The sequence below is a fragment of the Nodularia harveyana UHCC-0300 genome, assembly GCF_034931085.1.
Taxonomy (GTDB): domain Bacteria; phylum Cyanobacteriota; class Cyanobacteriia; order Cyanobacteriales; family Nostocaceae; genus Nodularia; species Nodularia harveyana.
Genome location: NZ_JAYGHG010000010.1, coordinates 57,672 through 115,342, shown reverse-complemented (window position 1 = coordinate 115,342; position 57,671 = coordinate 57,672). Strand labels below are relative to the sequence as shown.

The window sequence follows — 57,671 nt, the reverse complement described above, 5'->3', positions numbered from 1 at the left end:
ACCTGAAATTTTTTCCAATAAGCGTCTACTGTCCCGCGCAAAGTTAGCAAACCACCAATAATGCTGACATCAATTTTGTTAGCATCAATATCTGGGTCCCAAGTCAGAGAATTTGACACATTAGAGGCGATCTCTTCATCTATAGGGATAGAAATATGGGAAGGATACTCTACTTGTAGATGATTCATTACCTCTGTAATTCCTTCTATTTCTTTAGTATCTTTTTCGGCAATATTTTTAGCTCGATAACTAGGCACTGTTCCCCGCAAGGTGACTTGGAAATGATCAACAGTTACACCAACATCTGCCGCATTTATACGGTCATCCCAATGAAGTTTATCTAGAACTTTGGTTTGTAGTTCTTGGTCTGTCGTTACAGTCATAATTATACCTATTTACTGGTTATTTTTTAATCGGTGCAGGAACTACAATATCAAGCTAACAATAAGTTATGTTTACCACAATGATGGCATCGCAAAGGTTAGTTAAAATCGTTTTGGGCTGCTGAGGTGGAATAATTATATTGTGTCGTAATCATATAGCTGTTTCCTCTTTCCTCAGATATAATTTTTTGTTCCTGAAGCATATTAATCATCAAATAAAGGAGTATGGTTGCATACAAAAACTATGTAACCCTAAGCTCGACTTTAGCCATTTTTTTCACAATGCGATTGGTATCACTCAAACCTTTGTGTGGTAGGTGTTCTAATTTTTGGATTTCATCGAAAATCAGTGCTATGGAAAAAGTATTTACCAAATAGGTAAACCAAGTTCTTAATTCTGGATAAAGTCGAGCTAAGAGGATGTCTGAAAAGTAAGAAAGCTAGTGTTTTGGTTGCCGAAACAGTTAGACCTAGCGTCGGGTAATATTGGCTTGGATGTCGTCAAAAATTGCGCCATCGGCAAAGAATTTAGGACTAACTTGATTCCAGCCGCCAAAGTCTTCAATGGTGAACAGGTTAGAGATTTGGGGATAGTTGTCGGCAAATTCCGCAATTACTTCTGGTACTACTGGTCGGAAACCCACTTTGGCGAATTCGCGCTGGGCTGCGGGGGTAAAGAGAAATTGGACAAAGGCTTCTGCTACTTCGCGGTTTCCTCGCTGATCTACATATTTATCTACTACGGCTATGGGGTTATCAATGGAAATATTAATTTCGGGAACTATGTAAGGTAATTCCTGCCCCTGTTGTTTAGCTAAGATGACTTCGTTTTCATAATTTATCAGTGCATCTCCTTGTCCTTGGGTAAAGAATGCATCTGTGGCTTCACGGGCATCTCTGGGTAATACTGGCACATTGGAGTAGACTTTAGTCACAAAGTCTTTGGCTTGTTGTTCCGTGCCGCCTGTTTTGGTGACTTTCCCCCACAAGGCCATGTAGTTCCAACGCGCGCCGCCGGATGTTTTGGGGTTAGCGGTAATGACGCTGACATCATCACGGGCTAAATCGTCCCAGTCTTTAATGTTTTTGGGGTTGTCTTCGCGGGTAACAATTACGCCGACGGAACGGTGAACAATTCCATCGTTATTGGGTGTTTTTTTCTCCCATCCTGGTTGAATTAGTCCGGCATCCTGGAGTTGCAAGGTATCTGCGGATAGTGCTAGGGCGACGATATCGGCTTCTAAGCCATCGATCACCGCACGGGTTTGGGAGCCTGAACCACCATAGCTTTGGTCAAATCTGACTGTTTGTCCAGTTGTTTCTTGCCATTGTTTGGTGAATAGGGGAATGATGTTTTCATAAGCGGCGCGGGTAACGGCGTAGCTTACCAGGGTCAGTTCTTTGGTTTGTGCAGTACTGCCACTATCACCAGGAGAAGGAGAGCAGGCGGCGATCGCACTACTCAAGCCAATTCCTACCAAAAACAACGCCATAAAACTTTTCAAAGACCTGTGTTTCCATTGATGAAAAATATTTAACCACATACCGACCTTGGACTCCTGAGTTTAATCTACACTTACCCTATCAAGTTACAGTTGTTTTGGGTGTAGTCATAGATATTACAGGTGATGAGATGAAATTGCAATATAATCTCCATAATTCCCATCAGAAATATGGGGATTACTTTCTAGCTGATGATTTCAGCCAAGATTACCGCCAGAGAGAAGTTATGTCTGCGGGAAATTTTAGCTTGGGTAAATTAAGATATTTATTTGGCGAATACTTTTTCCATATCACTGGTTTTCGATGAAATCCAAAAATTAGAACACCTACCGCACAAAGGTTTCAGCAATACCAATCGCGTCAGTATAGGTTCTAATAGGCTGCGCCCCAAAACTCGACCCTAAAAACTGAGAAGGTTCCAGCATTTTTGCAAATACTTAAGGCTCGTAACAAACTTACTATTTGAGCAGTAGATGTAGCGAACTGCAAACATCAACCCTTGAAACCAAAAACAAGGGCATTTTGGTATGTTTGCAAATAATCTGGGGTCTGTCAGCTTTTGGGTGAGAGCAATGTTAATAACTCAAAGCAACAGAAAATTTAGCCAAAATATCTGAGTCAGATATTGAATCAATGAGAGGTATAATTGTTTAACTTACGCGATCGCCCCGACAAATAGTTTTCATTATCCGGGGTACAATACCATCATCATGAACAGTGATCAAATTGGCTTTTTTACCTATCTCCAGACTACCGCGATCGCTAAATAAATTAATAGCTTTGGCTGGATTACTGGTAAATAATTGCATGGCTTCATAAATAGGTTTACCAGTCTTATGGGCAATCATAAAAATAGATTGTAATAGGCTTTGGGGAACGTAATCAGAAGAAATCACATCCACTAAATTTTCTAATACCAGTTCCATTGCGGAAACATTACCTGAATGAGAACCACCCAGCACTAAATTAGGCGCACCCATTAAAACTTGTAATCCTAAACTGTGTGCAGCTTTAGCAGCTTCTAAAGTGGTGGGAAACTCCGCTAAGACGACTCCATTTTCCACCGCTTCCTGGACGTGTTCTACAGTAGCATCATCATGACTAGCTAAGGAAATACCGTTAGCATCAGCAAGTTCTACTAAAGCTAGACGATTTTTCTGTGCATATATTTGTTGTTTTTGCTGACGAGTGATAATGAAATCTTCCATTTGATCAGCAGTCACACCATGTTTACCCATGTAATATTCTTTAAATTTATCTAACCTGATAAACTGTCGTTGACCAGGAGTATGATCCATTAAAGAAATCATTGATAATAGAGGATGATTGGCATATTCTGCGGTAATTTCATAAACCTGTTCATAAGCTAATTCACAACGCAAATGTATGCGATGTTCTACACAAAAACTACCTTTGGCTTCTCTTTGGGAGATGACATCAATCATTTGAGAAAAGTTAGTTAAGCGCGGAGAACTAGTTGCGATATCACCAATGGCGATCGCATCACAAACTGTTGTCACACCTGCACTGGCTAGGTCTCGGTCATGATAAACTGCTGCTGCTTCTAAAGGCCAACGAATACCTGGACGGGGTGACATACAACGTTCAAGATTATCAGTATGTAATTCAATCAATCCTGGTAACAGATAATCTCCCTCACCATTTTCACCTGAATTCACAATCCCTGGTTGAATATCAGCAATCAATCCATCTCTGACTACTAATGTACCGAGTATTTCTTGATCTGGTAGTTGTAGGCGATAGTTGGTGTAAATTTGCTCATTCATATTTATAGCTCACACAAAGGCGCAAAGTCGCAAAGGAAGAAAGGAAGAGAAATACAAGAGTGTTGTACAAATACATGAAAGCTGCTGTCAAATGTTAAATGTTAATTGGCGGTTACAAAGTTGCGATCGCACTTCTTCGTCGTGGAAAATGCCAATTAAGGCGCAGCCTTGGGCTTTTTTTTGTTGCAGCAATTCGATGACTACTTGGCTATTGGTTGCATCTAGGGCTGAGGTTGGTTCATCTAATAGTAAAATTGGATAATCAACTGCTAAGGCACGAGTAATATTTACCCGTTGTTTTTCACCTCCAGAAAAGGTGGTGGGAGAAATATTCCACAGTCTTTCTGGGAGGTTGAGTCTGTGAAATAAGTCTTTAACTTTCTTGTATGCAATATCTATAGAAATCCCTAATTCCAAAAGTGGTTCTGCGGCGATTTCTAAGGCTGGTACTCTGGGAATGACTCTTAGAAACTGGCTGACATAACCAATTGTTTTTTGTCGAACGGCTATGATTTCATGGGGATCGAGTTGGCATAAATTGACCCAATTTTGTTCATGTTTTACCCATATAGAACCACTATTAACGCGATAGTTGGCATATAAACAGCGCATAAATGTAGATTTTCCACTTCCAGATTTTCCAGATAGGGCTACACATTCTCCAGCATTCACGCTCAAAGATACTCCTTGTAAAACTGATAAATTAGTACCTCCTTGCTGATGGAGAGTAAAACTTTTTTGCACATTTTCAACTTGCAAAAGTGCAAGATTTGGAAATTTTACTGAAGGATGGTTAAGGGTTGATGATTGCATAGTTAAGAAGTTAAGTAAAAAAACCAGGCGATTAGAAATCGCGCCTATACAAACCAAGTCCACCTGTGTGGACTAATGAAAATTTGAGCGTTTCAACCGTCCAAAAATCATGGTGTTAAAGCGGCGCTGACTAGTAGTTGAGTGTATGGATGTTGTGGATCATCAAGCACTTGGTCTGTTAAACCTGATTCCACTACCTGTCCTTGCTGCATAACTAATAATCTGTGTGCTAAAAGTCTGACTACGCCGATATCGTGGGTAACTAGAATCACGCTGAGATTAAAATTACGGACAAGCGATCGCAATAAATCCAATAATTTCGCCTGTACTGACACGTCTAAACCTCCTGTGGGTTCATCCATTAATATCAATCGAGGACGGGTGACTAATACACGGGCAAGTTGTAATCTTTGCTGCATTCCTCCAGAAAATTGGATTGGTAGATCATCTATCCGCGCCGGGTCAATTTCTACCTCCTCTAACCAATGGGTGGCCTCATCCCGAATTTTGCCATAGTGTCGTACTCCAATATCTAGTAAACGTTCGCCAATATTGGCTCCAGCCGTAACTTTCATTCGCAGACCATCACGGGGATTTTGCTGGACAAAGCCCCACTCTGTTCGCATCAATAACCGTCGTTTAGCTTCTGCTAGTTGCAAAATTTCTAAATCTTCATCGTGGGAATTGGTATAAGTAATATGACCTTGATTAATGGAAATGTTGTTAGCGATCGCACTTAGTAAAGTAGACTTTCCTGAACCTGATTCGCCGACAATACCGAGAACTTGACCAGGATAGAGATCAAAGGAAATGCGATCGCACGCTTTGATTGCGCCGTAAGATTTACTGAGTTGATGAATTTGTAGAATGGGTTTAGTCATGATTTTTTTCACGCAGAGACGCAGAGACGCAGAGAGTAAGTAATTCCTTTTTGGTTATTTTTTATCTCTATTGTTTGTACAAAAGTCTGTATCTGAACAAATCCACATTCTTCCACCTTGATCATCAATAATGACTTCATCTAGGTAGCTTTCTGTGGAACCACATAATTCACAGGCTTTGTCCCATTTTTCAACGGTGAAGGGATGATCTTCAAAGTCGAGGCTTTTGACATTTGTGTATGGTGGAATTGCATATATGCGCTTTTCCCTCCCAGCCCCAAATAGCTGTAATGCTGGATTCATCTGCATTTTAGGATTATCAAAGCGAGGAATAGGACTAGGACTCATCAGATAACGGTTATGCACCATCACCGGATAATCGTAGGATGTGGCAATGTGTCCATGTGTAGTAATGTCTTCGTATAGCTTGACGTACATACCTCCGTATTCTTCTAAGGCGTGCATTTTGCCAGTCTCTACAGATGAGGGTTCTAGCCAGCGCAAAGGTTCAGGAATGGGGACTTGGTAAACTAAAATCTGTCCTTCCTGTAGCGGTGTTTCGGGGATGCGGTGACGAGTCTGAATTAAAGTTGCTGCTTGTGTACTTTCTGTTGTTTTTACACCACAAACTTTTTTAAAAAAGCGACGAATATTTACGGCGTTAGTGGTGTCATCTGCGCCTTGGTCAATCACTTTCAATACATCAGTTTCACCAATTACAGCAGCCGTTACTTGAATACCTCCAGTACCCCAGCCATAAGACATGGGCATTTCTCTGGAAGAAAAGGGAATTTGATGTCCGGGAATGGCTACAGCTTTTAGCAAAGCACGACGAATAGAACGCTTTGTTTGTTCGTCTAAATAAGCAAAATTAAAGCCTGTTTCTGGAGATTGGGAAGAGGGAGAAATATTCATTTGATTCGGCATATCAAAGAGGCTGTTTTAATAATTGAACGCAGATGGACGCGGATGAACGCAGATGAAGACGGATGAATTTAGGACTTATGCCAAATATCTCTCAAACTCCTATTCCTCTGCGGTTCGATATTCATAAGTTCTGGAATTAATGGATTTCATGATTTTGTGCAGCCTTATATATAATTGGTATAAAGTAATTTAATTCAGGTGTTTGTAGATTGCTGATTTTGGCTTTGTCATCATAAATTCTTAACTGCACTGCATCTTGAGCATAGGGCTGAGAAATAAAGTTTTCTGCCTGTTGAGATGAAAATATGCCTCCTTGTAGTTCTAAGCTGCATTTGGATGCTTCTGAGAGGCTTTCCCAATATTCAGGATCAACTGCACAAAGATAGCGTTTGGCGGTGACATGAAGTCTAATTGGTTCTGTGACTGCTGGACTAAACATCTGATTTAGTAGGGGTATGGCTCGATATTCATGGCGATCATCTATACCTTGAACTGCTGGATTATCTCCCAAATTATGGATTAAATGCCCTAAATCATGGAGTAAACAAGCGGTAATCAATTCGTGGTTTTGATCTGATGTTTCAGCTAAGGTAGCGCATTGTAAGGCTTGTTCTAGTTGGGTGACGGCTTCTGCACCATACAGTTGAGAACCTTTGGTGGTGAATAGTTCAATAATGTTTTCTAGAGTAGGTTTCATAATTATTTGCATTATTTGATTTGATATCGAGCAACTTCTTGTCCTGCTACATAAACAGATGTAATGGAAGATATGGGATGATGTTCAGGAGATATTAATAGGAAATCAGCGTCTAAACCAGGGGCAATTTTGCCTTTTTGATCGCTTATTCCTACTGCTGCTGCTGGTTGACTGGAAACTAATGACCATGCTTTTTCAAAGGACATTAATCCTAGTTCTTGTAATTTAAAGGGTGCATAAAATAGGGAAGGGTAATGATAATCTGAGCAAAGACAATCTATGACGTTATTTTTAACTGCTTCAGCTACGCTCATTAAGCCTAAGTGAGAACCACCACGGACTAAATTAGGCGCACCCATGAGAACTGCTGCACCATATTCACGAGATTTAGCTGCTAAGTCTACAGTAGCGGGAAATTCTGCGATCGCAATTTGTCGTTTTTGACTCAGTAATACTTTTTCTAAACTGTCATCATCATGGGATGCTAGGGGGATTTTTTGGGTATGGGCTAAATCTACTAGTTGTTCTATTTGTGCTGCTCCTTGATGTCGCTTTTCTCTTACTTGGTTAATTAATATTTCAATTTCTTCTATGGACATGGATGATCTTTGTTTCACACTATTCAGATAGCGGTTCAATCTCTTTTCATTTCCTGGAGGTGGTAGGTGATCATTGATGGATAAAATATGCACACGGCCAGATTCCATCCAATCACATAATTCTTGATGTTCTGTTATATTTGCTTCTTCGTGTCTGATATGAATACGATGATTGCAATTTAAAACTTGTTGACCTGTTCCTAAGATAAAATCAATTAAAGTTCGAGCAGAATCTCGACTGCGTAAACCTGGTTCATAAGAATCGGTGATGGAACAGTAGAAAGTAGTGATTCCCGATGCTAAGAGGTTGCGATCATTATCTGCGATCGCTATTGATAAAGGAAAGTTAACTCCCGGACGAGGACAAATCATCCTTTCAAAAGCATCACCATGTAAGTCAATAATCCCTGGTAACATTTGCAATCCTTGACCATTTACCAAATCAAATCCATCGGGACTAATGGTTTGATCAATGCTGATAAATTTTCTATCTGCTATTAAAACTGTGGCATCTTTTAACCACCCATCAGGAGTTAAAACTGTTACTCCTTGAATAGCAACTTTTCTGTTATTTAGTTTTGATAGTATTTGCATATTTTCTGTTGTTATCACTGAGGTAAACTATCTAAATTTCTGGCTTTACTGAATTGAGGGATGAATATCTCACGCAAAGGCGCAAAGTTAGAGATGTTAAATTTTCCATTTTCATGGTCTAACTCAGCAACACCAAAACTTCTTAATTACGAATTACGAATTACGAATTACGAATTACGAATTACCGCCTCTAATTTTCCGCACTAAATTCAATTCGGATTGAAAGTCTATGTAGTGTGGAAGTTTAAGATGTTGAACAAAACCTTGTGCTTGTACGTTGTCGGAGTGGGAAAGTACAAATTCGATATCTTGGGCTGGGCCTTGAATTGTTTCCCCTAATTCTTCGGCTCGCATTGCTCTATCTATTAAGGCCATTGACATGGCTTTGCGTTCGTTGTAACCAAAGGTAAGACCATAACCACGGGTAAATTGTGCAGGTAATTCCTCGCTACCTTTAAACTGATTTACCATTTGCACTTCGGTAACTGTAATATCTGCGATCGCTATTTCAAATCCCAATTCTTCTGGACAAATCACCACTTCAACTTCCCCCATGCGAATTTCTCCCGCAAAAGGATGGTTTCTGCCATAACCCCGTTGGGTAGAATATGCTAAAGATAATAAAAACCCCTCATCTGCACGGGCTAAATTTTGCAGTCTTGCATCTCTTTGGGCTGGAAATGTCAATGGTTCACGAGTCAGATCAAATGGTTCATCAGATGGGGAATTTATAAATTCTTCTTCTGCTTGCATCAGTCCTTCTCTATCCAAGGTGTCAATTACACGGGGAACTGATTCTGTAATTGCTTCTGCTTCTGGTGCTGGAGGAATTTGTCCTTCTGCTATTAATTTGAAGTCTAGTAAACGATGAATATAATCAAAGGTTGTCCCTAATTTTTGTCCTCCTGGAACATCTTTAAAAATGGCAGAAATGCGGCGTTGAATCTGCATTTTGCTGGTGTCTAATGGCTGACTGTAGTAAAAGCGTGGTAGTGTTGTCCGATAGGCTCTTAATAAAAAAATTGCTTCGACTAAATCACCCCAAGATTGTTTAATTGCTAAGGCTGCTAATTCTCGATCATATAAGCTACCTTCACACATTACCCTTTCGACTGCTAGGGTCAGTTGTTGTTCAATTTGGTCCAGGCTCAATTCGGGAATAGCAGGATCACCTCTACGTCGGCTTTGCAGTAGTTTCTCTGCATTTTCAATTGCTTTTTCTCCACCTTTGACTGCAACATAAGGCATAATTTATAACTCGCAATTTGTAATTTTTGATTAAGAAGATGTCTGAAAAGTTTGTAAGGTATAAATTAACCTCTCTCCTGCAAGGGGAGAGGCTTCTCGAAGAGTACCTCTCCCTAACCCTCTCCTACAAGGAGAGGGGAAAGGAATTACTTTTATTGCTGGAGAGGCTTTGAAATCCCCATTCCCTTGTAGGGAAGGGGGGTAGGGGGGTTAGGTTTTCGAGATTTATTGGTTTCATACAATACTTTTCAAACAACCTCTAAGAATTTTTAGGTTTAATTTTGTTTTTATTTTGCCATGATTTATCTTTGTTATCACCCACATTTTTTAATTTACTTACCTGGCTGAATTAGACAATTAAAACTCCAACCATGTTGTGCAAATCCCAGTGATTGATAAAATTTATGGGCGCGATCGCGTTTTATATTGGAGGAGAGTGTAACTTTATAACAGCCAGCTTCTGCACTGAGTTGGAGGGCGGTTTTTACCATTTGGCTACCAATTCCTTTTCCTCGCATTTGAGAAATCACTGTGACCGCTTCTAAAACTGCAAATTTGTGATATACCCGGTGCATCATTGTCGGTACATAAAGAAGGCTAAAAGTACCCACAGCTTCCTGATTTAAACAAGCAAGATAGATGTTGTAGTTGGGAACTTGTGTTATTTCTGTGAGGATTTTTTCTGCTTCATTGTTTGGTAAGGGTAATTGATTATTCATGTCAGCATAAAGCTGGTTTAATAAATGCCAATCCTCATGGTTAGCAATGCGAATTTCAATGGTCATAAGTTACCTCTGCTTTGGCTGTCCTTGGTAGCCCCATAACTAGATTTTTTGTGAATAAAAATACATCTAATCCTTGTGGATAAGCTTGATAGTTCTGTTTCCACAAGTCCCAATATTTCTGAGGAAGTGTGGGAGTAATTAATTGTTTCTCTAAAATTCCTGCTCCTGTTAAAGTTACAGGTTTTCCAGTTGCAAAACTTTCTACTTGTATTAATAGCGTTGTTGAGGTTTCTGGTTTTTCTGCTGTCCCCCATTTAAAAATAGATAATTCTGGTAATTTTTCTAAATCTTGAATTAAAGCAAAGTCTGCTTTTTCTGGATGTTCTGTAAAACGACAGCCAGTATGAAACAATAACCAAGCTTTAACTTGATCTGAAAAATTCGGTTGTAACCATACGAAAACATCTAAATCTAACAATGTTAAAGCAGCCGCACCACAAGCGGGTATTAAATCCACAGGTACAGTCATTTCAGCATTAATTTGGTAAGGTTTTCCTGGTCGAGAATTAGCATTAAGTAAAGCCCGAAATGTCCTTTGGGAATCGTGAATTGAGTCTTGAAAGCCCGGTAATTGTGTAACTATATTTGACATTTATTTACCCTTCTCCTCTTACCATTGTGAAGAAGTTTACTTTGGTAGCTTCTGTTTGACGCTGTTTGAGTTGTTGCTGTTTTTGATGTTCTATTTGCAAGGGTTGAATTATTTCAGAATTGATCTGATCGTGCCAGTTTGGGGTTTGTAATAACCCATCGCAAACAGCAGCTAGTTCTGCATGACGTTGCGATCGCCCTGCTACATAACCAAATCCTGTAATGGTTTCATCTCCTTGACTCTCAAGTTGAACGACACAGCGAGTTATGGTGATTTCTCCCAGGTTAAATGGTTCTCCTGTACCTCCCGCACGTCCCCGCACCATTGTGAGTCCAATTTCTGGCGATCGCAAAAAGCTATAGCTGGGTACGTTACCTAATTTGTTTACCAGTGGTTCTAATAGCTCTAATTCGGTCTTTGCTAATATTGCCATCCATGCTTGTCGCTGTGTCACAGTAGACATAAGTTAGGTTGTGCTATTTTGTTTTAAACTATTCTTAACTTGTCTAGACATCTAGATGAGAATAGATTAACCCAATTCTGACAAATTGACAATCTAAATTATTGATAAATGAAAGAAATAATCCCAATTTATGCTCAAATTGCTGACCAACTGCGAGAAAACATACATCAGGGGGTTTATCAGATTGGGGAACAATTACCAACGGAAATGAAGTTAGCAGAACAGTTTGCAGTTAATCGTCATACTATTAGACAAGCGATCGCATTATTAAAAAACGAAGGATTTTTACGAGTTGACCGAGGAAAGGGAACATTTATAGCTGCTAAAACTATTCGCTATGCTATTGGTCAGCGTGTGCGTTACAATCAAACATTAAAAGCTCAAGGTTTACAGTCCAGATTTCAACTACTGCGAGTTTTAGAATTAGTGGCTGATCATGCCATTTCTAAAGGACTAGAAATAGATTATGGTCAACCAGTAGCGTTAATTGAGCGTTTAGGTTTTGCGGATGAAGAACCTATTAGTGTGGGTGCGGGATATTTTCCCCTGCAACGATTTCCTAATTTTTTAGAACCAAAAAACATCAAGATTTTAGAAGAAAAACAATCAATCTCTCAGTTTTTACAGCAGGTTTATGGATGTGATCATATCCGTCGGAGTACCTGTGTTTCTGCTCGTTTAGTTCAGCCTCAAGATGCAAAATGGCTACAATTACCACTCAATCAACCCATTTTGTTAGCAGAGTCAGTAAATATTGATCAAACAGGTAAAGTCATTGAATATGGTGTAACTAGACTGCGGGGTGATCGCATGGAATTATATTTTGAAAACTCCTAAATTAGCCACTTTCTCACCCTTGCAGAAAGTAAATCAATTATACCCGTAGCAACAACCAAAATAATCAGAATTACACAGACTTTTTGATATTCAAATGCACCAAAACTTTGATATAGTGAAACACCAATACCACCAGCACCAACAATTCCTAACACAGAAGCCGAACGCACATTAGACTCAAATCTGTAAAGAGTAAAAGAAGTCCATAAAGGCATGACTTGGGGAATTACTCCATAAATAACTTCTTGGATTTGATTTGCACCAGTGGCTCTAATTCCCTCCACTGGTCCTGGTTCAATTGATTCCACAGCCTCTGAAAACAGCTTACCTAAAGTACCCGTAGTATGCACAAATAAAGCCAAAACTCCGGCAAATGGTCCCAATCCTACCGCCACTACAAAGATAAGTGCAAAGACGATTTCATTAATAGCACGCATGGCATCTAAAAGCCGGCGTGTTGGTTGTACAACCCATATTGGAGACATATTATTAGATGCTAGAATAGATAAAGGAACAGCTGCGATCGCTGCCATTACAGTTCCCCAAATCCCCATTGAAATCGTAATTATTATTTCTGATAAATAGTATTTCCAATCACTAAAGTCTGGGGGAAAATATCCGCTAATATATTCCGCCATGTTGTCTCCTTGTTGCAGCAGCAAAAGAAAATTTAACTCGCTTTGATGATATGAAAAAATCAATGCGGCAACAGTTACTAAAAGCAAAATAACTCTTTTAATATTCAATAGTTTTGCTTCTTTCTCTAACATTTTTACTACAGAGGGAGAGGCGTTAGTAATTATCTGATTTTGTGACTGCATTTTTTTACGTGTATATAAACGTCAGTTTACTGAATTTCTTGAAGTTGCTGATTGAGTTCGGCTATTTTTTGTTGTTTTTCTTGCTCACTAAGATTTTCTTGATTTTTAGTCTCTTGGATTTTTCTGCCAATTTCTAGTTCTCGAATTGTATGCCAATTTTTATCTTCAGCTTGTACGAAACTAGATATTTTGAAAGGTGCTAAAACTTTTGCATCTTTGTAGTTATAGAAAAAGTTTTGAAACTTATTTTTGATATCTGTTGGTAAATCCCGACGATAAGCAATGGGATCACTAGGAATTAGTGGCGATGTCCAAATAATTTCAATTTTCTGTCTAGCTTGAGGATTGGTGCTTTCCAAACGACTTAATGCTTCACTACTAACAGTCGCTACATCTACCTGTTGATTCGCCACAGCTAAGGCGCAAGCTTCATGATTACCAGCGAAAATCAAACGTTTAAATGCTTTTTTAGGATCAATATTATTTTGAGCAAAAACATAATAACTGGGAACTAAAAACCCAGAGGTAGAGTTTGGATCATTAAAAGCAAAGGTAAGGTTGGCAGCATTTTTAATTAGATACTTATCACCGCCTGCTGCTATAGCTTCAGCAGTGATGGGATTTTCTTTATTAGCAATTAAATGAGAATAATAGCCTTTAGTTCCATCTTCACTGACAACTTGAGCAAATGCTTCTGCATCTGCAACTTTTGCGGCTTCAATATAAGATTTACCACCTAGCCAAGCTACCTGAACTTTACCAAAGCGCATGGCTTCTATAACTGCTGCATACTGGGTAACATAAAAGGGTTTAATAGGAATACCAATTTCTTCTGACATAGCAGCAGCAAAAGGTTCCCATAAAGGTCTTTGATTAGCTTGAGATTCTGTAGATAGAACACCAAAATTAATTTCTTTAATAGCTACGGCACTACTATTATTAGTCCCGCTATTATTACTAGTATTAGAATCAGAAGTACAAGCTGCAAATATATTTGCACTTGCTAAAGTCATGGTAAATAAAGAAGCTTGCTGGATAAATAATCTTCTGTTCATAAGTTTAGTTTTGTAATACCGGTAAAAATATTATAATTGATAGGAGATTACAGTTCAATGAAGTAGAGAGTCTAAGTTCAAAGCTAAGTAAGTCGGCGGTTATCAACCAAATTTACACACATAAAACCCACACTTTAGTAGGCTGAGTGACTACTTGTATGGGTTTTCAAGCCTTTTTTCCGTTAGTCTATTATTTTTTATTCGCCTGAGTTTAATTTAACTAACGCCCTCAAATTGCGCGTAGTTGATTATTGAGATCGTTCAGCTTTTGCCTATCTGTATTACTTAAATTTGGTTTGTTTTCTAATTCTAAAATCTTTTTAGCAATATCTAATTCGCGGATTGCATTCCATGTTTTATCTTGAGCAGGTACAAAACCAGCCCATTTAAAAGGTGCTAAAATCCGAGTATCTTTATAGCTGTGGAAAAAGTTGCGGAGTTTCTTTTTTACATCTTCTGGTAAATCTTTACGATAGGCAATGGGATCACTAGGAATTACGGGTGAAGTCCAAATAATTTCAATTTTTTGACGCGCTGTGGGGTTAGTTGCTTCTAGACGTTCTAAGGCTTCACTATTATTAGTGGCAATATCTACTTGCTGATTGGCGATCGCCAGGGCGGTTGCTTCATGGCTTCCTGCAAAAATTAACCGTTTAAATGCTTTTTTGGGGTCAATTTTATTTTTGGCAAATACATAGTAACTAGGTACAAGAAATCCAGAGGTTGAGTTAGGATCATTGAAGGCAAATGTAAGCTTAGAAGCATTTTTAATTACATATTTATCACCGCCTTGTTGCTTTGCTGCTGCGGTGATGGGGTTTTGTTTGTTAGCGATTAAGTAAGAATAATAGCCTTTTGTTCCATCTGAGTTGACAACTTGAGCAAATACTTCTGCATTGGCAATTCTGGCGGCTTCAATATAGGATTTACCACCATACCAAGCTACTTGTACTTTTCCGAAACGCATGGCTTCGATTACACCTGCATATTGAGTAGCATAGAAGGCTCTTACAGGAATGCCAATTGATTTTGATAAATCTGCAATAAAAGGTTCCCACAAAGGTCTTTGATTAGCTTGAGATTCTGTAGAGATGATACCAAAGTTTAGTTCTTTTATAGGTGCAGCTTGTGCTGGTGCAATCAAGTTAGAAATTAATTGGGTTCCTACTAAGGATGTTCCAAATAAAGTAGTTTGTTCAATGAATGTGCGTCTTTTCATGATTTATTTCTAGGTTAGTTATTTTGTGCCGTTGAATGTTTAGTCTTTTTTGTCTTGTATGAGGATTGTCGGTATCTATCTGTATTTTGGTTTTATACTAGTAGTTCTCCGTGTCCTTTCATGATCAGTTCTTCTACTGCTGTGCCGTAAATTTCATTGAGTTTGTTGTCATTTAGTTCTACGGTTGCACCATCAAACATGACTTTGCCATCTCTGAGTGCGATCGCTCGATTACAATAACTCCGCACCATTTGAACCTGATGTAAGGAAGTCACTACAGTAATTCCGCTTTGACGATTTAGCTGCACAAGTAATTCCATAACTTTCCGCGCTGACTCAGGATCTAGGGATGCAATGGGTTCATCAGCCAGGATGATTTTCGCTCCTTGGACTAAACAACGTGCGATCGCTACCCGTTGCTGTTGTCCTCCAGAAAGCATAGATGCTCGTTTGTAAGCGTGTTCCAGAATCCCCACTCGCTCTAATGCAGCTAAAGCTTGGAGTTTTTCTGCTTTGGTAAATAAATGTAATGTTGAACGAAAAATAGACAATCTTGCTAAATTGCCAACCAGAACATTTTCGATAACTGTTAGCCGATTGACTAAATTAAATTGTTGGAAAATACAGCCGATCTTGCTTCGTAAAGACCTAATTTTTGAGTGTAATTTTCCCTCGCTTTGTAGCGCCGTCCCAAAAATATGAATTGTACCTGCATCTCCAATCTGCAAGCCATTGATATGCCGCAAAAGGGTAGATTTCCCTGAGCCAGATGCACCTATCAAGGCTACCATTTCTCCCTCATGAATTGTACAGGATACATTTTTCAGGGCTATTTTACCTTTGAAACTCTTTGAGAAGTTACTAACTTCAATAGTCATTGCTTGGCATTTTAATATCTCTGATTAACACTAATACAGTTTGATTAAGAAAGGATTTAGTAAAAGTTAACTCGTGATTAAATTGCTAAACTGTCAATCTAGTGAATGAGGTAATGACAGATGCTATTAGAGAAAGTCGCAAAATTTATATAGATTTAATGATACCCCCTAGCCCACCTTAAAAAGGGGGGAATAGTGATCAAAGTCCCACTTATAAAGGGGGATTTAGGGGGATCTAGAATGTTTTGTTACCGACAATAAGACTTTTCAAATATCCTATGACAGCAATGATGATCGTGCTGCTGATTTTAGTTAATGATGGAGCAATTTTAGCGATCGCCTATGATAAAAATATTTCTGATCACAAATATCCTCGTTGTTTTGGAGTCAGAATTTTATCAAAGATGAAGTATCAGGCGATCGCACTGTCATCATACCTAAATTGCGATCGCCACCACAGAAATACAAACAAACCCCAGCAGCAAAGAATGTTCAGCCCGCATCGGCGAGCTGAATTTGCTTAACGAGATACAGCTAGTGTTTCATCATTTACTGGGGTATATTGCGCCACAATTTCGCGGAATTTTTCTCCCTCAATGGTTTCTTCGTCTATTAATAAATCCACCAAATATTCTAAAGCCGGACGATTGTTTTCTAACAGTTCCTTTGCTTGTAAGTAGCAATTAGTGATAATTTCCCGGACTTGGGAATCAACTTTCCCGGCTATTTTTTCAGAATATTCTGATTTATTCATCCAGTCGCGTCCTAAAAATACTTCGTTATTCTGACTATCTAAAGACAACAGTCCTAATTCCGACATCCCGAACCGTGTGACCATTTGGTTAGCCATATTGGTGACGTGTTGCAAATCATTACTAGCACCTGTGGTCACTTCCGGCTTACCAAAAACAATTTCTTCGGCGGCGCGACCACCCAAAGTAGAGGTAATTTTGGCTCGGATTTGAGAACGAGAAATTAAACCCTGTTCTTCGTTGGGAGTAAACCAAGTTAACCCTAGTGCTTGACCCCTGGGGATGAGTGTGACTTTCTGCACTGGGTCATGGTCTTTGAGTAATGTACCAATTAAAGCGTGTCCGACTTCATGGTAAGCAATTAAGCGCTTGTTTTTGCTATCCACGAGGGCAGTTCCTTCCATACCCGCCACGACTCGATCTATGGCATGATCGATTTCTAGGATGCTGATTGCTTCCTTGCGTCGTCTCGCAGTGAGAATTGCTGCTTCGTTGAGTAAGTTGGCTAAATCTGCACCAGTAAAACCAGGAGTCCGGCGAGCGATCGCATCTAAAGACACACTGGAGTCAAGTTTCTTATTCCGTGAGTGGACTGACAAAATTTCGGTTCGTCCTTTCAGGTCTGGTGCATCCACCATCACTTGTCGATCAAAGCGTCCTGGTCTGAGCAATGCGGAATCTAACACATCTGGACGGTTAGTCGCTGCAATAATAATAATCCCTGTATTACCTTCAAAACCATCCATTTCAGTGAGCAACTGGTTGAGAGTTTGTTCTCTCTCGTCATTACCGCCACCGATACCAGTTCCGCGTTGTCGTCCCACCGCATCAATTTCATCAATAAAGATTAAACATGGCGCACTGTCTTTGGCTTTTTTAAACAGGTCGCGCACACGGGATGCACCCACACCCACAAACATTTCCACAAATTCCGAGCCAGAAATGCTAAAGAAAGGTACACCGGCTTCCCCGGCGATCGCCTTAGCGAGTAAAGTTTTACCAGTTCCGGGAGGACCAATTAATAACACACCTTTGGGAATACGTGCGCCTACAGCCGTAAATCTTTCTGGCTGCTTCAAAAAGGTGACAACTTCCCCTAGTTCCTCCTTCGCCTCTTCCACCCCAGCGACATCATCAAACTTCACCCCCGTTTTGGCTTCCATTTGGAACCGAGCGCGGGATTTACCAAAATTCATCGCTTGGTTAGAAGCATTAGTGGAGCGTCTGAGAAACAACAACATTAAAGCTACCAGTGGTGCAATCCATAACAGATTAATTAACAGCCCCACAGCTACCCGGCTGTTAGCAGAGGAAACCTCACCAAAATCAACGTTTTCTTGCTTGAGAGTATTAATTAACTCAGTATTTTGTGCCAAAAGCCTGACTTCTATTGGTGGTGCATCCGGCTCTTCCCCCTTGAGATAGACCCTGGCTATCTGTAGAGTTTCATCAAGCTCTACTTTTTCTACTTTTCCTTCCCTAGATTTACTCAGTAACTCACCGTAAGTTAGAGTTGGGCGCTCTGCTTTCTGTGCTAAAGCGGGAGTACCCATTAAAATAGCCGGCAGCATTAGTACACTAGCGGCTAAAGCGGCTGTACGCTGTTTGATCAATGTCTTTTTCCCGAAATTTTGCATAATAATTACCTTTTCTTTAGTTGCATCCGCAGATAGGGGCTGCTTTTATGCCTATTCTTCTAGCAAAAATTGCTATAACTGGAAATCACTATTTTCTTATCTAGTCTAACTTCTAGACAAAGCTATTACCCATTTTCTCTGTCTTCCTCTTTCATGGTTCCCCAATTATTTACCTACTCACCAGGGAGGAAGGGCAAAAATCTCGCCTATTATTCACAGAGATCGGAGCTAAGTGCTGAAATATATAGGTACTGTTATTCGCCACTATCATCTTATTGACGATAAAAATGTAACTCGCTAAGATAAAATCGTAATGACTCCGCCTTTTTAAATATCCTGGTGGTATAGCAAAACATTTAGTTGATGTGTGAATTATGGTAAAAATTGTTGGGCTTGGTGGTAGTTTAAGACCTGATTCCTACACCCAAATCGCTTTAAAAGTAGCAGCGCAACGGGTAGAAGCCCTGGGTGCAGAAGTCGAAATTTTAGATTTGCGACAATTGAATTTACCCTTTTGTGATGGTGGTAAAGATTACTCAGAATACCCAGACGTTCAACGGCTACGTGATACCGTTAGTGCTGCTGATGGATTAATTTTAGGCACACCAGAATATCATGGCGGTGTGAGTGGCGTTTTAAAAAATACACTAGACTTGATGAGTTTTGATGAACTCTCCGGTAAAGTTACAGGACTGCTGAGTGTATTAGGCGGTCAATCTAATAGTAATGCACTCAATGATCTGCGGATCATTATGAGATGGGTACATGGCTGGGTAATACCAGAGCAAATTGCTATTGGACAAGCCTGGGGCGCTTTTAGTCCCGAAGGAAAGCTGCTAGATGACAAGCTTTCGGAAAGGTTTGATAAATTTGCTCAGAGTTTAGTAGACAATGCTCGTAAGTTGCGCGGAGTTAATTAAATAGTACAGAGACTCTCAGATCCCCGACTTCTTCAAGAACTTGGGGATCTTTGTTTGGGTTTGTAATTGCGATCGCATCCTTCCACATTCCCAAAAGGATCAATTAAGCAGACATTAAACGCTGTGTAGGTTCAGGAATTTTTCGACCTAACTCTTGAGCAGTTTCTATCCATTCCTGCATAATAATTTCTATATTTTGCAGTGCTTCTTGATAAGTTTCTCCATCAGCAGCACATCCCGGTAAATCTGGAACTTCTGCGATAAATGATTGGTCTTCTTCACTCCAATAGAGATTAATTTCATAGCGCAGAGTCATTTTAACCTCCTAGCTGATATTTAAGTAACATTTCACGGACTTGTTTAACTTGATATGCTTTGGCTTTTCCTTGTTTCGGTTGAAGATTTACGATTTCTTCAACTCCTTCCTTTGTAAAAATATGGTGACTTCCACGAATTCTTTCATCAAATCCTAATCTGATTAAGAGTTGACACAATTGCGCAAAGAATATATTTGTGTCAGATGTGCCTGATAAAATTTTAGCTAATAGCTTGTCTTTTTGGCTCACAAGTTATAATTTATTTTATTGACTCAAATTTTTATGATAACCGAAAGTGATTACTAGGTCGCGCTTCGCTCTCTCCATCGCCAAAAAGCGAACTGACAGGACGCTTCGCAGACCTGACGGTTCAGCGCTTGCGCGATCGCATATCCCACATCCTCAAAACAGCGTATAGTTAAATTAGGCTTAAAACTATAAATAAGCAAAAAATGTATGTCTAATTATCAGGAATTGTTAGAGCAAGCTAAAAATTTTACCCCTGAAGAACAGCTTAAATTAGTTGAAAATTTATCTATCTTAATTCGTCAACAATTGAAAATGACACCAAAACCAAAGCGTAGTATTTTAGAATTGCGTGGTTTAGGTAAAGAAATTTGGGGGAGTATTGACGCTCAGGAATATGTTAATCAGGAACGTGATTCATGGAATGGTTAAATGAATTACAGGATAAAATTATAGGTTTAGATACTGCACCGCTAATTTATTTTATAGAAGAAAATCCTAGTTATTTAGAAATTACAGATGCTTTTTTCACAGCTATGTATAGAGGTGAGTTTAGTGTTGTCACGTCGGTTTTAACTATATCAGAAGTGTTAGTTTATCCTTTACGTGCAGGAAATACAATATTAGCTCAACAATATCGTGATATTTTTTTCAATTCGCAAGGTTTAACAACTATTGACGTTTTGCCAGATATTGCTGAAAATGCAGCTAAACTAAGAGCCGATTACAATTTAAGAACACCTGATGCTATTCAAATGGCTACTGCTATTTATGGTGGTGCGTCTTTTTTCTTAATCAATGATATTCGTTTACCTTCTTTACCAGGCTTAACTGTGTTGGTTTTAAATCAATTGATGAGTTAGGTATTTTTGAAGCCGCACTATTGGAAAAAAGCAAATCAGCCATCAAAATACTTCATTTGCATTCGAGAGTTACGTATTATTTCCTTGTGTTTCAATGAAATTTTTTCTGCATAATTGGGGAATATTTTTTTAATATAATCATAGGACTCTAGCGTTAAAAGTGATAAGTATGGAATAATTCCGAAAATTAGAATACCTGCTGAGTCTTGTTTCGTAAATTGTGGCATAAAGTCCAGGTAAAAACCAATTTCGTCTTTAATTAATTTAAGTTCAAATTCTATAGCTGCTGAATTATTCTGAACAGACATAAACTTTTCCTTTTAGTAAAGATTCCCTAGTCTATAAAATTACACTTCACCATGTCATTACAATCTTTTTAGTTACCACAAAGCAACTGTAAATTACAGGAGACAATTAATAAATTATGTAGTTCATAATTAAGGAATTAACCAGCCTGATGAAGTTATTTAAATCAAGGCTATATTTTAACTCCAAACCTGGGTTAAATCCAACACAAACCCTGGTAAAGCATCTTCACCAGATAAACTAACAGGATGATCTAAAACTTCCACATTTCTACCAGGACGATAAATTTCTACTCGTTGATTTTTGCGGTCAATCAACCAACCCAAACCAGCACCATTTTCTATATATTCTCTCATCTTGGCTTGCAACTTTTCTAGAGAGTCTGTTTTAGAACGTAATTCCAGCACAAAATCAGGACAAATTGGCGCAAAAGTTTCTTGCTGTTCTAAAGTCAGAGCATCCCATCTTTGTTTACTTACCCAAGCTGCATCAGGAGAGCGATTAGCACCATTGGGAAGAAGAAAACCTGTTGAAGAGTCAAAAACTTCTCCTAATTTAGTTTGACGGTTCCAGAACCACAATTGTCCAGCGATATCCAAGTTTCTTTTCCCAGTATCACTGCCCGTTGGTGGCATAATAATTAACTCCCCCGTAGCATTTCGCTCTAATTGTAAATCTCGGTTAGCCAGTGCCAAATCAACAAATTGCTCATGGGAAACTTGCAGTGTGAGTGTATTTGGGATATTGACAGCAATAGCTGGAGTTAAGTTAGGTTGTGTCATCATTCCCTCCTGAAACTGTTACTTATGAAGACGGTTATGGCCAAATCTTCTAGCTACCTTCAGATTAACAACGAAACTTGAGATAAGGGAATTATATTGTCCCCTGTAAGCGAAAAAAATGTAGAGACATTACATATAACGTCTCTACAAAACTTAGATTAAATTTAAATTCCGTCGATACCTAATGATGATGGTGGTGATGGTGACTTCCCGCCAACTGGGGATTAACAGCCATAGCTTCTTGATTCATTAACTCAGCAATATGATCATTTGCCCATTCCGCAGCCATTTCCAAAAATTCTGGCTTATCGTTAACACATTCCATCTGGACATAACTCACATCGGGATGCTTTTTCGCTAAATCATGAATGATGTGGTGTACATCTAATAGAGTTTCGTGGTTTTCTGTCGCAAAGCCAATGGGCATAAAGATAACCGCTTTTGCACCCAATTGAATCAAGTTATTAGCAGCTTGCTCGGCGTTTGGTAATGTCCATTCAATTAAAGGTGTGTCATGGTTCAGCCAACCCACGGAAATTAAAGGATAGCGGTTAATTAACTTATCCCGAACTAAATCATATAGTGCTTGACTTTCGGTAATTCCAGAGGTGAATCCTTTGGCTTTGTGGGGACAGCCATGATTCATTAAAACAATACCGATTTGAGAAGGTAGGTATGCTGTACCTACTTCGGCGGAAATCTTTTCCTCAACGAGATTAGCCAATAAATCAATGTAGGCTGGTTCGTTATAGAAGGAGGGGATGTAACGCTGTGCTTTTACCCAGTGTTCTTCTCCATCAGGAATCTCAGCTAAAGCATTGTTAACTTGCTCAACTGCAATTCCACTGGTGAAGATGGAATCAACGACTAATAACGGGTAAATGAGGATTTTCTCGAAGCCTTGGTTTTTAATTTCTGCGAGAACCTGATCTGGTAGGTGAGGCGCACAGAAGTTAAAGGCTTTGAAAACTTGGATGCGATCGCCCCACTTGGCTTGCAAGTTCTTTTCTATACCAGCGCGTTGCTGTTCAAAGATGGCATTGTGAGGGGAAATAAAATCATGGTGGGTGTGTCCCCATTCATGACGGTCAAATAACGCCAATAATTTTGCTAAAGGGGGATAAATCCAGGTTGGTACTGGTGCAAATTTTGCAGTCAGTAGATTTAAAGCTTGTTCGTTATAGTTAGCAAAATCTTCATAGCTTTCGACTTCACCGTAGCCCATAAGTAATACGGCTACTCGGTCTTTACCTGATAACTGCTCGTGAGTGTGTTGCTGTTTTTCTGGCGTGGCAACCACAGTGATTTCCTCAATATGAATCTGTATAAACCAGAGTTGAGAGTCAATTCAGCTAGAAAATAACTCTATTGCTCTGCTAACTCGTATTCTATTATCCCATCCAGGGGGATAAGTTTGTGAGGAAATTAACAATAATATATCAAAAGTCATACTAGTGTTATTACTAGCTACTGAGTATTGAAGATTTCATTTCTGAGTATTCTAGATTTGATGTCTTAAATTTGTATGAGAGTGAAATTTTCGGATATCCTAAAAGCAAGGTGGAGTAATTGCGTAAATTTATGTTTGAATTTATTTAGTGTAAATTACTGTGAACCATGTCCGATTGAATACAAAAGTCGTAATGAATAACGAGAAAACTGTTGTCATCTAAGATGAATGAGTATAATTATTTGCCCTGGAATTCATGAGCCAGAGTTAACGGAAAATTTTATATCAGAATGCTTATCTTCAGGCTCTGAGAGGGTCAAGGCAGAAAACTGGGGGGAAATCTTGGTTTTTCCCGGTAATGGTTTATTACCTTTATCATCACTTCATATTTTGCAGTTTTTGCGCGATCGCCTGGCAGATGATTTAAAATCACCATTAGTCTTCATTAGCTTTAGTGCTGGCGTAGTGGGAGCAATAGGAGCAGCATCTTCCTGGCAACTCTTAGGCGGTAATATCAAAGCCTTTATTGCTATAGACGGCTGGGGAGTACCACTAGCGGGAAACTTTCCTATTCATCGCCTGAGTCATGATTATTTCACCCATTGGAGTTCTTCATTATTGGGTAGTGGATATGATAACTTTTACGCAGAACCCGCAGTAGACCATTTATCTATCTGGCGATCGCCCCAAAGAGTAAAAGGTTGGTGGGTAGATTCACCACGAAAAAATTCTCAACCACCGATTTCCATGACTGCAACCGAATTTTTGCATCTGCTGATCAACAGAATTAATCCGGAAACCAGCACCCATCAACAGGAGTGAAAATTAAACAATTCAAAATTATTAACACTAGCAAATCAGGAGAATCAGAGAAAATAATATTTACTGACTTTCCCCAACTCCCAGTCCCTAGTCCCCAGTATTTAAATGTTTCCCACTGAACCAGCTGCTGTCAATAACGGATTTAGCGCCCTGCTAAAAAATCGTAGTTTTATGCTCCTGTGGATCGGACAGCTGTTGTCCCAGTTGGGAGATAAAATCTTTTTTGTTTTAATGGTGGCTTTACAGGAGAATTATACCCCACCTCCTGGTTTAGCTCCAAACTCCATGTACTCAATTTTAATGCTCGCCTTTACATTACCAGCAATTTTGTTTGGTTCTGCCGGTGGTATTTTTGTAGACTGCTTTTCTAAAAAAGTAATTTTAGTCGGTGCTAACCTATTGCAGACATTATTAATGCTGCTGATAGCCTTTTTACCACGAGAGTTTTTTATTCTCTTAATCTTGACCTTTGCCATCTCCACCCTGGCACAGTTTTTTGCTCCCGCAGAGCAAGCTGCTATACCTGTTTTGGTAAAAAAAGAGAATTTTATGGCAGCCAATGCACTCTATAGCAGCACCATGATGGGAGCCTTAATTATTGGTTTTGCCATTGGAGAGCCGATATTAAGTTTAGCAAAAAATTGGTTAGGAGCAGGATATGGTCAAGAACTGGTAGTTGGTGGACTCTACTTATTATCAGCATTAGCCGTACAACCGATTAACTTCGGAGGGGCAAATAAATTATGTGGAGATGATTTCCGTACCGAAATTAATCCTTGGGCTGACTTTAAAGCAGGATTACGCTATCTCACCAAAAATCCTCTGATCTTAAATGCCATGCTGCAACTTACCACTTTATATTGTGTCTTCGCCGCCTTAATGGTACTAAGTATTAGATTAGCAGCCGACTTTGGTTTAAAAGAAAAACAATTTGGCTTATTCTTAGCCGCCGCCGGTGTCGGTATGGTATTTGGTGCAGCAATTTTGGGTCATTGGGGTAATAAATTGCATCACAAGCCTTTACCCCTCATAGGGTTTTTGATTATGTCCCTAGTTTTAGCCCTATTCACCTTCACTCATAGTCTCACCCTCGCTTTAGGACTAAGTGCCTTATTAGGGATAGGTGCAGCTTTAATTGGCGTACCGATGCAAACCCTAATTCAACAGCGCACACCACCCACCATGCACGGGAAAGTCTTTGGTTTTCAAAATCATATCGTCAATATTGCCTTATCTTTACCCTTGGCAATTACTGGCCCTTTAACCGATATTCTCGGCTTACGAATCATTTTAGTGGCAATGAGTATAGTAGTAGCAGCTGTTGGTATTTGGGCTTGGAAAAACACTCGCGGAGTTCTACAGGATGTAATTTAGGCAATATAAGTAGGTGGGGGTTGAAATTTATCGTTGTGGTAAGGCAAAAGGCAAGAGGCAAGAGGCTTTTAGCGATTTTACACCTCTACTCATGTTGGTGAAAACCTGCATGAGCAAGTTATGTCTTAGATCCAAGAATCCCCGTGCGTTCACGCCGGGGAGTGTCAATCTATAAGTATCGCCGTTGCTCAAGTTTAAATCTGTTTGGATTTCTCTGGTTTTTCATAGGGTCCAAGGAATCTCTCTCCGTTGAAATGAATCATGTGATCGGGTTGATCTGCTACCCAAACTTCTGTTTCCCAAGAAATTTCAGCAAGATACCGAGTCATTTCCTTACGGCTAGGAAAAGCTGTCACAAAAACTAATCCCTTACGGCTGGACTGAAAGAGCTGCTTTAATTCATTATGACGTTTCAAATTGACTGGACCATGACTAGTCACAGCTTCTATCAATACAAGCCAGCTTTGCCTCTCATAGTGAACTACAATGTCTGGCATTTTACCGTGAGGATCTAGCTCAATTCCCATTCCTCGAAATTTCTGAGTTTCATGGATGATAAACTTATCTCCAGCATCGCCCACGTAGAGAACTAAACCTCCAGGTGTAAATCTGGGACAGAAGCTCTCCAAAATGTCTTTTATCAATATATTTTGTCCACCTGATGATAGCTGAATAGCTTGACCGTTAGGTAAACTTACTGGTATCGTAGGTATGTTTCGGCTTCTATCCTGTAACAGATTTCTGACTGAAACAGTATAATTTTTACGAGCTTCTTCCCACTGTTCAGAACCATAGGATTTCAAAAGTGATAATGCTTGCTGATGAAGCTGATAACACCATTTGGGGCTGTTAATCGGTCTATCTGGTTGATCTGGATTTTCAACAACTATCCCCATCTGTACAAACTGGTGCATTGTTTGCCGTCGAACTGTTTCGCGTGTATTCGGTGCGTATTGTTTACCGTAGTTGTCACGAAACCAACCCATCATTTGTGTAATTCCCCGTCTTGGTGCAGTGGCTTGATTCCAAGGTGTTACAGGTCGAATGTCTGCCAAAGCGAGTAAGCAAAGTGCTGATCGTTCGTTTTGCTGCTCTCTCGGAGCGGAAATATCTTTAAGAATTGCAAGTGCTTCCTCAATTCGTTTACCAGCCTGAATTGCATTTGTTGCTTCGCTCATAATCGACAAACTTTTATGTACAACTGTATCAAGTTGCTCTTGATTAAAGTCACAATCACCAATTTGGGTTCCTAGTTGAATTAAATCATCTTTGCAAGGGTACTTAATTTTACGCAAATCTGTGGCATTGACTTGTGTATGGCCACTAAACTGCCGGAAGTAATGATCAAATAAACTTGAATTGAGAAATGCTGTAAGACCTCGTGCTAGGTCAGGGTTCATTCCTTGACCTCTAGCATGGTAGTAGTTAAGATGATTCTCTATGCCTAATAGAGGCGCATCGACAGGAGAACACACGGCAGCAACTACACGACGCTTTTCCTCCTTAGCAGAAAAACGCTTTGTCAAAACGTACCAACCTGATCGAACCAACCATTTTTCTGTTTCTTGGTTTTGTTCAATTGCTATCGACTTCCGAGGATTATTGGGTGGAAATAAAACTTTCCCTGTTTTCATAGATTCTGGGTAAATTAGTGGAACACTCTGCTCATCTAAGCAATTTCTCAAAGCTGATTTGAACCGAAAATCCACAACAGGTCCCGTTGAAACTTCTAGGCCTATTTCATCCAAAGTAGATGAAAATTTATTCATTTGCACTCTCAAAAAATCTTCAAGTGAGTTTGTAACAATATGAATAAATTTCTCTGAATCATCGCTTTCAACTACTTCGCTGTAAGGAACATATCTTAATTCCGAATAATCATATATATCAAATTCGGAATTATTAGTAATTTCTATATAATCAGGGTTGCTTTTGGTTTTAATTGCATGAAAAATAATATTTTCTTGTAATATATTGTCTTCCGCAAAAACAGATGAGCGGCTATCAAATATATGTATTTTTTTTAGTCCCATACTTTCCAGCAAAGCCTTACGAAAAGGACGAAAATAAGCACCATTACAGAAACTCCTCGGCGTAATTGCAACTAATTCTCCGTCCTCGGCGAGTTGTAATGAAGTCAGCCAAACAAATGCGCTATATAGATTTACAGTTTCAATTCCTAGTTTTGAAAGATTTTTTTTTTCTATTGATTGGCTGCTAATCTTCCTATAAGGTGGATTCAGAATTGCATGAGTAAAACTGGTGGAAGAAGAAGTAGTAAAAAGTGGTAAATTTATTTCAGCAACATCTTTTATAAAATTTTTCTCATGCAAACAGTAATTTGCTTGAATGCCTTTGCTTTCTAAAGCTAAACAACAATCTATAAGGCATTTTTGCAAAGATGATAAAAAGGTAGCTTCAACTTCATACGCTGTTATGAGACAGCTTTCAACCTTGTCAGAATTTGCTAAGAGTCGCTCTACAAATGCAGCAGTTAATGCTCCAACTCCGGCTCCAGGGTCTAGAAGACTAATGTGACCAGATAGACTGTTGAACTGTCTCGACATAAAACGAGCAACTGGAGCAGGAGTTAAAAACTGTCCCAATTCGCTACGCTGCTTCAAATCCAACCTTGAAGAGAAATGAATCCTAGTGATGTCAGTGGAGTCTGTAAGGAACGTCGTCATGCTGTTAATTTAGCTAACATTACATCTTAATATTTAATTTAAACTCGTTTCACCGCCAATTAAATCCAATTCTGATTCTTATCTGTTTACAGGCACTCAATGGTTTCTTAGAGGTTAGGTTGATTATAGTAGAGAATCTGGTGATTATTGATTCTGTCCCGGTGGGTTATACTGCCGAGACGGAGAGAATCGGATAAGATTTGCAGGATGATTCAGGATAATGCTAACTTCAAAATAGCTGAGAAAGTAAGCGAAAAAAGACTGCAAATTTTCCTGCTGACTCACTTTTTCACGGTCTGGCTTTTCAAGGTCTTCAATTACCCCTGCATATCTCCTGGCGATCGCCCAATATACACTAGTATTAATTAGCAAGGACAGCCAACTCGAAAGCTGTAATTAAAACCATTATCTACAGAGAAATCACCCATGTTACAACCTGCAATAACTAATTTGATACTTACCCAAAGTCAAAAGCCAATTATTGCAGATATCTCCACCAAAAATTGGCAAAAGCTGATTAAACTTGCTTTCCTAATGCTAGTGGTATTTAGTCTTACCTTGATATTTACCGCCGAACCAGCTTGGGGACAAGCATCTGCTCAAAATACCTCCGGATTTAATCCCCAACTATGGTTACGAAACGCCTTACAGTGGATTAATGGACTAGGTACTGTCGGAGCATTAGCATTCATCCTACTTTATATCCTTGCCACCATCGCCTTCTTACCAGGATCAATCCTCACACTTGGCGCAGGTGTAGTCTTTGGCGTAGTTATGGGTTCACTTTATGTCTTCATTGGTGCGACCATAGGTGCAACCGCCTCCTTCCTCGTCGGACGTTATTTAGCTAGGGGTTGGGTTGCCCAGAAAATTGCAGATAATCCCAAATTCCGGGCGATTGACGAAGCTGTAGGTAGAGAAGGACTCAAAATTGTCCTCCTAACCCGACTCTCTCCCATATTTCCTTTCAACCTCTTAAACTATGCCTATGGCGTGACCGGAGTTACACTCAAAGATTATATTCTTGGTTCCATTGGTATGATTCCCGGCACAATTATGTATGTTTATATCGGTTCTCTAGCTGGTAACATTGCCACAATTGGCACTGACTCACAACCCGACAACCCCGGTATACAATGGACAATTAGAATTATAGGTTTTATAGCAACAGTTGCAGTCACGATTTATATCACCAAACTTGCTCGCAAAGCTTTAGACAACGAAGTTTTATAATAATAAGACTTATGCAAAATTATGAAAAACGAACCACAAAGGACACAAAGGACACGAAGTCAAGAGGGTTTCAGAGAGTCCTTGCGTAAGTCCTAAATACTTAATTGACAAATTCATCTATTTTAGAAATTACGTTATAACTCTCACTTCAAATCTTCCGCAGATTCAAAAGCTAAATGACCACTCTTGAAAAATTAATTAATGTCAAATTCTGCATCTTCCCCAATTAATCTTCCCCCAATGGATGAGTATAATCAAACATTAGTTTCCCATGTTCATCCCCCTGATTGGATAAATCCTCAACCTGCTGAATGTTACGACTTAGTAGTAATTGGTGCTGGTACGGCGGGATTAGTTGTAGCCGCAGGTGCAGCAGGTTTAGATGTAGGATTAAAAGTAGCTTTAATTGAAAAACACTTAATGGGTGGGGATTGTTTAAATGTCGGTTGTGTCCCCTCAAAATGTATAATTCGCTCTGCTCGAGTTGTCGGCGAAATGTATTCAGCTAAGGCTTTAGGAATTAATATTCCAGAAAAAATAGACGTTGATTTCCCAGCAGTAATGGCAAGGATGCGCCGTTTAAGAGCGGGTATTAGCCATCATGATTCTGCACATCGGTTTCAAAATCTGGGAGTAGATATTTTCCTCGGTAGTGGTCGTTTTACAGGTGATAATATCATTGAAGTCGGTAATCAAAAGCTGACATTTAAAAAAGCAGTAATTGCTACTGGCGCTAGAGCCGTGCGACCTGCAATTAAGGGAATAGAAGCCGCAGGTTTTCTCACTAATGAGACTGTATTTTCACTCACAGAACTTCCTGAAAGTCTAGCTGTAATTGGTGGCGGTCCCATTGGTTGTGAACTAGCTCAAACTTTCCAGCGTTTCGGTTCTCAAGTTATCTTGTTTCATCGAAGTTCTCATATTTTAAATAAAGAAGATCCAGAAGCCGCAGAAATTATTCAAAATCGTTTAATTCAGGAAAATATACGTTTAGTTTTAAATAGCCAAATAGAATCTGTAGAATCAACCCCAGAAGGAAAGCTTATCCACTTTCTCGATAATGGTTCTAAACAGTCAATTGTGGTTGATCAGATTTTAGTTGGTGCGGGACGCGCACCCAATGTTGAAGGTTTAAATTTAGAAGCAGTGGGGGTAGAATTTGACCAACATCAGGGGGTAAAGGTCAATGATTACCTCCAAACTACGAACCCCAAAATTTATGCAGCTGGTGATATCTGCATGAACTGGAAGTTTACCCATGCGGCGGATGCAGCAGCGCGGATTGTAATTAAAAATACCCTGTTTTCTCCCTTTGGCTTCGGAAGATCCAAACTTAGTCGTGTGGTGATGCCTTGGGTAACATATACTGACCCAGAAGTGGCTCATGTGGGAATGTATGAACAGGAGGCTCAAAAACGGGGTTTTGATACTAACATTATTAAAATTCCTTTTAGTACTGTAGACAGAGCAATTACAGATGGTGAAGAGGATGGATTTGTGAAAATTATCCATAAAAAAGGTTCTGATCAAATTTTAGGAGCAACAATTGTCTCTCGTCACGCTGGAGAAACAATTAGTGAAATCACCACAGCCATTGTGAATAAAGTTGGTTTAAATGGTTTATCTAGGGTGATTCATCCTTACCCAACTCAAGCAGAAGCGATTAAAAAAGCAGCCGATGCTTATCGTCGGACTTTATTGACACCGACATCGAAACGCATTTTAGGATGGCTGACGAAGTTATCTTAAAACTCTCACATTAAACAGGACTTACCTTTAATTAGTTTAGGACTTACGCACAAATTACGGAATAACGTTCGCGTAGCGTGCGCGAAGCGCATACCACAGAGACGCAGAGGACACAGAGAAATCAGGATGTGAGTGGTCACTGAGCAGTTCGACAGGCTCACTGTAACACTTGTCGAAGTGAGAGTTTTTGCGTAAGTCCTTTAGTTTTTTCACTAGAAATCAAGATTAATAATGATTCAGCAAAAAATAAATCCTTTCTCTTCAAATTCAGATATCACACCTTTTAGAGAAAAACTGAATTTACCCCTAAAAAAAGACCCAATTACTGTATTACAAATAAATTTGGGTAAACGTTGTAATTTAGCTTGTAGCCACTGTCATGTAGAAGCCAGTCCCCAACGCACTGAGGAACTTTCTCCAGAAATTTGCCACCAACTCATCGAATTGATTGAGAAATTTCCTCAAATTCAAGTTGTAGACCTGACGGGTGGCGCTCCGGAAATGCTCTATGGCTTTAAACCAATTGTAGAGGCGGCGCGAGCTAATGGTAAACAGGTAATTGTGCGCTCTAATTTAACGATTTATTTTGAAGCAGGGTTTGGGGATATTCCCGCATATTGCGCTGAAAATCAAGTCAGAATTGTGGCTTCTTTACCGTGCTATCTCTCAGATAATGTTGATAAAATGCGAGGTAATGGCGTATATGATGCTTCAATTCGCGCTTTGCAATGGCTGAATCGTCTGGGCTATGGTCAAGACCCCAATTTAATCCTAGATTTAGTTTACAATCCCCCAATCCCTACTTCTGATAATTTTGCTCTGACTCCGAATCAAGCTCAACTAAAACAAGATTATCAAGTGTTCTTAAAAGAGAATTTTGACATTGCTTTTAATGACTTGTTTGCCATTACTAACCTCCCCATTGGACGCACTCAGTTTCATTTGGAACACAAAAAGCTATATAAACCTTATCTCAACTTTTTAGCATCTCATTTCAATTCTGCTACTATTGACCATTTAATGTGTAGAAATGAACTTTCGGTTGACTACCTGGGTAATGTCTATGACTGCGACTTTAACCAGATGGAAAATTTGCCGTCAACAACTGATGATGGGGAAACTCTAACTGTGGCTAAGTTATTAGCAGCCGGGAAATTAGATTTAATTTCTCAGATTAGGACTGCTAATTACTGTTATGGCTGTACTGCTGGAAGTGGTTCTAGTTGTGGTGGTGCTTTTTTCTAGCTCTTGTGTAATATCATGTCCATTTAATTAGTTACGATTACCACAATCATGTCACCCCACCCCCTACCCCTCCCCGCAAGCGAGGAGGGGATAAAAAGCAAAGTTTTAGGAAGTTGTCCCGTTTCGTAACTATTCAACAGGACTTGATATAACTAGCATTTTCCCTGTGGTGGGAAGTGTCAAAAACATAGTCTGAATGGTGAAATGGGGAAAGTTTTTGAGTATTAGCCGGAAAACTTCACATTATAGATTCAACTTTTCCATTAAAATGGAATACTAAATACAGAATTGACGCGTTAACTTAGCTATCGTCTGAGGTTTGACCGTGACCGTGCGCTTGCCATTAATAAATAGTCTCCCACAAACAGAAAATCACAATCAGTCTGGTGTCACTAAATCGCCAGCCGTCGCGCCCCAGCGTGCAACTGGTGGTTTTGCTCTGCTTGACAGTCTCCTTCGCCATGAAGTTGAATACATTTTTGGTTATCCTGGTGGGGCAATCCTGCCAATTTACGATGACCTGTATAAGGTAGAATCAACTGGTGCTATTAAGCATATTTTAGTCAGGCATGAACAAGGTGCATCCCATGCTGCTGATGGCTATGCCCGTGCTACTGGGAAAGTAGGAGTATGCTTTGGTACTTCTGGTCCAGGAGCAACGAATTTAGTCACAGGGATTGCGACAGCCTACATGGACTCTATTCCGATGATTGTGGTAACAGGACAAGTGCCACGAGCTTCAATTGGTACGGATGCGTTTCAAGAAACCGATATTTACGGAATTACCTTACCAATAGTCAAACACTCTTATGTGGTGCGAGATGCCAAAGATATGGCGCAAATTGTGGCTGAAGCTTTCCACATCGCCAGTACGGGACGACCAGGGCCAGTTTTGATTGATGTGCCGAAAGATGTGGCTTTGGAAGAATGTGACTATGTACCGGTAGAACCGGGAACGGTGAAGTTACCAGGCTATCGTCCCACTGTGAAGGGGAACCCCCGCCAGATTAATGCTGCTATCCAGCTAATTCGTGAAAGTAGTCGCCCTTTATTGTATGTCGGTGGTGGGGCGATCGCATCCAACGCTCACACAGAAGTTAAAGAATTAGCCGAGTTATTTAATATCCCAGTCACCACCACCTTAATGGGTATCGGTGCATTTGACGAACATCATCCCCTATCGGTGGGAATGTTGGGGATGCACGGCACTGCTTATGCTAACTTTGCAGTCACAGATTGCGATTTGTTAATCTGCGTGGGGGCGAGATTTGACGATCGCGTTACTGGTAAACTAGATGAGTTTGCTTCCCATGCCAAAGTCATTCACATTGACATCGACCCCGCAGAAGTCGGCAAAAATCGAGTTCCTGAAGTTCCCATTGTCGGCGATGTCCGCTATGTTTTAGTGCAGATGTTGCGTCGCTGTGAGGAAGTAGGGATTAAAAACATCCCTCACAAAAATCAAGAATGGTTGAATTTAATCAACCGTTGGCAGCGAGAATATCCCCTAGAAGTGCCTCACCATGCCGATAGCATTTCACCCCAAGAAGTAATTGTGGAACTGGGTCGCCAATCCCCCCACGCCTTTTACACTACAGACGTAGGTCAACATCAAATGTGGGCGGCGCAATTCCTGAAGAATGGCCCTAGACGCTGGATTTCTAGCGCTGGTTTAGGAACAATGGGTTTTGGTGTCCCGGCGGCTATGGGGGCAAAAGTAGCTTTCCCCGATGAAGAAGTTATCTGTATCAGTGGTGATGCTAGTTTCCAAATGTGCTTGCAAGAGTTGGGAACACTATCACAATATAGTATTAATGTCAAGACTGTTATTTTAAATAATGGCTGGCAGGGAATGGTACGCCAGTGGCAACAAGCCTTCTATGGAGAGCGTTACTCCTCCTCCAACATGGAAGTAGGAATGCCAGACATTGAGCATTTGACAAAAGCCTACGGCATTAAAGGCATGATAGTTCGTAACCGTGAAGAATTACAAGGTGCGATCGCTGAAATGCTAGCACATGATGGCCCTGTTGTCATGGATGTCCGAGTCACCAGAGACGAAAACTGTTACCCAATGGTAGCCCCAGGGAAAAGCAACGCCCAAATGATTGGCTTACCCGCACAACCGCCCAAAGTCGTAGTGGAACCAGTTGTTTGTAGCCATTGTGAAACAACGAATCCTCCTACACATAACTTCTGTTCTGAGTGTGGCACTAAATTATAAGGGATTTCCCAGACATAATTTAGCAGAGATTCAGATCCCCGATTTGTTGAATAAGTCGGGGATATATCTATATAAATATCAGCAGAGAAACAAATATTCTACCTATTCTAAAATTCTCTAAATAAACACACCTTTCATAATTTTATTACAAATTACGAACTACAAACTACGAATTACGAATTACGAATTACGAATTAGATTAATGTCTAAAAAAATTACCATCGGCTTGCTGTCGTTATTTTTAACTAGCCAAATTGCTATCACTCCACAAATAGCTACAGCACAAACACCAGTCAAAGCCACCACAAAAACAATTTGTCCCGCCGGACTGAAATCAGCAGTAGATGCTGTCACCAACAGCCCAGAATTTAACCGCGTGCGTTGGGGAATTTTAGTCAAAAATCTGGCTGATGAACAAACACTTTATAACCAAGATGCGGAAAAATACTTTACTCCAGCTTCCAACACCAAATTACTGACAACAGCGGCCGCATTACAACAATTGGGGGCAGATTTTCGCATTCGTACCTCTGTTTATCAAGATGCTGATGGTGTTTTGCGCGTAGTGGGTAGAGGAGACCCCAGTTTAAAAGTACCACAACTGCAAGAACTAGCCCAGCAATTACGCCAGCAGGGTATTACTGAAGTTAATCAGTTGATTGCCGATGATAGTTATTTTCAAGGAGAAATTGTTCACCCCAGTTGGGAATGGGAAGACCTACAGGCTTATTATGGCGCACCAGTCAACAGCTTAATTGTCAATGAAAATGCTTCTGTATTTACAGTCTCCCCCCAAACCATCGGAAAACCATTACAACTGAAATGGAATCAACCTATGGAAGCATATCAGTGGCGAGTGGAAAATAATTCTGTAACTACAGAAAAAGAGGAATCGGGATTTGTTACAGTTACCCGCGACTTAAAAGGGCCAGTATTACGAATACAAGGACAAATGGCTGTAAATTCCAACCCTGATATCAACGCCATAGCTGTTTTTGACCCAGTGCAAAATTTCTTGCGTCAGTTTCGCCAAACTTTGGTGAGGTCAGGAATTGCGGTAAAACAGATATCTCAGGGTACGACTGGGAACAATGAACGAGAACTAGCCGCAGTGGAATCGCCACCATTATCTGAATTGTTAATGGAAACCAATATTAATAGTAATAATTTGTATGCAGAAGCTTTAATGAGGGCTTTAGCGATTAAACAACCAGTAGAAAACTATCAAACTACGGCTGATGCAGGTTTAGAAGTTGTCAAAACTACTTTAACTCAATTAGGAGTAGATCCCACTGGTTACATATTAGTGGATGGTTCAGGACTATCTCGGAAAAACTTAATTAGTCCCCAAGCCTTAGTTCAAACCTTACAGGCGATGTCAAAATCACCACAAGCCGAACTTTTTCGGGCTTCTCTACCTGTTGCGGGTGTGAGTGGAACTTTAAGAAATCGCTTGCGTGATACCTCTGCTATGGGAATAGTCCAAGCTAAAACAGGAACCATGACAGGTGTCGTTTCCCTCTCAGGATATGTAAATTCCCCTAATTATCAGCCCTTAGCTTTTAGTATCATTGTCAATCATTCGGAACAACCCGCGAGAGTTGTCCGCCAATCAATGGATGAAATCGTTGTTTTATTAACACAGTTACGGCGCTGTTAAGTTAACAGAACTTACGCAAAATTATGAAAAAACAAACTACAAATAAGACATTCCCGCTAGCGTCTCCCCTTGTGACAAGGACAGGAATTTAAGAGGTTTTTACAGAGTTATTCCGTAAGTCCTAGTTACAGCAGTTTTCATATATTTAGACTACGCGCTGATATCTTTATTTCTTTCTTTCTTCCTTTGCGCCTTTGCGCCTTTGCGTGAGATGATCAATTCATAATTCCAACTTGTCCCGCAAAATTCCCTGAATCACTTGTTGCACTGCTGCTGGACTGAAATTACCATCTACTCGTACAATCCGATGGGGATAAGATGCGGCTAACTCTGCGTATCCTTGCTGAACACGATGATGAAAAGCCATTGTTTCCTGTTCAATGCGGTCAAATTCGTCTCCCTTTTTTCTGGCTAGTCCCACTTCCACATCCACATCTAGCCAGATAGTTAAGTCACTTTCTAACCCAGATGTGGCAATATGGTTGAGTTGATTAATTAAACTCATGTTCAAACCTCGGCCGTAACCTTGGTAAGCGGTGGTAGAATCGGTGTAGCGATCGCACAATATATATTTTCCGGCGGCTAAATGTGGTTTCAGTTCTTGTTCTACGTGGTGCGCCCGGTCAGCAGCATACAATAATAATTCTGTCACCTCAGCAATTGGTTCATTTTCGACCTTTTCTAATAAAAGACGGCGCAAATGTAAGCCTAACTCTGTTCCTCCTGGTTCACGAGTCTCAACCACAGAAATACCTAAATTTTGCAACCATTGACTACAAAGCTGCATTTGGCTAGTTTTGCCGCAGCCTTCCACCCCTTCAAATACAATTAATTTACCACCCATAATTTTTAACCTAGTTTAAATAGACTGATTTAATAAAATTAGTGAGTTTCAACCCTATTCCCTACTCCCTTTCAGTCAAAACACTGAATACAAAGGCTAACTTAAAAACTGCAACTAAAGTTTTTACTATTTTTTTATACACAAAAAAGCACTTGAGAATTTAGGTTACTCAAGTACTCTTTTGTAAAAGCTGATACCATTTCACTTGTTTGATGTCAAAGGATAAAACTGCACTACTGCTTTCAGGGAAGCATTACCAGAATTACTTGTGACAAACATTGAGTGAAGTGATAGCACTCCTTGCACTAGATCAATATTACATCCTCTAGGATAAAATCGAACATTTTATTGATGATAGTTTATTAGTTGACATTAGTGATAAATAATGCTTTATACTTAGTAGTCATCAGAACTCTAGTTTTTTAGTCAAATAGTCTTGATAACAGGCAATATTGCGGTTGTGGGAGGGCTAGTAGCCCATCCCAATAGCTCCTGTTTTAATTTGAGGTAGATTTAGCAACAGTCCACCAAGCTAAACCATAGGATTGAGTCGCTTCGTTGATCTGTTCACGAAACTGCACACGGATTTTATAATTACCAGTAGCAGGAACGGGGCAGAAAATATGTTCGACGCTATCAACTTCACTGACTGAGGAACAAAGAACGCCAGCATCTGAATTTTGAGTGTCTGCCTTAACTAAGTATAAATCGAGGTTGTTCAAGCCGCGATCGCTAAAAGTTTCATCCAGATCATAGCGCTGATTTTTATTAGTATCATTTAGCTCCACTAAACGACTCCAAGTCAAAGTAATATTAGCAAAACTTCCTTTTTTTAAAGGTTTCGCCAACACATAATCAACCGTAGATCCCACATTCACACTGCCATAATCCCAACCAACATCAGCTACAGCCTTTGATGCTGGCCATTGACCAGCCCTAAATTGTTGATAAGCCCGAAAACTATTTAAATGACCCGTTCCCATTTGAGCATCCAGAGGAATTTTCGGGTCTTGATAAGCATCAGATTCCAACCAGTCTTGATTTTGTTTATTAATCAGCGTCCGAGTCATCCGCAGAGACAAGCCATCACCTTGGTCTTTGAGTTTATCTGCGGAATTTAACAATACAGCCTTCATCACTTGATGACGGCGACCATCAGTAGTCCAATAAAATCGTTTTTCCTCTAGCTGTCGGTCACCAAATTCCTGTAATAATGCCACAGTACCAGTCAGATGAGGCGCAGCAAAACTTGTCCCTGTCACCTTATTCAACTTACCATCTGGGTTGAGCATAGCAATGTTACTTCCCGGTGCTACCAAGCCGATAGAACGACGACCATCAATGTTAAACTCCTTACCAGCTAACCGCGCCGTAGCCCCTTCATTACTCGCCGCCAGATTGGAAACATCAACTTTATTAAAGATACCTCCTCGCCGGGATGAAAAAGCCACGTTGATGCCGTTATAATTGTCTGTAGGAATGGGAATACCTCCTCTACCTTGATTACCGGCGATCGCATACAAAACATCATGAACGCGACTCGACCAGTCCAGACATAAAGTTAGTAAAGCATTACCATCTAAAACCGGATTAGGGCGGGAATCACGACTGAGAGGTTCACCAAAGCTAAAATTAATTGCACGCACATCATTACCATTTTGTAAAGCTATATGTTGTGCAGTTAAACACTCCTCTGGCTGTCCCATGTTTTTTGTAGAACCCACAGCAGACGAATATAACCGCGCCTGGGGCGCAACTCCCGGTAAACCTTTATCTTGACTAACCATCACCCCAGCAACATTGTAAGCGTGGGAGTCAACACCAGCATTAGATTTAGCTGGGCCATCGCGCATAAACACACCTGCTAATGAGATGGGACTATTTTCAGACACAGCCTTATCCCAACCAAACATTCCCGGACGACCAATTTCCACCTGACCAATGGCAATTTTACGACCAAGTAAATTATAAGGAGGTTGGTGTAGCCTCAGAGCATCGATACCCTTAGCACTCAGAGAACTTTCTAAAGCTGAAGCAAGTACAGGCGCAGTTAAACAAGAAGCACCTAATCCCCAAATGATCCAGCTGAGTTTTTTACCCATTGTTTAGTTCTTAGTTATTACTTGTTACTACTCATTGTTTCGCAAGAATATTTTTTTGGCTTCCCTAGAGAAGATCAATTATTTTCTATCCTAAATAGGATGGGATCAAAATTATCAGAACTTGCTCAAGTTTTGTTACAATGCTTACAGACGAAAACGCTTTAAAACCCACTAACCATGACCCAAAAACCAACTCAAAAACCAATTGTGATCTCTCCATCCATCCTATCAGCCGATTTTAGTCGTCTAGGTGATGAAATCCGGGCTGTAGATGCGGCTGGAGCCGACTGGATTCATGTTGATGTAATGGATGGTCGTTTCGTACCTAACATTACAATTGGTCCTCTGATTGTGGAGGCGATTCGCCCGGTGACAACCAAACCACTGGATGTCCACTTGATGATTGTGGAACCAGAAAAATATGTAGAAGATTTTGCTAAAGCAGGTGCTGATATTATTTCCGTACATTGCGAACACAATGCTTCACCCCACCTGCATCGGACTTTAGGACAAATCAAAGAACTAGGAAAGCAAGCTGGTGTTGTCCTTAACCCCGGTACACCTTTAGCACTCATTGAACACGTTCTAGACCTGTGCGATTTAATCCTGATTATGAGCGTTAACCCCGGCTTTGGCGGTCAAAGCTTTATCCCCGGTGTATTACCTAAAATCCGTCAATTGCGCCAAATGTGTGATGAACGTGGTTTAGACCCCTGGATTGAAGTGGATGGGGGACTCAAGGCTAATAATACTTGGCAAGTTTTGGAAGCTGGCGCAAATGCGATCGTGGCTGGTTCAGCTGTATTTAAAGCCCCAGATTACGCTGAAGCTGTGTCATCTATTCGTAACAGCAAGCGCCCCGCACCAGAATTGGCTAAGGTATAACTATTTCGCCATCTAAATAAAAATAAGTACCTTGAAAACCTCCCGAACTTAATTGGGGAGGTTTTATTATTTTATCTAAAATTAGTGGCATCAGCCAAAGTCCATATCATCGACATTTATCGACGGTTTCTCACCTTTCAACTAATGCACTATTTGATAACATGAATTGTAGTTTGAATTACTGGCAAACACTTTGACCATTAGCTTTAGTAACCGAGAAAGCATCAAATTCGCCTAGATCAAATTCGCCGGTTACAACTAGTTGATCACCAGCCGATATATACCGGGTAGTATTATCTCCACAGATATCATAAGTATCAACTGTGATGGAACGACCACTGGTGTTTAAGCGAAATCCATCTTCCCAAACTCGCTGAACTCTACCAGAAAAGGAATTAACTTGATTTTCCGCAATTGCTGGTACAGATGCCAGAATGACAACACCAAGAAACAGGAATCCTGTGACAGTTAATTTCACGATTTAACTCCTTAATTCTGAGAAATATTAAGAATGACCTAATAATTTCAGAATATCATATAAATAACGAATATAGGTGTTGTCGCTTAATTGACATACCTCCTCGTCCTAAAGAAGCGAGGATTCCTTGACACTTCGCTGGAACACGCCACAAGTGGTCTTATCGTCCCTCCATGTCCGTTTAAAGTCTCCCAATGCCCTATGGCGACTATGCCCAAATTTTAACATAAAGCCGTCCTAGAACGCGATGCACTGAGCTTGTCGAAGTGACGGGGCTTGTATCCCATTATTTTCGGTCAAATACACAAATTAGAGAGGGAGAGGCGATCATCACCTCTAGATTATCTTGATCATTGGAAAAAAGGGTCTCGCCAAGGCTTTTGTAGAGTTATTACCTTGGCATAATTATATCTAACCCAATTATCTAACTTGAGATTTTGCCAAGAAGCAGATTTCTAATCTAGCTTTTCTTTGACATTTTCTTTGACATTTTCTACGCCATGACGGACTTGGCTTTCAGCTTGTTTTGCTTTACCTTCAGCTTGATCTTCTGGATCTCCTGTAACTTTTCCTAATGCTTCTTGAGCTTTACCTTCAAGGTTTTTAGCGGTAGCTTTGGCGCGATCTTCTATGCTCATGTTATACTCCTATTTATTTAGGTTGATAATTGATCTTAAAGTTGTTAACTAACTAGAACAATCATCTGTGATTACCCCTATAATATAAGTTAAATATGCTATTGATATCTTCTGCCGTAAGGTACATAGCTATCTATATAAAAAGACTGATTGACACACTAGTAGAAATATTTATTTTGATAAAAAAAACCCAGTTATGTTATATAACTAGGTGTTTGCATTTATAGAGATTAATATGAATATTAATCTATAAAACCCATTAATATTTCTGATTCATCAGTAATATTAGGCGCTGTGGGACGATTACCAAATGAGGCATAGCTATCAGAAATTGCTAATGTACTTGCACCAATGGGGCGAATACCAGATAGGTTCATAGTGTCAACAATTTCAAATGTATGCTCACCGATGGGGCGGATTCCCATAATATTAACAGTATCAGCTACTGTGAAAGTACTAATACCAATCGGACGGATTCCAGAAATTTGGACTGTTCCAGCAATTTGTAGATCACTGCTACCAATGGGACGCATTCCCGCAACGGCTAGTTTACTTTCGTCTTTTTTCACCGGGAGATCAGAGCTTTTTTCCGTTTTATCTGTATTCAAACTATTATCCTGTTTATTTTCCACTTCCACTGTATTTTCTCCCTTCAGCTTGATATCCTGTTGTTGAGGCTCTATTTCTTCGCCAGTGCTGCTAATACTGATAAAGCAATACCTCTAGTTTATTAACTGAATTTTACAATAATTAAGGAAAAATGATTTTTTCCCCATACATAAAAAGTGTACCCTTAAAAAAGCTTGTAAATATATAAGTATATTTAAAACTTATACATAAGTAAATTTAAATTGTAAACTTTTGTAAAAAAATATTGCTATGTAGTTAGCTTAATTATCCAAATTCAGCCGCTCCTAAACAGTATCATTACCATAAAATGACGTATATTCCACAAAAATATATGACAAAATTTTGTCTTCAAGCTCCCTTTATTCCTACAGGTGATCAACCACAGGCGATCGCGCAACTAACAAACAGCCTCCAAGCTGGTAACCGTTACCAAACTTTACTAGGTGCAACTGGTACAGGTAAAACATTTTCCATCGCCGCCGTCATTGAAAAAGTGGGTAAGCCTACCTTAGTCTTAGCCCATAATAAAACTTTGGCAGCCCAATTGTGTAACGAATTGCGGGATTTCTTTCCTCACAATGCAGTGGAATATTTTGTCAGCTACTACGATTACTATCAGCCAGAAGCTTATATTCCCGTTAGTGATACTTATATTGAAAAAACCGCCTCGATTAATGATGAAATAGATATGTTACGGCATTCCGCCACGCGATCGCTCTTTGAACGCCGCGACGTGATTGTAGTGGCTTCCATTAGCTGCATCTACGGTTTAGGGATGCCCTCAGAATATCTCAAAGCCGCCATACCTTTGCAAATCGGCATGGAAGTCAACCAACGCCAAATATTACGAGACTTAGCATCAGTACAGTATAACCGCAACGACATAGAAATGGGTCGGGGACGTTTTCGCGTCCGGGGTGATGTTTTAGAAATTGGTCCCGCTTACGAAGACCGAATCATCCGTGTAGAATTTTTCGGCGACGAAATCGACGCAATTAGATATATTGACCCAGTAACAGGGGAAATTATCCGCAGTTTAGAAGCCGTCAATATCTACCCAGCACGCCACTTTGTCACCCCACAGGAACGGTTAGAAGTAGCTTGTGATCAAATTTCCGGCGAATTAAAACAGCAAACAGCCGCACTAGAACAAGGCGGAAAATTATTAGAAGCACAACGCATAGATCAACGCACACGTTACGACTTAGAAATGTTGCGTGAAGTTGGTTATTGTAACGGCGTAGAGAATTATTCCCGCCACTTAGCAGGAAGAGAAGCCGGCGCACCTCCAGAATGTTTAATTGATTATTTTCCTAAAGATTGGCTATTAGTAATAGATGAATCTCACGTCACAGTCCCACAAATTCGGGGGATGTATAACGGCGACCAAGCCAGAAAAAAAGTTTTAATTGATCATGGGTTTCGTCTTCCTAGTGCTGCGGATAATCGTCCATTACAAGCCACAGAATTTTGGGAAAAAGTCAATCAATGTATTTTCGTTTCTGCAACCCCAGGAAGTTGGGAATTAGAAATATCAGAAGGTCATATTGCCGAGCAAATAATTAGACCGACGGGAGTTATTGACCCGGAAATTTCTGTGCGTCCCACAGAAGGACAAATTGATGATTTATTAGGAGAAATTAAAGATAGAGTTGACCGCCAAGAACGAGTTTTAATTACCACATTAACGAAGCGGATGGCGGAAGATTTGACTGAGTATCTGCAAGACCATAGTATTAAAGTTCGTTATTTGCATTCCGAGATAAATTCTATTGAACGCATCGAGATTTTACAGGATTTGCGTGGGGGAAAATTTGATGTTTTAGTGGGGGTGAACTTGCTCCGGGAAGGCTTGGATTTGCCGGAAGTTTCTTTAGTAGTAATTATGGATGCAGATAAAGAAGGCTTTTTACGAGCCGAGCGTTCTTTAATTCAAACTATTGGGAGAGCCGCGCGGCACATCCGGGGGCAAGCAATTATGTATGCTGATAATATGACAGGGAGCATGATTAAAGCTATTGATGAAACCGACAGAAGACGGGGAATTCAGATGGCTTATAATCGCACCTATGGGATTACACCCCAACCAATTGTGAAGAAATCCAGTAATGCTATTTTATCTTTTTTAGATACTTCTCGGCGCTTAAATGCCACTGATTTAAAAGTGGTTGATGAACATATAGATGAGTTACCTTTAGAAGAAATTCCCCAGTTGATTGGGAAGTTAGAAGCACAGATGAAAGCAGCAGCGAAAAACCTGGAATTTGAAGAGGCGGGAAAATTGCGCGATCGCATTAAACATCTGCGAGATAAAATGCTAGGACGGTAGTATTTGCTCAAGGTAGTAATAAAAGTGTTTTCACTATTTTAAAATTGTCAAATCTACTAAAATGTAGTCATGACAATATTTTGAGCATCGGTTATGAAAATCAAAGCATTGATTTGGCAGGAAGATGGTGTTTGGTGTGGTTCTGTACCTGCTTTACCTGGTTGTCACACTTGGGGAGACAGCTACGAACATCTACTGGAAATGCTTCAAGATGCTGTTCAAGGTTGGTTAGATGTTGCTACTGAGCGAGAGTCCAGTGAACCAGAAAAGGAATTGGTTGAGCTATCACTATGAAAGCTCTTTCAGGTAAGGAACTGTGCAAGGTGGTGGAACGATACGGCTGGGAGCTAAAACGAATTACTGGTAGCCATCACATTTATGCAAAAAAGGATATTGAAGTTATTCTTTCTATCCCGGTTCATAGTAATCGTGATTTGCCGAAAGGAACTTTAAAAAGCATTTTGAAGGATGCTGGAATTACTGAGGAAGATTTGTAGTAGTAGTACTCACCTAAGATACATTTTAGGTATCGCATTAAACATCTGCGAGATAAAATGCTAGGAAGATAGTCATTAAAAAACCCCGGCGAAACTAACCGAGGTTAAAAGGAGAAGTCCAAATGACGATGAGAAACACTGATACCGAAATTTATAAAAATTAGCTAACGCTCAACGCCACCAAAATGATAGTGGTGACAATTAATGTAGCGAATGCAGCTTGCATCGTATATTTACGTTGCTGCTCTTGGTTGGGGTAGCTAGCGTAATACATCTGCGGTTCACTAGCGTAATTATTTAAAACTCCAGTTTCGTCGATGGTGGTATACATAGTTTTTCTTGTGGTTTTTTACTTTATGTAAACTAATATAACAATATTGTTACAAAACGTCAAGAGGACTTGACAAATAATAATATATGAATTTTTAGGCAACTCATTATCTCTCCCTCTTCCTGGTAAAGAAGGGTTGTGGGAATGGTTACAGAAATCAAAAAAGCATCGATTCTTCAATAACTGGGGTGCGGAGGTATTCCACCATTGCTTGAATTTTCGGCGAAGGTGGTAAATTATTAGTGAATATTCTGCTGAGGCGATCGCCCTATTTTCACTATTCTATAGTTATGACATTTAGCACCATCGTTGCCTTATTCACTGCAATGGTTGTTCTAGCTTCAATTCCCAGTGTGAGTGTATTGGCTGTCTGCACCAGATCAGCCACATCTGGATTTATTCATGGTGTGTTCACAACCATAGGAATAGTACTTGGTGACATCATTTTCATCATCATCGCCATTTGGGGTTTGTCACTGCTGGCGGAAACAATGGGGAGCCTATTTTTCCTGATTAAATATCTTGGTGGAGCTTATCTGATATTTTTAGGAATAGGACTATGTAGGTCACAATCAAAAGATTTGCAGACGCAAGAAGTAGTTAAATCCTCTCTTCTCTCCAGTTTTCTGACTGGTTTATCTATCACCTTAGCCGACCAAAAAGCCACCTTATTTTACCTGGGTTTTTTCCCCGCTTTCCTTGATATTTCTAGCATATCTTATCTTGATACCGGCGTGATTATTGCGATCGCCACAGTAGCAGTAGGCGGTGTAAAACTTATCTATGCATTCATGGCAGATAGAGCCAGATTGCTGTTTAATAATAAAACAACAAAAGGCCTAAATATTGCTGCTGGCTGTGTAATGATTGCTGCGGGAGTATTTTTAATATTCAAACCTTAAATTTCAGATGTAGAAATAGCGATCGCGGGTTTGTACAGACAAGTGCAGTTTGAACCCGAAACCACCGAAAACGAAATAGATAATTGATAAAGACGCGCAGTGGCTTTTTGTTAGACATTGCCTACTCATCATAGATAAGGTAGAGCGACAATGTTTGAATTAGGTTACAATTTCCATGAATTTAAACTCTCTGAGCTTTATTTATAGGAAATCTTGTTTCATGAGCAAAGATGCTGAATTTGATATTGCGTTGTCATTTGCAGGAGAGGATCGTCCCTACGTCGATCAGGTGGCGAACTTTTTAAGAGATTCGGGTGTCAAAGTTTTTTACGATTTGTTTGAAGAAGTAAATCTCTGGGGTAAAAACCTTTATGATTACTTGACAGAAATTTATAAAGATAAAGCTCTGTTTACTATTATTTTTATTTCCGAGCATTACAGTCAGAAGTTGTGGACAAATCTTGAACGTCAAGCGATGCAAGCACGAGCGTTTCAAGAGAACCAAGAGTACATATTACCTGCTCGATTTGATAATACTCAGATTCCTGGCATTCTACCCACAATAGCTTACATTTCTCTTGCTAATCGAAGTCCGAATAAATTTGGAGAAGTAATTCTAAAAAAACTCGTTTACAGTGGAAGAACTGTCCCATCTGAGTTAATTCGTAAGTCGCTTTACTCAACATCAACTGTTCCACGGGTTGATCCGATCAACTCAAAAGTAATTGTCAGGTCAACTGATGGTGAGCCAGTCTCCTCTGCCAGCGTAATAGCAATTGCTGATAATAGCACCATTAAGTCTGCATCAACTGATCAAGAAGGCATTGCAAATTTAATTATTCCCACCCGTAGACTGTACAAACTTCTTGTCGCGCACTCAGTATATTCTGGTGTCGTTATAGAGTCTTGGGACCCTCATGAGGATATTATAATTGACTTGTTTGCAGTAGAACGAATAGGTTCAGTTATCTGTAAAGACACTTGTTATATAAACGGTCTTGCAGGAAGATTGAACCCCATTCTTGATACAATAAATCGTACTTACCTTTATGCAGATAATATTGCAATTGATGGTGGTAAGCAACAGCCAGTTACATTTAGTATTAATGTTCCTTTTGAGCTAGAAGACTGCAACGGTGTAGTAATGGAAGTCCGCGTTTTATACATTCAAGGTAGGACTTCATTACTTCAATACATTAAACCCCTACACAATGACTGCTAACACCGCGCTGCACTGGAACACATAAAACAGTAAGATTATCTGTTAAATTACCGCAGTGGTTTACGTCCGGGAGATGAAACGTTAGGTAGCAAAAGATATATCCCTCCTTTTGCTATCCTATAATAGTAAATCATTCCCCGATCATGCCGATGATTGCTTTACCCGATGAATTATTGTCGCAAACAAGATGATTTATATACTTATTTCCGTCCAGAAAAAACCTCCCTTTCCACCTGAAAAGCCTTAAATCTCTCCACCGCCATTTCACAGTAATCAGACCTAATTTCAAAACCTAAAAATATCCGTCCTAACCCTACTGCTGCAATCCCAGTAGAACCAGAACCAGCAAAAGGATCAAGCACTACCTCCAACTGATTTGAACAGGCTTTCACAACCCTCTCCACAACCCCTAAAGGAAACTGTGCTGGATGTCCTGTGCGTTCTTTTGAACTACGTTTTTTACCCGTAGTAATTTTAGGAAATTCCCAAACATCAGAAGGATTTTTCCCCAGAGGATTACATCTGTATTTACCATGCCTTTTCTGATGAGGATATTTCACATTTGCATCACGAATATCATCTAAATTAAAAGTATAATTCTGTGCATCTTTAACATAAAAAAGCCATTTTTCATTACGTGGACTGAGACGATATTTTGTCGAGACACCAGCGCCATATTGCCATACCACCTCTTGGAGTAAATAAAACGGTGACTTATCCCATAATAAATAAGGTATGGGTACACATAAACCTTGGTCGGGAACTTGAAAATGTCCCACATTTAACCAAAATGCCCCATTAGCTTGGGTAATTTTATAGATTTGAGACATCCATTGAGAACAACTGGTAATATACTCATCTACAGACATTGGTGTTTCATATTCTTTACCAATGTTGTAGGGTGGAGAAGTAACAGTTAAATCAATATTGATATTTGTTAAAGTAAGTTTATTTAAAAAATCTATTGTATCACCATGATAAAGAATAAATCCATTATCAGCATAAAACGGATTACCTAAAACTTTAAATAATTGTGTTTCTAAAACTTTTTGTTTAACAGAGAGATGATACTTTAACTCTTCAGAAAAACTCTGTAATAGTGAAGATGGAACAGACTTAGTAGCTTTGTGCGGTGCAATTCCTTCAGCAAGATAAGTATTATGGTTCTTACTGGCTATCTTTCGCGCCGGATTCTTTGGCTCTGGAACCTTCATACTTCATCATTTTTGAGATATTTCCAGATTTTATCACCAAGAAACAACCGTTTCCTATATCAGTAAAATTCCTATTTCCTTCCTACCCCATAACACCTAAAATTTAAGGTGCGTTAGCATACGGCATAACACACCCTAAGTTAAATTTGCTTCTAACGTTTAAACCACTACAAAATTTACTAACCTACCAGGAACCACAATCACCTTTTTAATCTCTTTACCTTCAATGTAGCGCTGAACTAATTCAGATTCACGAGCGTACTTCTCCAACTCAGCTTTATCAGCCTGTGCAGGAACTTCAATATCGGCACGTTTTTTGCCATTAATCTGAATTACCAAAGTAATTTCATCAGTCACCAAAGCATCTGGAGCAAAAGACGGCCATGTTTCAGTGTGGATAGAATTATTATTACCCAATAACTGCCACAATTCATCAGCAATGTGTGGGGCAAAAGGCGCTAGCATGATCACTAAAGTTTGAATACCTTCAGCATAAATTGGCGAATTGTTGCAGTCGGCATCATTGAGAGCATTACTTAACTTCATCAATTCGGAAACAGCTGTATTGAATTGATATTCATCTTCTAAATCCTCTGTCACAGCTTGAATAGCCGTGTGAATTGCCCGCCGTAATTCCTTTTCTGGTTTACTTAAATCAGAGAGTTGGGCTTTTTTACGTGATACGCCAGCCGCAGCATAATCTGTCACCAAACGCCAGACCCGATTTAAAAAGCGAAATTGCCCTTCCACATCGGCTTCATCCCATTCCAGGTCTTTTTCTGGGGGTGCTTTAAACAAAATGAACATCCGCGCCGTGTCTACACCATACTTACTAATTACATCTTCTGGTGCTACACCATTGCCCTTAGATTTAGACATGGTGGCATAGAGGCGTTGCAATGGTTCACCTGTCTGGGGGTCGCGGGGGTCAGATGCGTTGACTAAATGAGAGGGAACCCATTTATCTTTACCACCCTTATTAGGATTCATGTAAGTGACACCCTGTACCATGCCTTGAGTTAACAGGCGTTGAAAGGGTTCATCAAAGTTCAATAAGCCTCTGTCCCGCAGTACCTTAGTAAAGAAACGGGAATACAACAGGTGTAAAATGGCGTGTTCAATGCCACCTACATACTGGTCTACTGGCATCCAGTCATTAGTTTTGGCGGGGTCAAAAACTTGTTGTTCGTTTTGGGCATCAGGATAGCGCAAGAAATACCAGGAGGAATCAATAAAGGTATCCATTGTATCCGTTTCGCGCCGGGCGGGAGTGCCGCAAGTGGGACAAGGGACATTTACCCAGCTTTCTAACTGAGTCAAAGGTGAACCACCCCTACCGCTCAATTCCACTTCTTCGGGTAACTTAACTGGTAAATCTTCATCTGGCACAGGCACTATGCCACAATTAGGACAGTGAATTACTGGTATGGGTGCGCCCCAATAACGTTGTCGAGAAATTAACCAATCCCGCAAGCGATATTGGACGCGCAGTTTCCCAAAGTTTTGTGATTCGGCATATTTAATGATTGCGGCTTTGGCATCTGTGGAACTCATGCCAGTAAAAGACCCAGAATTAATTAAAATTCCTGGTTCAGTATATGCCTCGTGATATTCAATTTCAATCAGTTTTGTAACTTCATCTGTTGCTGATGTTGGCGTTAGGTCAAAATCTGTCACATCATCGGGGGAAGCAATGACAAACTGAATGGGTAAATCATAAACACGGGCAAATTTAAAATCTCGCACATCATGGGCAGGTACACCCATTACTGCACCCGTACCATACTCATACAGTACATAATCGGCAATCCAGATGGGTACTTCTTCGCCAGTAAAGGGGTTGATGGCTTTACCACCGGTGGGGATACCCCGTTTGGGTTTGTCTTCGGCGGTACGTTCTAACTCGCTTTGCTGAGAAACTTCTTGAATAAAAGCTTCTACATCTGTTTTTTGGGCTGGGGTGGTGACAACCTGGGTTAAAGGATGTTCTGGTGCTAATACCAGATAGCTGACACCATAAACTGTATCTGGGCGTGTGGTGTAGACAGCGATTTTTTCATCCATCCCCACCACAGGAAATTCTAAATAAGCGCCTGTGGATTTACCAATCCAATTAGCTTGCATTAACTTGACCCGTTCCGGCCAACCTGTTAATTTGTCTAAGTCATTCAGCAATTCTTCGGCGTAGTCGGTAATCTTTAAAAACCACTGCCGTAATAGTTTCCGCTCAACTTTTGCCCCACTGCGCCAAGAACGTCCTTCGTTATCAACTTGTTCGTTGGCTACCACAGTTTGGTCAACGGGGTCCCAGTTAACTGCGGCTTCTTTTTGATAAGCTAACCCGGCTTGCCAGAACTGCAAGAAAATCCATTGTGTCCATCTGTAATAATCTGGGGAACAGGTAGCAACTTCGCTGTCCCAGTCAATGGATAAACCGAGACACTGTAATTGTTGCCGCATTTGGGCAATGTTTTGATAAGTCCACTTAGCCGGAGGAACTCCTCTATCAATGGCGGCGTTTTCTGCTGGTAAACCAAAGGCATCCCAACCCATTGGGTGCAGTACCCTATATCCTTGCATTCGCTTGAGGCGTGCAATCACGTCGGTAATTGTGTAATTACGGACATGACCCATGTGTAGGCTGCCCGATGGATAGGGGAACATGGAAAGAGCGTAGAATTTTGGCTTGTGACTATTTGCAGGTGTTTTGTCTAGGCCAAGTTCTGCCCATGTTTGTTGCCATTTTTCCTCAATGTCTGCTGGGTTATATCGGGAATCCACCAAAAATTCTCCTAGAGGACTGTAATTTTGTGTGCTTACATATTGTAGATGCTAGACACTGTAATGAGTTGATTAAAACCAAGATTTCTTGGTTGGCTGAGGGTTTGTATTTATAAGGATTCAAAGTCGGCGGTAAATCCGGTTAAGTTTACACATTCTTCCTGAAATGCTTCGGCATCGCTGACATCTTCTATTTTATATCCCATGATTCTCGTGCCATCTGGCATTTTTTTGGAGGAAATACACTCGCCTTGATATTTGTCTGGCATGGTTTTAAAGTTTGCGCCGTGTTGTTTCCACGCATCACCAGAACAAGTAACATTCACCCGCCACATAATTTATCTCGTTTACTAGTTATCACTGGTGATTATCTCATAAATCTGACAATAATTGAATAAGAAATAACTATGTTGGCGTTAGGTTTTCTCTTGGAAGAATTATATAAAATAACAAGGTAAATGCTTTTGGATATCGTCTAAATTCAATTCTGAATTATCTGGCTTTTCTATCTAAAGGAGGTGTTTATTCTTTAAATTCTTGCTCATAATGTGTATGTAGGACGATATGTCCAAATTTTTTAGGACTTACGCAAAAATTACGGAATAACTAACCACTCCAGACGCAGAGGACACAGAGGAATTAGAATTTGAGAGAGTTTTTGCGTAAGTTCTGATGTTATTGCATTCGCTAAATAGGAAGGGTTAAAATGCCGAATAATATTAAGGAACAAATTCAAACTGATTTGCAGCAGGTTAAGGAAACTGGAAATTTAAGAACTGAGCGCATTCGAGAAATTGTGAAGTCTGCTGTTTCTCAGCTAGGTTCGGAATTTAAGGCTGGTTCTAATGATATTCGGCTTCTGGTAAAGGATGCAGTTTCTGCTGTGATTGAAAATTGTCAAGATAAGGGTATGGAAATCCGAGAGGAGGTGACGGCTTCTATTGAAGGGGCGCTGGAAGGTGTGAATAATAAACGACGCGATGCTATGGTGAAAACTCAGGCAGAAGTGAAAAAGCTGCAAGCTCAACTGGATAGTGAGGAGGAAGAAATTCAGCAAGAGGTTAATGGTATTTTAGCAGAGATTGAAGAAACTGGTAAGGACAAAACTGATGATACTAAAAATGCCATTGCTGCTGCTATCCATACTATTCGGGATAGTGAAGAAGTCTCTTTATTAAAGAAACGTTACGCTCAATTACAAGCGCAAATTTCTATTGTGAGAGCGAATTTTGCGGCGCGTTATGGCGGACGGGATGGTGAAGTTAAAGATTATATTGATGAGGCTAAAGAGTGGTATGATCAAACTCGCCCCCAAGCTGAAGCTCTAGTTAGTCAAGTAGACGAGAAGCGATCGCAACTAGAGGATAAATTAAGTGAGGCTGGTTCGGCTCTGGCTAAAAAGGAGCGTCAAATTAAACAGACTTTACGAGAGTTGCTGCTATCAACGGCTGATATGTTCAAAGAGAAGGAAACTGTTGATCAACATGAGGAAGTTATGAAGAAGTAGGTTTATTTTTTATTTAAACCTATTCCTCTGTGTTAGAAATGGCGGCTATAAAAACAAAGTCCGCTTAGGCGGACTCAGGAAAAATTAACAACTTGGAAATGCTAAACGGTTCTCCTGTATAGCCGCTTTTAATAACTACCTCGTTCTGCATTTGTTTGTTCTTCGTGTTTAGCAATTACCCAAACTGCATGGATACTACCGGGAAGCCACCCTAATAGTGTGAGTAAGATATTAATCAGTAATGTGGGTCCAACACCTACTGTAAGAAAAACACCTACAGGGGGCAATAATAAACCTAAAAGGAAACGGAAAATTTTCATGATTTGGTGATGTTGTTTAATTACGTTTTTGTGAGATTTTACTCATCGTTTATCGAGAAGGTAATTGGCTTTAGTTATTTACATCACTGCTGCTTAAAGCCGGATTTCTTTCGGCAAAATAATTGTTAATGAAGGTGCTAGCAAAAGAGAGAATTACTGGACCTAAGAGAAATGCTATCAATCCGCGAACTGCGAATCCAGGAACTATTACTGCTGCTAACCAGAAACACAAACCGTTAACTACTAGGGAAAATGCTCCTAATGTGAGTAAGTTAAGCGGTAAAGAAAGAGCCGAAAGCACTGGTTTAACTGAACCGTTAATCAAGCCAATTACTACAGCCGCAATCATGGCTGCGGGAAAATTAGCAATGTTAACTCCTGGTACAACTAAATCCACAATTAACAAGCTCAATGCTGTAGCTATAGCGCCTAAAAATGTTGCCCACATTATGTTTACCTCAAAATACGTGTCTTGATTCTATTATTTAATAATTCATGGGGTTTTACATCTCATGTAAGATAGATTCTGCGTCTACCATTGGGATGATTATCAGTTCAACATCTTTGGAAAAAACCCTTTCTAAACCTCTCCCCCAAAAGGCTAGGGTGTACACACAATTTGGGAAATTCTCTTTTCTTTTGTATTAACAGACCCCACCCCCAACCCCTCCCCCGTTCGCCCTTGGCGTTTCCGAAGGAAAAGTTCACCCGGAGGGAAACCCTCCTTGTGACTTCTCTCCGCAAGCGAGGAGGGGAGTTAGATTTTTGATTAAATCTTGTTTTGATGAGATTATTGTTTGACGGCTTTCATGGATAAACTAATACGTTTCAATTTTTCGTTCACTTCTAAGACTCGGACTTTGACAACTTGTCCCACTTTGACGATTTTCTGGGTATCTTCTACGAATTTGTCGGCTAGTTGGGAAATATGCACTAAACCATCTTGATGTACACCAATATCGACGAAAGCACCAAAGTTAGCAACGTTGGTAACAATTCCCTCTAGTTCCATTCCTACCTGTAAGTCGGAAATTTCTGTGATTCCTGCTCTAAATGTGGCGTATTTAAATTCTGCACGGGGGTCTCTTCCGGGTTTGTCGAGTTCGCTGATAATGTCCCGCAGTGTGGGTTCGCCTATGCTATCGGTGACGTATTTTTTGAGGTTGGTTTTTTTGAGTTTGGCGGCTATTTCTGTTACCTGATTTAAGGATACATCTAAATCAGATGCGATCGCCTGGACGAGAGCATAACTTTCTGGATGGACTGCTGTATTATCTAAAGGGTGTTCACCGTCCCGAATTCGCAGAAAACCCGCAGCTTGTTCAAAAGCCTTGGGTCCCAATTTCGCCACCTTTAACAGTTGTCGGCGATTCTTAAATATTCCATGTTCGTTGCGATAGGCGACAATATTATTAGCAATTGTGGCTGTAATTCCGGAAACAAAGGTCAAAAGTTCCTTAGAAGCCGTGTTTAAGTCCACACCGACGTAATTCACGCAACTTTCTACAGTCTCATCTAGTTTCTTTTTCAGCAACTTTTGATCAACATCATGCTGATATTGTCCCACACCGATAGATTTCGGATCGATTTTCACTAGTTCCGCTAAAGGATCTTGCAAACGGCGACCGATACTAATCGCACCCCGCACGGTAATATCTAAATGGGGAAACTCCCCTAACGCCACTTCACTAGCAGAATATATAGATGCGCCCGACTCATTTACCATGACTTTAACGGGTTGGAGATTGATTCCTTGTAAGACTTCGGCGACAAATTCATCTGTCTCGCGGGAAGCTGTACCATTACCAATTGCAATTAACTGTATTTGATATTTTGTCAGCAGATTTTTGAGAGTTTGTGCTGCTTTGGCGCGTTGTTCAGCAGCTTGGTGAGGAAACACCGCCTGATATTCTAAAAATTGTCCGGTTTGGTCTAGTACCGCAACTTTACACCCAGTTCTAAACCCAGGGTCTATGGCTAGGGTGGGTTTCATTCCCGCCGGTGCAGATAAAAGTAACTCTCGCAGATTTGCTTCAAAGGTTTTAATTGATTCTATATCAGCATCGGTTTTTTTCTGAGAAATCACCTCGCCGATAATGGAAGTTTTCATTAACCTATTAAATGCATCTTTGAGCATTGCTTGATAAAATTCCCGAATTATGGGATTTTTGGTGTGAATTTCTCGTGATTGCAGATACTGAAGTACGATATCTTCGTCAAAAGCAACTTCATAGTTTAAAATTCCCTCAGCTTCACCCCGAAACAAAGCCAGCAGATTATGGGGAGCAATATTTCTTACCCGCATCTGATATTTACGGTACATTTCAAATTTGGTTGTTCCTTCGGGGTAATCTTTTTTGATGTCAGAGATAAATACCCCCTCGGCGAGGAAGTAGTCACGCAGATATGCCCGCAATTCGGCTTTTTCTGCCACTTCTTCGGCTAAAATATCAGCAGCACCTTTGAGGGCTTCTGGTGCTGTTTTCACTCCCTGGTCTTCGGAAATATACTTAGCTGCTGCGGCTTCTAGTGGTGCGGTTGCAGAATTAGGAACATTGAGGGATTTGATGAACTCTGCTAAGGGTTCTAAACCTTTTTCTCTGGCTATGGTGGCGCGGGTGCGGCGTTTGGGGCGATAGGGGAGATATAAATCTTCGAGTTCGGTTTTTTGGAGACAGGATGCAATTTTGGCTTCCAGTTCCTCTGTTAGTTTACCTTGTTCGGCGATCGCATTTAAAATCACCGCTTTTCTGGCTGCTAATTCTGTTAAATAAGTGTAGCGCTCAAACAAGTCACGCAGTTGGACTTCATTCATTTCCCCGGTGCGCTCTTTGCGGTAACGTGCAATAAAGGGAACCGTCGCACCTTCTGCTAAAAGTTCTAAGGCGTTGTCTATCTGATGGGGTTTGAGGTCTAATTCTGTCGCCAGTAATTGCGGAATGTTCAGCATCGGGTGTTTAATTTCAAAAAATTACTTATAAATGTAATATGCTAGGTCATCTGCTCAGTATTTTACTCCAAGATATTTATCTGCGTTCCCAATAATCTATTGTCTGAGTAGAAGAAATTGCACTAGAGAACGCACCCTACAAGATCGCACTAATTTTAGAGCGCAAATCGGCTATTTCATCCAGAAAATCTTATGGTTGCAACATCTCTACAGAAACTCCCTGGATTTTAATTACTCCCCACCAACAACATCCGCGCTTCTATTGCTTCCCAGGTTGTCGGTGATACCCGCACTGCTGCTTCTTTGCATTGGATAATTAGGTAATTGACATATAAATAATTATCTAAAGCTTTGATTTCTTTCTCAGATAAATCAATCATTTCTAGAGTGAGATTAAAACCATTACGTAATGTTTCTATCAATTTTTCAGCAAAAGCTAGATGTACTTCTTCTGGTTGTTTATCGTTGGGTATTTTAGCTTTTAGTGCTTCCAGTCGAGCAAGTAATACAGTTAAATTGAGTTTTTGATTAAAGATTTGTAATTTCTCAATGCTACTTATGTAATCAATGATCTTGGCGATGGCGTTGGCGTTGGCGTTGGCGTTGGCGTAGGCGTTGGCGTTGGCGTAGGCGATGGCGTTGGCGTAGGCGTTGGCGTTGGCGATGGCGTAGGCGATGGCGTAGGCGTAGGCGTAGGCGTTGGCGATGGCGTTGGCGTTGGCGTTGGCGTAGGCGTTGGCGTAGGCGATGGCGTAGGCGTAGGCGTAGGCGATCGCAACTGCACGTTTTCCAACTGGTTTATAATCACCTGAAGATCCTACCGTGACCTCTTCCGCCCAATTTAATAAAGCTTGTAATTTTGGGGTATTAATATATTTTTGTACTTCCTTTTCCATCAATAACAACAAATCATCTGTACCACCCCGCATTACTCCCGCAACTAATAAAAATACCTCCTTCCAACGTTTATCTATCAAATGTTCAGTAACTAATTTTTCAACTAGGTGATAGTCATCAATATATTGTGCCGTTAAATATTCCTGTAGCGTCAAATGAGAAAATGAAAATACATCTTCCGCCCGTTCTACTAAAATTCCTTGTTGAATCGCAATGGCATTTAAAACTGCTTCACCATCTAAATTCTGTGGTGCATTCAAATTACCAGACAAAAAGGTTTTTATTTGGTCAACAATTTCTGATTCCGAGAAAAATAGCCGATTAGATGCAAACCCATTATAAGCAATTTCTGCAAGTAATAACTCTTCTAATTCTGTATGCAGTCCTTGATAAATTTCATCTCGCAAAATTCGCTTTTCAGCAGCCCACTCTTCTAATAAAATTCGCAACGCCTTTTTATATAACACACTGCGATTATTAGGGAAATTCTGAGAACGGTCATATACTAAACACAGAAAAGTCAGTAATAAAGGTGTATGTGCTAATTCTTTCGCAGCTTCATTTTCTGGCTTTTGCAATAACTCCCAACATTTCTCCCCCGTTTTCGCCTGTTGATCATCTTCTCCCTGAAACCAATTATTAATAAACTGCTGAATTTGTTCATCATCAAAATCAGCCATAGCCACATCACTAAACCGTCGGAAATTATGCCGATAAGCCGCAGTCCGACAGGAAGCTATAAACCGATTTTGATCATATTGATCAACAAAGTTCTGAATTTGATTAATAGTTTCA

Annotated in this window: 57 protein-coding genes (2 of these 57 cut by a window edge); 20 read left to right on the top strand and 37 right to left on the bottom strand. The window is 40.1% G+C overall.

The genetic code is table 11. The annotated features are described in order from the left end of the window. Nucleotides 1-383: the 5' portion of a BON domain-containing protein gene (locus VB620_RS09125; RefSeq protein WP_323195830.1), read on the bottom strand. It extends 316 nt beyond the left edge of the window; only the first 383 of its 699 coding nucleotides appear in the window; it begins with the start codon at nucleotides 381-383; its stop codon lies beyond the left edge, outside the window. A 470-nt stretch (nucleotides 384-853) separates the two neighbouring features. After that, nucleotides 854-1,927 (bottom strand): sulfate ABC transporter substrate-binding protein, encoded by a 1,074-nt coding sequence (locus tag VB620_RS09120; protein ID WP_323195829.1) that lies wholly within the window; start codon nucleotides 1,925-1,927, stop codon nucleotides 854-856. A gap of 89 nt (nucleotides 1,928-2,016) precedes the next feature. Between VB620_RS09120 and VB620_RS09115 the strand changes: the two genes are divergently transcribed. Next, on the top strand, nucleotides 2,017-2,193 hold the full coding sequence (locus VB620_RS09115) for a hypothetical protein (protein WP_323195828.1): 177 nt from the start codon (nucleotides 2,017-2,019) through the stop codon (nucleotides 2,191-2,193). A gap of 343 nt (nucleotides 2,194-2,536) precedes the next feature. Here VB620_RS09115 and phnM read toward each other — a convergent pair whose 3' ends face one another. From phnM to phnG, 10 genes are all read right to left on the bottom strand, one after another. After that, nucleotides 2,537-3,673, bottom strand: a complete 1,137-nt coding sequence (gene phnM / locus VB620_RS09110) for a phosphonate metabolism protein PhnM (RefSeq protein ID WP_323195827.1) — start codon at nucleotides 3,671-3,673, stop codon at nucleotides 2,537-2,539. 87 nt (nucleotides 3,674-3,760) lie between these two features. Further along, complete coding sequence (phnL, locus tag VB620_RS09105) at nucleotides 3,761-4,486, bottom strand: phosphonate C-P lyase system protein PhnL (protein ID WP_323195826.1); 726 nt, start codon at nucleotides 4,484-4,486, stop codon at nucleotides 3,761-3,763. Between the two features lie 107 nt (nucleotides 4,487-4,593). After that, nucleotides 4,594-5,367 (bottom strand): phosphonate C-P lyase system protein PhnK, encoded by a 774-nt coding sequence (gene phnK, locus VB620_RS09100; RefSeq protein ID WP_323195825.1) that lies wholly within the window; start codon nucleotides 5,365-5,367, stop codon nucleotides 4,594-4,596. A gap of 54 nt (nucleotides 5,368-5,421) precedes the next feature. Next, nucleotides 5,422-6,294, bottom strand: a complete 873-nt coding sequence (locus VB620_RS09095) for an alpha-D-ribose 1-methylphosphonate 5-phosphate C-P-lyase PhnJ (protein ID WP_323195824.1) — start codon at nucleotides 6,292-6,294, stop codon at nucleotides 5,422-5,424. A gap of 136 nt (nucleotides 6,295-6,430) precedes the next feature. Continuing rightward, nucleotides 6,431-6,991, bottom strand: a complete 561-nt coding sequence (locus tag VB620_RS09090; protein ID WP_323195823.1) for a phosphonate degradation HD-domain oxygenase — start codon at nucleotides 6,989-6,991, stop codon at nucleotides 6,431-6,433. Between the two features lie 11 nt (nucleotides 6,992-7,002). Next, nucleotides 7,003-8,184: an alpha-D-ribose 1-methylphosphonate 5-triphosphate diphosphatase gene (locus VB620_RS09085; protein WP_323195822.1), complete on the bottom strand. Its 1,182-nt coding sequence runs from the start codon at nucleotides 8,182-8,184 to the stop codon at nucleotides 7,003-7,005. Between the two features lie 174 nt (nucleotides 8,185-8,358). Beyond that, nucleotides 8,359-9,432 (bottom strand): carbon-phosphorus lyase complex subunit PhnI, encoded by a 1,074-nt coding sequence (locus VB620_RS09080; protein WP_323195821.1) that lies wholly within the window; start codon nucleotides 9,430-9,432, stop codon nucleotides 8,359-8,361. Nucleotides 9,433-9,764: 332 nt separating this feature from the next. Then, a complete protein-coding gene (locus VB620_RS09075; protein ID WP_323195820.1) occupies nucleotides 9,765-10,217 on the bottom strand; it encodes a GNAT family N-acetyltransferase in 453 nt (150 codons plus the stop codon). After that, nucleotides 10,207-10,809: a phosphonate C-P lyase system protein PhnH gene (gene phnH, locus VB620_RS09070; RefSeq protein ID WP_323195819.1), complete on the bottom strand. Its 603-nt coding sequence runs from the start codon at nucleotides 10,807-10,809 to the stop codon at nucleotides 10,207-10,209. The genes VB620_RS09075 and phnH overlap by 11 nt, the downstream gene beginning before the upstream one ends. Before the next feature lie 4 nt (nucleotides 10,810-10,813). Continuing rightward, on the bottom strand, nucleotides 10,814-11,272 hold the full coding sequence (gene phnG / locus VB620_RS09065; RefSeq protein WP_323195818.1) for a phosphonate C-P lyase system protein PhnG: 459 nt from the start codon (nucleotides 11,270-11,272) through the stop codon (nucleotides 10,814-10,816). A gap of 108 nt (nucleotides 11,273-11,380) precedes the next feature. Between phnG and phnF the strand changes: the two genes are divergently transcribed. After that, on the top strand, nucleotides 11,381-12,109 hold the full coding sequence (gene phnF / locus VB620_RS09060) for a phosphonate metabolism transcriptional regulator PhnF (RefSeq protein WP_323195817.1): 729 nt from the start codon (nucleotides 11,381-11,383) through the stop codon (nucleotides 12,107-12,109). Here phnF and phnE read toward each other — a convergent pair. From phnE to phnC, 4 genes are all read right to left on the bottom strand, one after another. After that, the gene (phnE, locus tag VB620_RS09055; RefSeq protein ID WP_323195816.1) at nucleotides 12,106-12,930 is read right to left on the bottom strand and encodes a phosphonate ABC transporter, permease protein PhnE; all 825 of its coding nucleotides are present in this window, start codon (nucleotides 12,928-12,930) and stop codon (nucleotides 12,106-12,108) included. The genes phnF and phnE overlap by 4 nt on opposite strands. Nucleotides 12,931-12,956: 26 nt before the next feature. Then, nucleotides 12,957-13,985 (bottom strand): phosphonate ABC transporter substrate-binding protein, encoded by a 1,029-nt coding sequence (gene phnD, locus VB620_RS09050; RefSeq protein ID WP_323195815.1) that lies wholly within the window; start codon nucleotides 13,983-13,985, stop codon nucleotides 12,957-12,959. Nucleotides 13,986-14,214: 229 nt separating this feature from the next. Then, entirely contained in the window at nucleotides 14,215-15,204 is a 990-nt protein-coding gene (phnD, locus tag VB620_RS09045) for a phosphonate ABC transporter substrate-binding protein (protein ID WP_323195814.1), read from the bottom strand. Nucleotides 15,205-15,296: 92 nt separating this feature from the next. Further along, complete coding sequence (phnC, locus tag VB620_RS09040) at nucleotides 15,297-16,082, bottom strand: phosphonate ABC transporter ATP-binding protein (RefSeq protein WP_323195813.1); 786 nt, start codon at nucleotides 16,080-16,082, stop codon at nucleotides 15,297-15,299. A 278-nt stretch (nucleotides 16,083-16,360) separates the two neighbouring features. Here phnC and VB620_RS09035 point away from each other — a divergent pair, with 278 nt between their 5' ends. Further along, nucleotides 16,361-16,606: a hypothetical protein gene (locus tag VB620_RS09035; RefSeq protein ID WP_323195812.1), complete on the top strand. Its 246-nt coding sequence runs from the start codon at nucleotides 16,361-16,363 to the stop codon at nucleotides 16,604-16,606. Here the strand turns inward: VB620_RS09035 and ftsH are convergent. Next, nucleotides 16,603-18,471, bottom strand: coding sequence for an ATP-dependent zinc metalloprotease FtsH (gene ftsH, locus VB620_RS09030; RefSeq protein WP_323195811.1), 1,869 nt, complete (start codon nucleotides 18,469-18,471; stop codon nucleotides 16,603-16,605). The genes VB620_RS09035 and ftsH overlap by 4 nt on opposite strands. 374 nt (nucleotides 18,472-18,845) lie before the next feature. Here ftsH and VB620_RS09025 point away from each other — a divergent pair, with 374 nt between their 5' ends. Continuing rightward, nucleotides 18,846-19,391, top strand: a complete 546-nt coding sequence (locus VB620_RS09025; RefSeq protein WP_323195810.1) for an NADPH-dependent FMN reductase — start codon at nucleotides 18,846-18,848, stop codon at nucleotides 19,389-19,391. Nucleotides 19,392-19,494: 103 nt separating this feature from the next. Here VB620_RS09025 and VB620_RS09020 read toward each other — a convergent pair whose 3' ends face one another. Together VB620_RS09020 and VB620_RS09015 are read right to left on the bottom strand one after the other, a co-directional pair. Continuing rightward, nucleotides 19,495-19,707 carry a type II toxin-antitoxin system HicB family antitoxin gene (locus VB620_RS09020; RefSeq protein ID WP_027402776.1) on the bottom strand — a complete coding sequence of 71 codons (213 nt, stop codon included), beginning with the start codon at nucleotides 19,705-19,707 and terminating at the stop codon, nucleotides 19,495-19,497. Nucleotide 19,708: 1 nt separating this feature from the next. Continuing rightward, nucleotides 19,709-19,957 (bottom strand): type II toxin-antitoxin system HicA family toxin, encoded by a 249-nt coding sequence (locus tag VB620_RS09015; protein WP_323195809.1) that lies wholly within the window; start codon nucleotides 19,955-19,957, stop codon nucleotides 19,709-19,711. A gap of 207 nt (nucleotides 19,958-20,164) precedes the next feature. Here VB620_RS09015 and VB620_RS09010 point away from each other — a divergent pair, with 207 nt between their 5' ends. Continuing rightward, nucleotides 20,165-20,386, top strand: coding sequence for a hypothetical protein (locus VB620_RS09010; protein WP_323195808.1), 222 nt, complete (start codon nucleotides 20,165-20,167; stop codon nucleotides 20,384-20,386). Next, entirely contained in the window at nucleotides 20,374-20,817 is a 444-nt protein-coding gene (locus VB620_RS09005) for a type II toxin-antitoxin system VapC family toxin (RefSeq protein ID WP_323195807.1), read from the top strand. Before VB620_RS09010 ends, VB620_RS09005 begins: the two co-directional genes overlap by 13 nt. Nucleotides 20,818-20,852: 35 nt before the next feature. On the opposite strand, the gene VB620_RS09000 is transcribed toward VB620_RS09005, so the two are convergent. The 3 genes from VB620_RS09000 to VB620_RS08990 all read right to left on the bottom strand — a co-directional run bounded on the left by VB620_RS09000 (nucleotide 20,853) and on the right by VB620_RS08990 (nucleotide 23,205). Next, entirely contained in the window at nucleotides 20,853-21,125 is a 273-nt protein-coding gene (locus tag VB620_RS09000) for a hypothetical protein (protein ID WP_323195806.1), read from the bottom strand. Between the two features lie 177 nt (nucleotides 21,126-21,302). Then, nucleotides 21,303-21,905 carry a Uma2 family endonuclease gene (locus VB620_RS08995; protein ID WP_323195839.1) on the bottom strand — a complete coding sequence of 201 codons (603 nt, stop codon included), beginning with the start codon at nucleotides 21,903-21,905 and terminating at the stop codon, nucleotides 21,303-21,305. A 181-nt stretch (nucleotides 21,906-22,086) separates the two neighbouring features. Next, the gene (locus tag VB620_RS08990; RefSeq protein WP_323195805.1) at nucleotides 22,087-23,205 is read right to left on the bottom strand and encodes a ferrochelatase; all 1,119 of its coding nucleotides are present in this window, start codon (nucleotides 23,203-23,205) and stop codon (nucleotides 22,087-22,089) included. 378 nt (nucleotides 23,206-23,583) lie between these two features. On the opposite strand from VB620_RS08990, the gene VB620_RS08985 reads away from it, so the two are divergent. Beyond that, nucleotides 23,584-24,177, top strand: a complete 594-nt coding sequence (locus VB620_RS08985) for a hypothetical protein (protein ID WP_323195804.1) — start codon at nucleotides 23,584-23,586, stop codon at nucleotides 24,175-24,177. Nucleotides 24,178-24,282: 105 nt separating this feature from the next. After that, a complete protein-coding gene (locus tag VB620_RS08980; RefSeq protein WP_323195803.1) occupies nucleotides 24,283-25,551 on the top strand; it encodes an MFS transporter in 1,269 nt (422 codons plus the stop codon). A 194-nt stretch (nucleotides 25,552-25,745) separates the two neighbouring features. On the opposite strand, the gene VB620_RS08975 is transcribed toward VB620_RS08980, so the two are convergent. Then, nucleotides 25,746-28,175, bottom strand: a complete 2,430-nt coding sequence (locus tag VB620_RS08975; RefSeq protein ID WP_323195802.1) for a BsuBI/PstI family type II restriction endonuclease — start codon at nucleotides 28,173-28,175, stop codon at nucleotides 25,746-25,748. Nucleotides 28,176-28,382: 207 nt separating this feature from the next. Continuing rightward, complete coding sequence (locus tag VB620_RS08970; protein WP_323195801.1) at nucleotides 28,383-28,610, bottom strand: hypothetical protein; 228 nt, start codon at nucleotides 28,608-28,610, stop codon at nucleotides 28,383-28,385. Nucleotides 28,611-28,664: 54 nt separating this feature from the next. Here VB620_RS08970 and VB620_RS08965 point away from each other — a divergent pair, with 54 nt between their 5' ends. The 5 genes from VB620_RS08965 to dacB all read left to right on the top strand — a co-directional run bounded on the left by VB620_RS08965 (nucleotide 28,665) and on the right by dacB (nucleotide 36,349). Continuing rightward, nucleotides 28,665-29,471: a TVP38/TMEM64 family protein gene (locus VB620_RS08965; protein WP_323195800.1), complete on the top strand. Its 807-nt coding sequence runs from the start codon at nucleotides 28,665-28,667 to the stop codon at nucleotides 29,469-29,471. Nucleotides 29,472-29,672: 201 nt separating this feature from the next. Beyond that, nucleotides 29,673-31,220, top strand: coding sequence for a mercuric reductase (locus VB620_RS08960; protein WP_323195799.1), 1,548 nt, complete (start codon nucleotides 29,673-29,675; stop codon nucleotides 31,218-31,220). A gap of 231 nt (nucleotides 31,221-31,451) precedes the next feature. Continuing rightward, complete coding sequence (gene arsS / locus VB620_RS08955; RefSeq protein ID WP_323195798.1) at nucleotides 31,452-32,465, top strand: arsenosugar biosynthesis radical SAM (seleno)protein ArsS; 1,014 nt, start codon at nucleotides 31,452-31,454, stop codon at nucleotides 32,463-32,465. A 325-nt stretch (nucleotides 32,466-32,790) separates the two neighbouring features. After that, nucleotides 32,791-34,689 carry a biosynthetic-type acetolactate synthase large subunit gene (gene ilvB, locus VB620_RS08950; protein ID WP_323195797.1) on the top strand — a complete coding sequence of 633 codons (1,899 nt, stop codon included), beginning with the start codon at nucleotides 32,791-32,793 and terminating at the stop codon, nucleotides 34,687-34,689. Nucleotides 34,690-34,891: 202 nt separating this feature from the next. Beyond that, on the top strand, nucleotides 34,892-36,349 hold the full coding sequence (gene dacB, locus VB620_RS08945) for a D-alanyl-D-alanine carboxypeptidase/D-alanyl-D-alanine endopeptidase (RefSeq protein ID WP_323195796.1): 1,458 nt from the start codon (nucleotides 34,892-34,894) through the stop codon (nucleotides 36,347-36,349). A gap of 220 nt (nucleotides 36,350-36,569) precedes the next feature. Here dacB and tmk read toward each other — a convergent pair whose 3' ends face one another. Next, the gene (tmk, locus tag VB620_RS08940; protein ID WP_323195795.1) at nucleotides 36,570-37,193 is read right to left on the bottom strand and encodes a dTMP kinase; all 624 of its coding nucleotides are present in this window, start codon (nucleotides 37,191-37,193) and stop codon (nucleotides 36,570-36,572) included. 497 nt (nucleotides 37,194-37,690) lie between these two features. Further along, nucleotides 37,691-39,295: a S8 family serine peptidase gene (locus VB620_RS08935; protein ID WP_323195794.1), complete on the bottom strand. Its 1,605-nt coding sequence runs from the start codon at nucleotides 39,293-39,295 to the stop codon at nucleotides 37,691-37,693. A 177-nt stretch (nucleotides 39,296-39,472) separates the two neighbouring features. On the opposite strand from VB620_RS08935, the gene rpe reads away from it, so the two are divergent. Continuing rightward, nucleotides 39,473-40,180 carry a ribulose-phosphate 3-epimerase gene (rpe, locus tag VB620_RS08930; protein ID WP_323195793.1) on the top strand — a complete coding sequence of 236 codons (708 nt, stop codon included), beginning with the start codon at nucleotides 39,473-39,475 and terminating at the stop codon, nucleotides 40,178-40,180. 178 nt (nucleotides 40,181-40,358) lie between these two features. On the opposite strand, the gene VB620_RS08925 is transcribed toward rpe, so the two are convergent. The 3 genes from VB620_RS08925 to VB620_RS08915 form a co-directional block, all read right to left on the bottom strand. Further along, on the bottom strand, nucleotides 40,359-40,658 hold the full coding sequence (locus VB620_RS08925; protein ID WP_323195792.1) for a hypothetical protein: 300 nt from the start codon (nucleotides 40,656-40,658) through the stop codon (nucleotides 40,359-40,361). A 455-nt stretch (nucleotides 40,659-41,113) separates the two neighbouring features. Then, nucleotides 41,114-41,296, bottom strand: a complete 183-nt coding sequence (locus VB620_RS08920; protein WP_323195791.1) for a CsbD family protein — start codon at nucleotides 41,294-41,296, stop codon at nucleotides 41,114-41,116. A gap of 242 nt (nucleotides 41,297-41,538) precedes the next feature. Then, nucleotides 41,539-41,934, bottom strand: a complete 396-nt coding sequence (locus tag VB620_RS08915; protein WP_323195790.1) for a hypothetical protein — start codon at nucleotides 41,932-41,934, stop codon at nucleotides 41,539-41,541. A 323-nt stretch (nucleotides 41,935-42,257) separates the two neighbouring features. Here VB620_RS08915 and uvrB point away from each other — a divergent pair, with 323 nt between their 5' ends. From uvrB to VB620_RS08900, 3 genes are all read left to right on the top strand, one after another. Next, nucleotides 42,258-44,255, top strand: a complete 1,998-nt coding sequence (gene uvrB, locus VB620_RS08910) for an excinuclease ABC subunit UvrB (RefSeq protein WP_323195789.1) — start codon at nucleotides 42,258-42,260, stop codon at nucleotides 44,253-44,255. Nucleotides 44,256-44,348: 93 nt separating this feature from the next. Next, a complete protein-coding gene (locus tag VB620_RS08905) occupies nucleotides 44,349-44,549 on the top strand; it encodes a type II toxin-antitoxin system HicB family antitoxin (protein ID WP_323195788.1) in 201 nt (66 codons plus the stop codon). After that, nucleotides 44,546-44,752 (top strand): type II toxin-antitoxin system HicA family toxin, encoded by a 207-nt coding sequence (locus tag VB620_RS08900; RefSeq protein ID WP_323195787.1) that lies wholly within the window; start codon nucleotides 44,546-44,548, stop codon nucleotides 44,750-44,752. Before VB620_RS08905 ends, VB620_RS08900 begins: the two co-directional genes overlap by 4 nt. A gap of 160 nt (nucleotides 44,753-44,912) precedes the next feature. Here VB620_RS08900 and psb34 read toward each other — a convergent pair whose 3' ends face one another. Continuing rightward, the gene (gene psb34 / locus VB620_RS08895; protein ID WP_323195786.1) at nucleotides 44,913-45,083 is read right to left on the bottom strand and encodes a photosystem II assembly protein Psb34; all 171 of its coding nucleotides are present in this window, start codon (nucleotides 45,081-45,083) and stop codon (nucleotides 44,913-44,915) included. 242 nt (nucleotides 45,084-45,325) lie between these two features. On the opposite strand from psb34, the gene VB620_RS08890 reads away from it, so the two are divergent. Continuing rightward, nucleotides 45,326-45,985 carry a LysE family translocator gene (locus tag VB620_RS08890; protein ID WP_323195785.1) on the top strand — a complete coding sequence of 220 codons (660 nt, stop codon included), beginning with the start codon at nucleotides 45,326-45,328 and terminating at the stop codon, nucleotides 45,983-45,985. Between the two features lie 220 nt (nucleotides 45,986-46,205). Next, nucleotides 46,206-47,207 (top strand): toll/interleukin-1 receptor domain-containing protein, encoded by a 1,002-nt coding sequence (locus tag VB620_RS08885; RefSeq protein WP_323195784.1) that lies wholly within the window; start codon nucleotides 46,206-46,208, stop codon nucleotides 47,205-47,207. A gap of 200 nt (nucleotides 47,208-47,407) precedes the next feature. On the opposite strand, the gene VB620_RS08880 is transcribed toward VB620_RS08885, so the two are convergent. From VB620_RS08880 to VB620_RS08870, 3 genes are all read right to left on the bottom strand, one after another. Beyond that, nucleotides 47,408-48,421 (bottom strand): DNA-methyltransferase, encoded by a 1,014-nt coding sequence (locus tag VB620_RS08880; RefSeq protein WP_323195783.1) that lies wholly within the window; start codon nucleotides 48,419-48,421, stop codon nucleotides 47,408-47,410. Between the two features lie 159 nt (nucleotides 48,422-48,580). Continuing rightward, complete coding sequence (leuS, locus tag VB620_RS08875) at nucleotides 48,581-51,202, bottom strand: leucine--tRNA ligase (RefSeq protein WP_323195782.1); 2,622 nt, start codon at nucleotides 51,200-51,202, stop codon at nucleotides 48,581-48,583. A 110-nt stretch (nucleotides 51,203-51,312) separates the two neighbouring features. Then, nucleotides 51,313-51,537 carry a hypothetical protein gene (locus VB620_RS08870; RefSeq protein ID WP_323195781.1) on the bottom strand — a complete coding sequence of 75 codons (225 nt, stop codon included), beginning with the start codon at nucleotides 51,535-51,537 and terminating at the stop codon, nucleotides 51,313-51,315. Between the two features lie 371 nt (nucleotides 51,538-51,908). Here VB620_RS08870 and VB620_RS08865 point away from each other — a divergent pair, with 371 nt between their 5' ends. Further along, complete coding sequence (locus tag VB620_RS08865) at nucleotides 51,909-52,709, top strand: histidine kinase (protein WP_323195780.1); 801 nt, start codon at nucleotides 51,909-51,911, stop codon at nucleotides 52,707-52,709. Nucleotides 52,710-52,837: 128 nt separating this feature from the next. Here VB620_RS08865 and VB620_RS08860 read toward each other — a convergent pair whose 3' ends face one another. From VB620_RS08860 to VB620_RS08845, 4 genes are all read right to left on the bottom strand, one after another. Further along, nucleotides 52,838-53,029 (bottom strand): YqaE/Pmp3 family membrane protein, encoded by a 192-nt coding sequence (locus VB620_RS08860; RefSeq protein WP_323195779.1) that lies wholly within the window; start codon nucleotides 53,027-53,029, stop codon nucleotides 52,838-52,840. A 70-nt stretch (nucleotides 53,030-53,099) separates the two neighbouring features. Continuing rightward, nucleotides 53,100-53,477, bottom strand: coding sequence for a phage holin family protein (locus tag VB620_RS08855; RefSeq protein ID WP_323195778.1), 378 nt, complete (start codon nucleotides 53,475-53,477; stop codon nucleotides 53,100-53,102). Nucleotides 53,478-53,819: 342 nt separating this feature from the next. Further along, nucleotides 53,820-55,979: a Tex family protein gene (locus tag VB620_RS08850; RefSeq protein WP_323195777.1), complete on the bottom strand. Its 2,160-nt coding sequence runs from the start codon at nucleotides 55,977-55,979 to the stop codon at nucleotides 53,820-53,822. A gap of 227 nt (nucleotides 55,980-56,206) precedes the next feature. Next, a protein-coding gene (locus VB620_RS08845) for an NACHT domain-containing protein (protein ID WP_323195776.1) crosses the window boundary here: on the bottom strand, nucleotides 56,207-57,671 show its 3' portion. The gene runs 677 nt beyond the window's last position; only the last 1,465 of its 2,142 coding nucleotides appear in the window; the start codon falls outside the window, past its right edge; its stop codon occupies nucleotides 56,207-56,209.

What these genes read in the sequence shown, in the direction of transcription:
- phnC (WP_323195813.1), bottom strand. Translation starts at nt 16,082, where the DNA reads ATGACTATTGAAGTTAGTAACTTCTCAAAGAGTTTCAAAGGTAAAATA.
- VB620_RS09120 (WP_323195829.1), bottom strand. Translation starts at nt 1,927, where the DNA reads ATGTGGTTAAATATTTTTCATCAATGGAAACACAGGTCTTTGAAAAGT.
- VB620_RS08920 (WP_323195791.1), bottom strand. Translation starts at nt 41,296, where the DNA reads ATGAGCATAGAAGATCGCGCCAAAGCTACCGCTAAAAACCTTGAAGGT.
- VB620_RS08885 (WP_323195784.1), top strand. Translation starts at nt 46,206, where the DNA reads ATGAGCAAAGATGCTGAATTTGATATTGCGTTGTCATTTGCAGGAGAG.
- VB620_RS08965 (WP_323195800.1), top strand. Translation starts at nt 28,665, where the DNA reads ATGTTACAACCTGCAATAACTAATTTGATACTTACCCAAAGTCAAAAG.
- VB620_RS08935 (WP_323195794.1), bottom strand. Translation starts at nt 39,295, where the DNA reads ATGGGTAAAAAACTCAGCTGGATCATTTGGGGATTAGGTGCTTCTTGT.
- VB620_RS09025 (WP_323195810.1), top strand. Translation starts at nt 18,846, where the DNA reads ATGGTAAAAATTGTTGGGCTTGGTGGTAGTTTAAGACCTGATTCCTAC.
- VB620_RS09075 (WP_323195820.1), bottom strand. Translation starts at nt 10,217, where the DNA reads ATGACCATTGAAATTCGCATTGCTAACCATGAGGATTGGCATTTATTA.
- VB620_RS09085 (WP_323195822.1), bottom strand. Translation starts at nt 8,184, where the DNA reads ATGCAAATACTATCAAAACTAAATAACAGAAAAGTTGCTATTCAAGGA.
- phnM (WP_323195827.1), bottom strand. Translation starts at nt 3,673, where the DNA reads ATGAATGAGCAAATTTACACCAACTATCGCCTACAACTACCAGATCAA.
- VB620_RS08995 (WP_323195839.1), bottom strand. Translation starts at nt 21,905, where the DNA reads ATGACACAACCTAACTTAACTCCAGCTATTGCTGTCAATATCCCAAAT.
- VB620_RS09020 (WP_027402776.1), bottom strand. Translation starts at nt 19,707, where the DNA reads ATGACTCTGCGCTATGAAATTAATCTCTATTGGAGTGAAGAAGACCAA.
- VB620_RS08900 (WP_323195787.1), top strand. Translation starts at nt 44,546, where the DNA reads ATGAAAGCTCTTTCAGGTAAGGAACTGTGCAAGGTGGTGGAACGATAC.
- VB620_RS09000 (WP_323195806.1), bottom strand. Translation starts at nt 21,125, where the DNA reads ATGTCTGTTCAGAATAATTCAGCAGCTATAGAATTTGAACTTAAATTA.
- uvrB (WP_323195789.1), top strand. Translation starts at nt 42,258, where the DNA reads ATGACAAAATTTTGTCTTCAAGCTCCCTTTATTCCTACAGGTGATCAA.
- phnK (WP_323195825.1), bottom strand. Translation starts at nt 5,367, where the DNA reads ATGACTAAACCCATTCTACAAATTCATCAACTCAGTAAATCTTACGGC.
- VB620_RS08855 (WP_323195778.1), bottom strand. Translation starts at nt 53,477, where the DNA reads ATGTGGGCAACATTTTTAGGCGCTATAGCTACAGCATTGAGCTTGTTA.
- VB620_RS09095 (WP_323195824.1), bottom strand. Translation starts at nt 6,294, where the DNA reads ATGCCGAATCAAATGAATATTTCTCCCTCTTCCCAATCTCCAGAAACA.
- VB620_RS09115 (WP_323195828.1), top strand. Translation starts at nt 2,017, where the DNA reads ATGAAATTGCAATATAATCTCCATAATTCCCATCAGAAATATGGGGAT.
- VB620_RS09010 (WP_323195808.1), top strand. Translation starts at nt 20,165, where the DNA reads ATGTCTAATTATCAGGAATTGTTAGAGCAAGCTAAAAATTTTACCCCT.
- phnE (WP_323195816.1), bottom strand. Translation starts at nt 12,930, where the DNA reads ATGCAGTCACAAAATCAGATAATTACTAACGCCTCTCCCTCTGTAGTA.
- VB620_RS08860 (WP_323195779.1), bottom strand. Translation starts at nt 53,029, where the DNA reads ATGAAAATTTTCCGTTTCCTTTTAGGTTTATTATTGCCCCCTGTAGGT.
- VB620_RS08905 (WP_323195788.1), top strand. Translation starts at nt 44,349, where the DNA reads ATGAAAATCAAAGCATTGATTTGGCAGGAAGATGGTGTTTGGTGTGGT.
- VB620_RS08850 (WP_323195777.1), bottom strand. Translation starts at nt 55,979, where the DNA reads ATGCTGAACATTCCGCAATTACTGGCGACAGAATTAGACCTCAAACCC.
- rpe (WP_323195793.1), top strand. Translation starts at nt 39,473, where the DNA reads ATGACCCAAAAACCAACTCAAAAACCAATTGTGATCTCTCCATCCATC.
- VB620_RS09005 (WP_323195807.1), top strand. Translation starts at nt 20,374, where the DNA reads ATGGAATGGTTAAATGAATTACAGGATAAAATTATAGGTTTAGATACT.
- VB620_RS09035 (WP_323195812.1), top strand. Translation starts at nt 16,361, where the DNA reads ATGACAGCAATGATGATCGTGCTGCTGATTTTAGTTAATGATGGAGCA.
- arsS (WP_323195798.1), top strand. Translation starts at nt 31,452, where the DNA reads ATGATTCAGCAAAAAATAAATCCTTTCTCTTCAAATTCAGATATCACA.
- phnF (WP_323195817.1), top strand. Translation starts at nt 11,381, where the DNA reads ATGAAAGAAATAATCCCAATTTATGCTCAAATTGCTGACCAACTGCGA.
- VB620_RS08880 (WP_323195783.1), bottom strand. Translation starts at nt 48,421, where the DNA reads ATGAAGGTTCCAGAGCCAAAGAATCCGGCGCGAAAGATAGCCAGTAAG.
- psb34 (WP_323195786.1), bottom strand. Translation starts at nt 45,083, where the DNA reads ATGTATACCACCATCGACGAAACTGGAGTTTTAAATAATTACGCTAGT.
- phnD (WP_323195814.1), bottom strand. Translation starts at nt 15,204, where the DNA reads ATGAAAAGACGCACATTCATTGAACAAACTACTTTATTTGGAACATCC.
- tmk (WP_323195795.1), bottom strand. Translation starts at nt 37,193, where the DNA reads ATGGGTGGTAAATTAATTGTATTTGAAGGGGTGGAAGGCTGCGGCAAA.
- VB620_RS09090 (WP_323195823.1), bottom strand. Translation starts at nt 6,991, where the DNA reads ATGAAACCTACTCTAGAAAACATTATTGAACTATTCACCACCAAAGGT.
- phnH (WP_323195819.1), bottom strand. Translation starts at nt 10,809, where the DNA reads ATGTCAAATATAGTTACACAATTACCGGGCTTTCAAGACTCAATTCAC.
- VB620_RS08960 (WP_323195799.1), top strand. Translation starts at nt 29,673, where the DNA reads ATGTCAAATTCTGCATCTTCCCCAATTAATCTTCCCCCAATGGATGAG.
- phnL (WP_323195826.1), bottom strand. Translation starts at nt 4,486, where the DNA reads ATGCAATCATCAACCCTTAACCATCCTTCAGTAAAATTTCCAAATCTT.
- phnD (WP_323195815.1), bottom strand. Translation starts at nt 13,985, where the DNA reads ATGAACAGAAGATTATTTATCCAGCAAGCTTCTTTATTTACCATGACT.
- phnG (WP_323195818.1), bottom strand. Translation starts at nt 11,272, where the DNA reads ATGTCTACTGTGACACAGCGACAAGCATGGATGGCAATATTAGCAAAG.
- VB620_RS08980 (WP_323195803.1), top strand. Translation starts at nt 24,283, where the DNA reads ATGTTTCCCACTGAACCAGCTGCTGTCAATAACGGATTTAGCGCCCTG.
- ftsH (WP_323195811.1), bottom strand. Translation starts at nt 18,471, where the DNA reads ATGCAAAATTTCGGGAAAAAGACATTGATCAAACAGCGTACAGCCGCT.
- VB620_RS08985 (WP_323195804.1), top strand. Translation starts at nt 23,584, where the DNA reads ATGAGTATAATTATTTGCCCTGGAATTCATGAGCCAGAGTTAACGGAA.
- dacB (WP_323195796.1), top strand. Translation starts at nt 34,892, where the DNA reads ATGTCTAAAAAAATTACCATCGGCTTGCTGTCGTTATTTTTAACTAGC.
- VB620_RS09080 (WP_323195821.1), bottom strand. Translation starts at nt 9,432, where the DNA reads ATGCCTTATGTTGCAGTCAAAGGTGGAGAAAAAGCAATTGAAAATGCA.
- VB620_RS08865 (WP_323195780.1), top strand. Translation starts at nt 51,909, where the DNA reads ATGCCGAATAATATTAAGGAACAAATTCAAACTGATTTGCAGCAGGTT.
- VB620_RS08870 (WP_323195781.1), bottom strand. Translation starts at nt 51,537, where the DNA reads ATGTGGCGGGTGAATGTTACTTGTTCTGGTGATGCGTGGAAACAACAC.